This is a genomic window from Nakamurella sp. (assembly GCF_044224575.1).
In the GTDB taxonomy this organism is placed as follows: Bacteria; Actinomycetota; Actinomycetes; order Mycobacteriales; family Nakamurellaceae; genus Nakamurella.
This window is the reverse complement of the sequence record NZ_JBGAKE010000026.1, coordinates 1-57,671: the sequence shown is the minus strand read 5'-3', so window position 1 is coordinate 57,671 and position 57,671 is coordinate 1. Positions and strand designations below refer to the sequence as shown.

The following is a 57,671-nucleotide window of genomic DNA, read 5'->3' as shown; positions in this document are numbered from 1 at the left end:
TCGGTGATCTCGTCGATGGTCACACCCGGCAGCTTCGCACTGGACCGCCGTCGTCACAGCGACCGGGCCGCGCGCCAGCCGCATCCGTCGAAATCGACGGCACGAGCCGGCCGGCACACTCCCGGTCCCTGACGCCGACCGGACCGGCTCGCGACCGGGCTCCTCGCCCGGCCGCCCGGCCCGGGACGCCGTCGGCCGCCCGCTCCCCGACGACAAGGGCGCATTCTTCCCGGCGGCGGGGCAAAGGCGGTCCGCACGCCCCGCTGATGCGGGGCCGGCGGGACGATTGCCGTCCGCATCTCCGGATTATTCCGAATGCGCAGACCGGGCGATCCTGGCAGGCTGGGCATCCTGGTCGACAGGCGGCGAACAGGGGTGGAGCGTGAGCGTCGACTTCGCGGTGCGTGGACGACAGATCGAACAGGACGATCCAGGCGGCCTGCGGGACATCTACGGGGCCGAGATCGGTTACACCGGGCGTGGTCAGGTCCAGGTCGCGGGGGTCGACCGGTCGGCGAGCGTCCCGGTCACGCTGGACGGCGACGAGACCGACATCGTCGAGATCGAGGATGCCGACGGGATCGTCAGCTTCCATCGAGCGGGCAAGCTGGCCGACCAGGCGCGTGACACTTCCCGGAGCGTGGACGGCACGATCGACATCACCCCCTTCCTCGAGTCGACGACCCGAGGGCAAGGTGGCCGGCTCGGCGTCATTCGGCGGTTCGGCGTGACGCTTCCCCCGGGGGTCGGCCAGGACCGGGAAACCCTGGCGACCGCACTTCGGGAGGCCGGTCCCGACCTCGAATTCCTCGACCGCGGCGCCGGGATGATCGCCGGCCTGCTGCCCAAGCAGCTGTTCACCCCGGCCGCCCGGGAGGCCGCGCTCCGGCTCGCGGCGTGGATCGACGAACCCGCCCCGGATTCCGCCCCCGCGGACGAACGCCGACGCAAGGCCAAGGAGCGCGGCGTCTACCGCGTCGGATCCGACCTGCTGCTCGAACCCGTCAACCGGCTCGTCACGCCCCTGCGGGGCGACGACAGCAGGCCCTATCTCCTGCTGCTGCACGGAACCTTCTCGCACACCGAAGGCGCCTTCCAGCAGCTCCGCGACTCGAACGAGTGGGTCGAGATCGTGCGACGGTACCCGGACCGGATCCTTGCGCTGGAACATGCGACGTTGAGCCTGAGCCCGATCCGGAACGCGATCATGGCGGCCACCATGGTGCCCGAGGGATCCCGGCTGCACCTGGCGAGCCACTCCCGTGGCGGCCTGGTCGGCGACGCGCTCTGCTACGCCGCCCATCAGGACCCGGACCTGCGACGCTACCCGGCCGGTCATCCGGACCTGGCGTCCTGGGCGGAACTGCGGGAGATCGTGCGGCGGCGCGGCCTCACCGTCGAACGGTTCGCCCGGGTGGCCTGCCCGGCCCGCGGCACGACACTGATCTCCGACCGCCTGGACAAGGTCGCCACCGTCCTGTTCAACGTGTTCAACCTGGTCCCCGTCCTCCGGGAGACCGGGATCGCGGCCATCGTGCAGAAGTTTCTCGCCGTGTTCCTCGACCAGCGCACCGATCCGAGGGTGATTCCCGGCCTGGAGGCGCAGATTCCGGGCGCGCCGCTACTGCTCACCCTGATGTCGGCGCTGCCGGGGGCCGACAACGGGCTCGGCAACATCGCCGGAGATATCCAGGGCAGCGGGGTCGGCCGGCGGCTCGTGACCTGGGTTGCCGACCGGTTCTACGGGGAGGCCAACGATCTGGTCGTGCCCACCAGCTCGATGGACGGCGGCCTGGCCCGCACCACCAGCCGGCAGGCGGCGTTCCGGGGCAAGACGGTCGATCACACCCACTACTTCGCCAATCAGGACAGCCGGGAGTCGGTGCTCCGGTGGCTCTCCGGCGCTGCGCACGCGGAGATCAAGGGCTTCGAGATCGATCTGCCGCCTCAACGGATCCGGCGCAGCGCGTCGAAGCCGCCCGGTGGCGAGATCATCCTCGTGCCGGACGCCTTCGGATCGACACTTGAGAACGACGGGCAGACCGGCTGGCCGGTCGTCGAGCAGATGGTGCGCCAGGGCCTGCGGGAGTCGATCACCGGCGTCGGGCGGGCAGGGGCGCTGGTCGACGAGTACTCCCCGCTGACCGGGACACTCGGCGAGAGCTTCACGGTCTCCGGGTGGCCGTACGACCCACGACGGAGCCTCGCCGAGTCGGCCGCCGGCCTGCGGACGCAGATCCGTGACCGGCTGTCCGCCGGGTCCGTCCCGCACCTGGTTGCGCACGGGGCCGGCGCCCTGGTCACCCTGGCCGCGTTGGCTCGTGGACCCGGACCGGACGACGTGGCGGAACGCTGGCGGGCGGCTGGAGGGCGGGCCGTGCTGCTCGGGCCGCCGCTGGACGGCAGCTGGCTGATCGCCGCCCGGCTGGCCGGGCGCGACGAGTTGTCCACCTCGTTGGCGCTGCTCGACGGCGCGGCGACACCGGCGGACGTCGGCGCCTGGTTCACGAGCTGGCAGTTGCTCGATTCGCTGCGGCCGGACGGCGCCGGTCCGACGATCCGCCGGGAGATCATGCCGCGCAACTGGTCGGGGATCTCGGCCGTCTTCGGCTCGGCGGCCTCGACGGTGTCCGGTCGCGACGACGGGCAGTTCCTCGCCGACACCGGCGGGGACGGTTTCAACCCCGACACGGGCGGGGTTGTCGGCCCCAGATGCTGGCACGCCCCGCTGGCGCATGCGGACCTGGTCGCTGACGACGACGTCGCCGCGGCAGTGCTCGACCTGCTCGGCGGGCGCGCCCCCACCCGCCTGCTGACCACCGCGCCGACCGCCCCGACCGCCCCGACCGCCCTCCCGGACCTGCGCGGGAAGCTGCTGATACCGACCACCCGCAGCCTGGTCCGGGCGGCGTGGGGTGGTGGCCGGCGGGCCGGCGGACCCGTCAGCACGCTGCGGGTCCGCGTCGTGCACGGCGACCTCAAGACGTTGCGCGGTACGACCATCGTCGGGCACCAGGAGGCGACACCCATCGGCGGGGCCGAGCGGGCCGCCGACGACTACCTGGACGGAGCGCTGGACCGGCGGCTGGCCTGGGGCCAGTACCCGGGTCGGCTCGGCACGTCCGAGGTCTTCCTCACGGGCGACCGCGGTGTCGTCGTGGTCGGCCTGGGCGATGCCGGCGACCTGAATCCGAAGGAACTGACCGCCGGAATCACCAGCGCCGTCATCAAGCTTGCCGCCGAGAAGGTGGACGGCACCGTCCGCGGACAGCCGGTCGAGCCGCTGTCGGTCTCCTCGGTACTCCTTGGCGCGACGCAGATCCCACCGATGCCGGTGGAGAACTCGGTGACCGCGATCGTGCAGGGCGTGCGGCAGGCCAACCGCCGGCTGCGCGACCACGGATCGCCGATCCTGGTCGAGGAGCTCGGCATCGTCGAGCTGTACGAGGAACGGGCGATCAGCGCGGTGCGGGCGGCCGCACGACTGGTCGATCCCGACCAGGACGAGCACGACGACCGGCTGGTGGTCGAGCGACGGCTGATCGACGGCAATCAGGGCCGCGCCGGACTACCCCCGCCGGACTACTACGACTCCGATCTGTGGCGGACGATTCGGATCGTCACGGCCGGAGGCAGCACCACACCCGACACCGCCGACGAACTGTCCGAGCTGTCGTTCACCAGCGTCGGCCGCACCGCGCGGGCCGAGCAGCAGGTCAACCGCGGGCAACGGAAGCTGATCGACGCCGTGGTGGCCGAGGCGGTCCGCAACCATGCGCCCGATCCGCAGATCCTCAACACCCTGTACGAGCTGCTCGTGCCGAACTCGTTGAAGTTCCAGGGCTACGGCAGCGAGAACCTGATGCTGCTGGTCGACCGGCAGTCCGGCGCCATCCCGCTGGAGATGCTGGCCACCCGGACCGGCAACGAGCAGGTCCAGCCCTTGGCCGTCGACGTGGGGGTGGTGCGCCGCCTGGAAACGTCGTCCTACACCGAGCTGAGCCGGCGGGCGTCGGGGCACGCGGCGCTGGTGATCGGCGATCCGTCCGGTACCGGCCTGAACCGGTTGCCGGCCGCCCGCGCGGAGGCTCTGGCCGTCGCCCAGGTCCTCGACCGGCTGGGCTACGAGGTGATCGCGGTGATTCCCTCCGCCGACGATCCCGAGCCGCACGTCGTCCAGATCCTCAATGCCCTGTACCGGCGCGACTACCGGGTCGTGCACATCTCCGGCCACGGCCACTACGACGCCGACCCGACCCGGAGCGGGGTGGTGATCGGTCCGGACACGTACCTGGGGGCGCTCGAGATCGCACAGATGCGCGCCACACCGGATCTGGTCTTCCTCAACTGCTGCCACCTGGGCGCCCTCGGCGAGGGGGACCGCGGTGATCCGCCGGCCCCCGGCGGTGCACCCTTCCGACCGAACCGGCTGGCCTCCAGCATCTCCCAGCAACTCATCGAGAACGGCGTCCAGGCGGTGGTCGCCGCCGGTTGGGCGGTCGACGACGACGCCGCAAGGACGTTCGCCGAGGAGTTCTACGTCCGTCTCGATGACGGCGCCGATCTCGGTCGCGCCTCGCTGAAGGCGCGCCAGTTGATCCATCGCCGTTTCGGCCGCCGCACCAACACCTGGGGCGCCTATCAGGTGTGGGGCCAACCGGCGTGGCGGTTGTCGACGGCGGCCGCGAAGCGGGCGGACGCGACCCCTCCGGTGGCCCGGCGCGAACTTCGGGACCGGCTGAGCGGGCTGCTGTACGAGGCGTCGCAGGCCACCTCGGACACCCGGATCGCCGAGGTGGCCGGCGTCGTGGAGCAATTGATCGCCCAGGTGCCCGAGGAGTGGCTCGTCGGCAGTGGCCGGATCCTGGTCGGCGACATCTGGGCCCAGCTCGCCGAGTACGCCAAGGCCGAGCGTTCCTACGAACGGGTGCGGACCGACTGGTCCGCGGAGGGATCGCTCAAGGCGCTGGAGCAACTGGCCAACGTCCGCGCCAAGTGGGCCGTGCAGATGGTCCGGAACGGCGAAGTTCGAGCAGACGCACTGTCGACGATGGACAGGGCGCTCGACGCGGCGGACCTGCTCCTCCAGGTGGGACGCACCCCCGAGCGGTTGGCGATTCGGGCCAGCACACTGCGCCGGCGGGCATTGTGCCTTGCGCCGGAGGACCCCGACGCGGTCACCGATGCGCTGGTGCGGGCGGGTAACGACTACCGGGAGGCCGCCGGGATGTACGTCGACCGGACCGACGACCCGGGGTACCGCTACCCGGCGGTCAACGCCGAGCTGCTGGGTTGGTTGGTGCACGAGCGCGACCCGCGCCTGGTGTTCGACGCGGATCGGGCTGACCGGGTCGTCGGGGCGGCGGTCAGCACGGCCAGCCGGGAAACGTCATCCAACTTCTGGTCCCGGGTGGCCGACGCCGACGCCCGATTCGCCCGGGCGCTGATCGGCGGCACCTTCGAAGCGGACCGGGACGCCATCGAGGGCGCCTACCGCGAGGCATTCACGCGGTCCAGCCGGCGTGAACGGGTGACCGTCGTCGAGCACCTGGACCTCGTCGGTGAGATGGTGCCCGACGTGACCATCAGAACCGACCTTGTCGACGTGCGTGCGCGTCTTGACAGTTGGACACCGGACGACTGATTCTCACGCGATCACGCCCAGAACGCATCACTCTCGGCCGGCTTCGCATCCACCATCCACATCTGGGCAATCCGGCCGCCGGCCACTCGCAGCAGGTGCCCGGCGAAGTTGTGCAGAGCAGTGCCCGCCCGGTGCGCCCGGACCTCCACCATCACCAGCACCCGGTCCGGCGGCACCGGCACCGGCCGCTGGGTCAGCGTCACCGAGTAGTCGACGGCGGGCAGGTTCATCGCCTCCACGGCCCCGACGTAGGCGTCGGCACCGATCAACTCGACCGGCCCGCCGTCCGGGCCGGTGATCAACGCGACCAGGTCGTCGGCCAGGCAGGCGCGCAGCGCCGTCAGGTCGCCGTGGTTGAACGCGTCCAGAAACGCGTCGACGACGGCGACGTTCTCGGCGGTGCCGGTCACGGAATGAGGACGAGCTTCCCGGTCGTCTTCCGGGCGGCCAGATCCTCCTGCGCCTGCGCCGCCTGCGCGAGCGGGTACCGCCCGCCGATGCGCACGTCCAACCGGCCGTCGGCGATCCAACCGAAGACGTCCGCCGCTCGGCCGACCATCTCGGCATGGTCGGCGACGAAGTCGTAGACCTTCGGCCGGGTCAGGGTGAGCGAGCCGCGCTGGTTGAGCCGCTGGATGTCGAACGGCGGCACCTGCCCGCTGGCCCCGCCGAACAGCACCATCATTCCGCGCCGGCGGATCGACTCCAGTGACCCGTCGAAGGTGGCCGCGCCGACCCCGTCGTAGACGACGTTGACGCCCGCACCGTCGGTGAAAGCTCTTGCCTGGGAGGGGAAATCATCGTAGCCGATGACGACCTCGTCGGCTCCCGCACTGCGGGACAGGGCCGCCTTGGCCGGGGTCGACACCGTGGTGATGACCCGCGCTCCCTTGATCTTGGCGATCTGGGTGAGCAGCAGGCCGACCCCGCCGGCGCCGGCGTGGATCAACACGGCATCGCCCGGATTGATCCGGTAGACGTCGGTCGCCAGCGCATGCGCGGTCAGCCCCTGCAACGCCACCGCCGCCGCCTGCTCGTCCGAGACGTCGGCCGGGACCAGGATGAACTTGTCCGGCGAATCGACGGCGACCTGCGCGTAGGAGCCGAAGACGTCCAGCCAGGCCACCCGGTCGCCGATCTGGAAGGCGGACACCCCCTCGCCGACCGCGATCACCCGCCCGGCACCCTCCAACCCGAGCACCCTGGGCAACGGCAAGGGGTAGACACCCTGCCGGTGATAGATGTCGATGAAGTTCACCCCGGCGGCGGCGACCTGCACCGCGAGCTGGCCCGGCCCGGCCTCCGGCGCGTCGACCTCGGTGAACCGCAATACCTCCGGTCCGCCGTTCTCCGTGATCTGGATGGCGTTGATCAGTCCCTCGCCCATGCCGTTCAACCCTTCTGCCCGGCGCCCGGATCGGGCGCAGTTGTGCTGTCGGTGTTCTCGCCACTGCGGTTCTCGCCACCGCGGTTCTCGGCACCGCGGTTCTCGCCACCGCGGTTCTCGGCACTGCGACCACGGATGCTGCGGCGTAGCTTGGGCACCCGGTCGGCCAGCACACCTTCGGCGCCGTAACCGGTCGGGTGGTAGTAGTCCCGGCCGACCAGCTCGTCCGGCGGGTACTGCTGCGCCACCACGGCACCGGGCCGGCCGTGCGGATAGACGTACCGCTGGGCATGACCCAGCCGCTGCGCCCCCGGGTAGTGCCCGTCCCGCAGCGCCGGCGGGACGGAACCGGCGCGACCCTCACGGACGTCGGCCATCGCCGCGTCGATCGCGGCGATCACCGCGTTCGACTTCGGTGCCGTCGCCAGGTGAATCGTGGCCTGGGCCAACGCGATCCGGGCCTCGGGCAGCCCGACGAGCTGCACGACCTGGGCCGCCGCGACCGCCGCGGGCAGGGCCGTCGGGTCGGCCATGCCCACATCCTCGGAGGCGTGGATCATCAACCGGCGGGCGATGAACCGCGGATCCTCCCCCGCCTCGATCATCCGGGCCAGGTAGTGCAGCGCCGCGTCGACGTCACTCCCGCGGATCGACTTGATGAACGCGCTGGTGACGTCGTAGTGCTGATCACCGGACCGGTCGTACCGCACGGCGGCCCGGTTGACCGCCCGTTCCACCGCTGCCAGGCCGATCTCCCGGTCGCTGCCGTCGGCCGACTCGGTGTCGCTCGCCCCTTGGTCGTCCAGCTCGCGGACCGACTCGGCGGCCGCCTCCAGCGCGGTCAGCGCCCGCCGGGCGTCCCCGCCGGCCAGCGCGACCAGATGCGCCGTCGCCTCGTCGGTCACGGTGAACGCGCCGCCCAGGCCCCGCTCGTCGGCGACCGCGCGCCCGATCAGCTCGCCGACCTCGGCGTCGGTCAGCGGCTGCAGTTGCAGGATCAGCGACCGGGACAGCAGCGGCGAAACCACTGAGAAGAAAGGGTTCTCGGTGGTTGCGGCGACCAGCACGATGGTGCGGTCCTCGACGGCGGCCAGCAATGAATCCTGCTGCGTGCGGGAGAACCGGTGCACCTCGTCGATGAACAGCACCGTCTGTTCGCCGGTCGACCGGAGCCGCGCCGTGGCCTCCGAGATCACCGCGCGGACCTCCTTCACCCCGGCGGAAACCGCGGACAGCTGGGCGAAGTAGCGGCCGGTGGAACCGGCCACCAGGGTGGCCAGCGTGGTCTTGCCGGTTCCGGGCGGCCCGTACAGCAGCATGGACGACGGGGCCCCGCCCTGCACGAGCCGGCGCAGCGGCGCGCCCGGACCCAGCAGATGCTGCTGGCCGACCACCTCGTCCAGTGTTCTGGGCCGCATCCGGGCGGCCAGCGGGGCGTGCGGATCGACCGGCCGGTCCGGCCGCCCTGCTGGGCGGTCGACCGGGTGGGCGCCCTCCGGTCCGGCGGTTCGGCCCGGTTGCCCACCGACCGCGAACAGACCCGGATCGTCCACACTCACCCGGGCGACGCTACCGGTCCCGCCCGCCGGAGACGAACGGGCGGGCGATGTGCCCGAAAGGGCAGCCAGGACTGCCCGCCGGTGAGGGTTCCGGGATGGCAGAGTCGCCGGCATGGGCCCGATGCACGGGACGGCGGAGACTCCGGCGGCCACCGAGGCCGCTCGGCCGCGGCCCGGTCCGACCGTCCGCCTCGGGGTGGCCGGCGCTCCCGACCGCACCGCGGCCGGGCCCGACCGGGGCTCGCGGGCGCTCTGGGCGGGCACGGTGCAACGCACCGCCGGCAACCAGGCGCTGAGCCGGCTGATGGTCCAGCGCCAGAGCCGACCGGCACCCGCCGATCCGGCGCCTCCGCCCGGGACGCCCGCCGCCGACCGGAAGCCGGAGGATCTGACCGGGACCCCGTTCGAATCGCTCGATCCGACGCTCAAGACCAAGCTGGCCGACAAGAGCGTCTACGACTGGAAGGGCAAACCCACCCTGGCCGAGGCGCTCAACGAGGAGTCCAATGCCAACCTCGCGGCCATCGCCCGGGTGGCAGCCATGATCACGGCGTCCGCGGCGTTCCTCTGGAAGTACGTGTCCGCGATCAACGGCGCCTGGGTGACCGACAATTTCGGGGTCGGGTTCAGTTGGAACGACCCGGGCTCGCTCACCGCGGACCTCGTCGGCAGCGGCAACTTCTGCCGGGACAACCCGGTGACGGCGCGCTGGTACCACGGATCGCCCAACGCCTTTCGGCAGATCCCGGGTTCGCCGGGCAGCCCCAGCCTGCACGTGATCACCGGCGGTCACACCGACGTGCACATCGACCTGCACCAGCCGATCGAGGGCAAGGAGACCGGCTGGTTCGCCGGCCAGTGCAACCTGGACCTCGGCGCCTGGTGGGATCACGCGGGCGACGTGGTCAGCGGCGGCGGCGCGACCGGCACGGCCGTCGGCCGCTTCGGCGTCGCCCGCGGCAACCTGACCGACCTGCGGTCCGGCGCCGTCGAGGACGAGACCCGGCAGCTGGACGTCGCGAAGGGCAAGCTCGATTCGATCATGTACGTGGTGCAGAAGTATGCGGCGATGGGCGCGATGGTCGGCAACGAGTTCGAGGGCGACCGGCAGATGCTGGCCGACAAGGCCACGATGAAAACGCTCGAGGAGGCCGAGGGCATCCTTGTCCAGGTCCGGACCGACCGCACCGCCCGGCGGCAGCGTGAGAACCGCGAGGCGGATCCGTACCGCTTCGGACCGAAGTACTGATCGCCCGGCCCGCGTCGTCGTCACCCGCCCGGCCGGGACGGGTGACGACGCGAACGGATCAGGCGCCGACGGCCGCGTTCACCTCGGCCGGCGTGTTCTCCGCGGCCACGAGCTTGTGCACCAGCCGCATCTTGTCCAGCACGGCCGGCGGCAGGACGAACGGGTACAGATCCTTGTGCCCCATCGACCGGTTGATCATGTTCAGCGACCAGGCCAGCGGGAGCCACAGCGCGATGATCCGGTCGAAGCCCACGTCACCCGGCAGCGCATGGGTGGCCGCCGCCCCGGCCGGCGCGAAGCCGAACGCGGCCGCGGTGTCGATGGTGTCCCGGATGTGCAGGTAGTGGGCGAACGTCTCGGCCCAGTCCTCGGCCGGGTGCATGGTCGCGTAGGAAGAGACGTAGGTCTCCTCCCAGCCCTCCGGTGCGCCCTGCGAGTAGTGCCGGTCCAGCGCCTCCTGGTAGTCCAGATCCGGGTCGCCGAACAGCGATTCGAACTCCTGCCGGGCGGGTCCGGTCTCGGCCAGCACGAAGAAGAAGTAGTGGCCGGTCTCGTGCCGGAAGTGGCCGAGCAGCGTCCGGTAGGGCTCGTCCATGGAGATCCGCAACTGCTCGCGGTGCACGTCGTCGCCCTCGGCCAGGTCCAGCGTGATGACGCCGGAGTCGTGCCCGGTGATGACGTTCTCGTGCTGGCTGGACAGCAGGTCGAAGGTCAGCCCCTTCTCCGGGTCGGCCTCCCGGTCGTTGATCGGCAGGCTGAGCTCCACCAGTTCCACGACCAGTCGCCGCTTGGCCGCCTCGGCCTCGGCGAAGGCGGGCAGCGCCGGGTCCCCGTCGGCGGGCCGGGTCCGGGTCAGCGAACACGAGCGGCACAGCGGCTCACCGTCCACCGGAACCAGCCAGTTGCACGCGGCGACGTGCAGGTTCGCGCACATCTTCCGGGCCGGCCCGGTGGTGGTCACCCCGTCGGGCCCGAGGGTCGCGAAGTCTCGGGCGGCCAGGTCGAAGCCGAGGGAATTGCCGCAGTTCAGGCACACCGAGTTCTCGAAGGCCAGTTGTTGGCCGCAGTGCGGGCAGGCGAAATCGCGCATGGGTGGTTCTCCAGGTTGTCCGGGTCGGTCGCGGTACTGTCCCCACGCTGGGACTCGCGGCATGACGGGCAGCCTCACTGTAGTGGGCTGCCATCCTCCGGGTACCCCCGCGCAGACATCTCAAACCCGGCAATCCGACTACGGCGGTCAGGCCGCCGGGGCCCGGAGTTGACGCAAGATCTCCTCCAGGAACTCGGCGGCGCCGTCCTCGTCGTGCCGGCCGATCACGGCCCGGGCCGCCGACCGAGCCTCCGGTCGGGCGTTACCCATGGCGACCGGCATCCCGATCCGATGCATCCAGATCGCGTCGTTGCCGCCGTCGCCGGCCCCGGCGGCCAACGCCGGGTCGACGCCCCACCGGTCGAACAGGAACTCGATCGCCGCCCATTTGCTGGCGTCGGGCCCGGACAGCTCCCAGAACTGGTCCATCGAGCGCGTCGCCCGGGGGACGAGCCGAGCCATTGCGGGGGCAACCGCGTCCAGCTCGTCCCGGGTGCCGAAGATCATCGTCTTGACGACGGTGTCCGGCTCGATCCGGTCCGGCGTCCCCAACGAGACCTCGGAATCGTTGATGACGGCCATCGCATCGGCCAGCGCCTCGTCGGTCGCGTAGATGTGCCCGGCCGTCCACCAGGTCAGCGGCCGGCCGGTGATCCGGTGCACCTCGATCATGGCGGCCATGTCGGACTCGGGGACGGTGCGCACCCAGATGTCGTCCCCGGTCGCCGGGTCGGTGATGACCGCCCCGTTGCAGCTGATCTGCGCGCTCCGCAGGCCGGCCGCCCGGGCGATGTCGCGGACGTTCGACCGGGTCCGCCCGGTGGCCAGCACGACCGGCACCCCGGCCTCGTCGAGCGCGCCCATCGCCCGCGACGTGCGTGCGGAGACCCGATGATCGGCGCCGGCGATGGTGCCGTCGACGTCCAGGACGACGGCCGTGGTGCGGGACAGGTCCAGCGGTGACGCCATGTGTGTTCCTCTCTCACACGCCGACAGCGTGCCTGCCGCTGGGCAGCCACGCTGTCGGACGGTGGTGCGGGTCGATCAGGCGAGCACGCCGCCCAGCGCCAGCACCACCAGGGTGGCCGGCCAGATGGCGGTCGCCGGCGGATCGATGTGGGTGTTGCCGTGGTCGTGGAAGAGCCGGGCGCCGACCTCGGCGAACCAGGCCGACATCATGCCGAACAGTGCGCCGATGATCAGGGCCGCCACGTAGTTGCCGCCCACGATCGGCAGGAAGGTGATCGCGCCGAGGGCGGCGATGATCGTGATGTGGTGGGTCACCGGGAAGCTCAGGCCCAGGCTGAGGAACAGCAGTGATGCCGCCGACAGGCCGAAGGTCAGGTACAGGGTCGGCCCCAGGGTGTCCGGGTACAGCTCGTGCAGCTTGAGAGCGGTGCCGGCGGCGAACAGCCCCGCACCCAGGCCGAGAATGCTGTTGGGAATGAACTTCTCATGGTAGCGCACCCAGGCGGTCTCGTCCTTGGGCGCGAACCGGCCCCAACCCGCACCTTCCGGCAGGTTGCCGAAGATGCTGGACCGGCCGAAGGCGAGCCGCACGATCAGCGCGGAGATGAACACGGTGAACGCCACGGTATCGGTGTGCGTGCCGAACCACGGGATCTTTGCCACGCCAAGCTGAACCAGGTACCCGCCGGCGCCGAACAGCGCGCCGACGATGAGCACGTCGGGCTTCTCGATCGAGATGAGCGGGACGGCGATGTCCTTGCCACCGACGTCCTTGGTGCGACGAGCGGCGTAGGCGGCCGCCGCGACGCCGCCGGCGAACGCGACGTGCGGACCGAAGACCGGGCCGAAGGCGACGGTGTTCAGGAAGTCCGCGGAGCCCCCGGAGAGGAGGATGCCGGTGCCGGCGATGACCATGAAGCCGGTGAAGATGAAGGAGTGCAGGGCGCCGATCGCGGCGGCGAAGAACCCGCCGCCGAGGGCCAGCAACAGGGAAACGACATCGAACATGGGTGGCCTTCCGTACTCGTACCACGTTGTCGGGACGGAACTTTGCCCCGTCGCTGTCGATCAGGGCGCTTCGGGAACAGTACAGGTACATACAAGTCTGTACAAGACTTGACCGGGTCGGATTCGGACGGCACCGGCCCGCCGATGGACGTCCCGCCGGCCCACCCCTTCCGGGGCCGTAGCCCGGTGCCGTCCTCGTCGTGGGACGGCACAGCGGCCGCCTCGGGCCGGACCGATGCCGGGATCTCCGGCCCGCATCCGGGTCCTGATCATGGCCCTCCGACGCACCCCGGGCAAGCCCGGCGCAACCCTGGTGCAACGTTTCGACGCCGCCCGCCCTCGCTCCGAAAAGCTTCCCCGAGAGACCATTTCGCATCGATGCCGGTCGGATTCACCGGACTGGGACGTACAAGTCCGTACACGTCTTGACCTCTCCGAACGACCGATCTACGTTGGTCTCACTCCCCTATGGAACGCGGCCACCGGAGTACCCGGACCCGCCGATCACAGTTGCTCGACAGAGAGGGAACCACGTGAGCAGGTACATCCTGGGCATCGACGAGGGCACCACCGGTGCCCGCGCATTCGTGATCAACGAGGAGTGCGAGGTGCTCGGCGTCGCCTCCGCGGAGCTCACCCAGCACTACCCTCGGCCCGGCTGGATCGAGCACGATCCGATGGAGATTCTCTCCATCCAGATGGAGGTCATCCGGGCTGCGCTGCGCAAGGCGGGCCTGCAGCCCTCCGACCTGTCTGCCGCCGGCCTGACCAACCAGCGCGAGACCGGCATCGTCTGGGAGAAGGACACCGGCCGGCCGATCCACAACGCCATCGTCTGGGCCTCCCGGCAGACCACCCCCGTCGTGGAGAAGTGGGTCGAGCAGGGTTTCGGCGAAATGATCCAGGAACGCACCGGGCTCATCCCGGATGCCTACTACACCGCTTCCAAGATCCGCTTCATCCTGGATGCCGTCCCCGGCGCGCAGGAGCGGGCCGAGAACGGCGAGCTGCTGGCGGGAACCGTTGACACCTGGCTGATCTGGAACCTCACCGGGCGCAAGGCGTTCGTCACCGATTACTCGAACGCCTCCCGCACCATGATGTTCAACCTGGAGACGCTCAAGTGGGACGCCGACCTGCTGGCGGCCTACAACATCCCGGTCGGCATGCTGGCCGAGATCGTGCCGTCCGACACCGTCGTCGGTGACCTGAGCGCGACGTTCGGCGCCGAGGTGCCGATCGCGGCCAACATGGGCGACCAGCAGGCCGGCCTGTTCGGCCAGGCCGCATACTCCCCCGGTCAGAGCAAGATGACCTACGGCACCGCGGGCGTGCTGAACATCAACTGCGGCACCACGCCCCAGCGCGTCGCCGGGTTGACCCCGAGCATGGCCTGGGGGGTGGAGGGCACACACGCCTACGAGATCGAGGGCGTGCTGTTCGCCATGGGCAAGACCATGCAGTGGCTGCGGGACGACATGAAGCTGATCCACGCCGCGCCGGACTCCGAGTGGTACGCCGGCCAGGTGCCCAGTACCAATGGCGTCTACCTGGTGCCGGCCTTCACCGGCCTGTCCGCGCCGGACTGGGATCCCTACGCGCGGGCCGCCATCATCGGCATCAGCAATGCCACCACCCGGCTGCACATCATCCGGGCCGCGGTGGAGTCGATGGTGTTCCAGACCCGGGACGTGGTCGACGCCGCTCTGTCGGGGGGCGGCGGCACCATCACGATCCCGGAGCTGCGGGTCGACGGCGGCGCGGTGAAGAACAATTTCCTGTGCCAGCTGCAGGCCGACGTCCTGGGCATCCCGGTCCTGCGGCCGGTCATCTCGGAGGCCACCGTCTTCGGTGCGATGCTGATGGCCGGCCTGGCCACCGGCATCTACTCGAGCCTGGACGAGGTCGCCGGCAAGTGGAAGCTGGACCGCCGGTTCGAGCCGAGCATGAGCCGCGACCAGGCCGACTCGATGTACGCCGGCTGGCGGGAGGCCCGTGACCTGACCCGCGGCTGGGCCAAGAAGGTCAACACCGACTGACGGACGGCCGTCGGCACGCCGGCGTGCCCGCACCACGGGCAGCCTTGCCTCCGCACGCCGGTTCGCTGATCAAAGCCGCGCCGCCGGCGGACATTCGTCCCATTCGGCGCGGCTTTGATCAGCGCAGCGAGGGCCCGCGAACGCAGCGGGGCCGGCGGACGACAACAGGGCCGGGACGACGGGTGTCGTCCCGGCCCTTGTCGGGACGTGGGCGGTCAGCCCGCGGTGGCGTCCTGCGGGAGCCGCCGGGCGACGCCGCCGAGCAACCTGGTCCGCACGTAGTCACGATGCGCCCGGACCTGCGCGTCGACCTCCGACGACGACCAGCCCAACAGCGGCGCCGCGACCTGCGCAACCGCCCGGTCGATGTCCAGGCCGAGGGCCGGGTACAGGCCGACCATCGTGCGGCGGTGCAGGATGTCGGCCAGTCGGACCGCCCCCTCGACCTGCACGGCCATGGTCACCTCGGCCACCAACACGGCGCCTTCGCCGGTCCCGATCAGCCGGGCCTGCCCGGCGTCCTGACCGATCAGCGCGAGCAGGTCGGCGCACCGGGCCCCGTACACGGCCAGCAGCCGGTCCACCACCGGCTGGGGGAACGGCAGCCGGCCGCGGAGCCGCCGCGCGGTCGCGGGCCAGTCCTCGACCCCGCCCGGCAGCGGGGTGTGCGCGGTCCGCGACGCCGGCAGCGTTCGGCCGAGCATTCCGGCGGCCTTGTCCACCGTCTCGGTGCCCAGGCTCAGGTGCGGGGTGAGCTTGCCGCCGACCACGCTGATCAGGTTCGCGATGGTGTCGTGGGTCAGGATCAGGTGGCTGCGCGGGATGTTGCCACTCTTGACCCCGGGCCGGTAGGGCAGCGGCCGCACGCCCGCGTAGCTGAACAGCACGGAGGCCGTCGTCAAACCGGCCTCGGGGATCAGATTGTTGGTTTCGGCCAGCAGGTAGTCGATCTCGGCCTCGTTGCCGGCAATGGCGTCCAGGTCGCCGTCGAACCGGTCGTCGGTGGTGCCGATGAGGTAGCGGCCGTTCCACGGGATCACCAGCACGGCGCGGTTGTCCGACCGGGCCTCGTAGTAGATGGCCACGTCCGGCGCCCCCGGGAACGGGTCGACGACGATGTGCGTGCCCTTGGTGCCGCCGATCATCCGGTCCAGCCCCAGCCCGGCGTCGGCCTGGTCCACCCAGGGCCCCGCCGCGTTCACCACGACCCGGGCGCGCACCGGGTGGTCGGTGCCGGTCAGCTCGTCGTGCACGGTCAGCCCGACCGCGCGGCCACCGTCGACCGTGATGGACGCGGTCGCATAGGTCAGCACCGCCGCGCCGGCGGCCGCGGCGGACATCAGGGTCTCCAGCACCAGCCGTTCGGCGAACACGACCTGGCCGTCGTAGTAGCGCAGGCCGGCGGACAGCCCGTCCGGATTCAGCGAACCCAGCTCGACGGCCACGGCCTTGCGGCCCAGCGCGCGGTGCCGGGGCACCGACTTGCGCAGCGACAATGCGTCGTAGAGCACCATGCCGGCGCGGAACATCCAGCCGGGCTTGTGGTTGTGCCGGTAGACCGGCACCACGAACGGCAGCGGGGTGACCAGGTGCGGCGCGATGTGCAGCAGCCGCTCGCGGTCGTGCAGCGACTCATGCACCAGCCGCAGTTCCCCGTGCTCGAGATAGCGCAGGCCGCCGTGGATCAGCCGGCTGGACCAGGACGACGTGCCCGACCCGGCGTCCGCCTTGTCGACCACCAGCACGGACAGGCCGCGGGTGGCCGCGTCCCGCGCGATGGCCGCGCCGTTGATACCGGCACCCACGATCGCCAGGTCGAATTCGGTGCCGGCCAGGGTGGTGGGGGAAACCCGGGCGAGTTCATTCATCGGTCAGGCCCTTCCAGGCAGACTGGGGCGAACGGGAATCGGTCGCACGGTGCGCGCCGTCGACCAGCGTACCGGTTGCTTGTATGTACAAGATAGAACAAGATGGTACGACCCACGTCGAGTTGAGCGCCACGGAGGATTCGCCCATGCTGCCAGCCACCCTGGTCGGCTGTAGCTCCAAGAGCTACTTCACCGCCGCGCAGGCCCGGGCGTGGGGCCCGCGCGTGCTCGACGGGGTCGCCGAAGCCCCGCAGGGGGCCACCGGCCTGTTCTGCTGCCCGTCCTTCCCGCTGATCCCCACCCTGCTCGAGACGCTCGGCGCGGGTGGCGGTCTGGTCGGCGCCCAGGACGTCTCGCCGTACCCGCCGGGCCCCTTCACCGGTGAGGTCAGCGCGCAGCTGCTGGCCGAGCTGGGCTGCCGGTTCGTGATGGCCGGCCATCCCGAGCGGCGCCGGCTGTTCGGCGAGGACGACGACACCGTGCACCGCAAGGTACTGGCCACCGCCGAGGCCGGCCTGGCCCCGATCATCGTGGTCGGCGAGGACGTCGAGGGCAGTTCGGCGGCGGGCGCGGTCGGCGCCCAGCTCGACCGATGGCTCGACGGGTTCCCGGCCGGCGCCGAGATCCTCGTCGCCTACGAGCCGGCCTGGGCGATCGGCCGGCCGCAGCCGGCGCCGCCGGCCCACGTCGCCGAAGCCATCGCGACCGTCCGGGAGCTGATCGCCCAGCGGGACGTGCAGGCCCGGGTCGTCTACGGCGGCAGCGCCCAGCCCGGCACCTTCGGTGATGTCGCGGAGGCGGCCGGCGAGAATACCGAGGGCGTGCCGGACGGCCTGTTCATGGCCCGGTTCGGCGTGAACGTGGACAATTTCCTGGCCATCGTCGGCGAGGTCCGCGCCGTCGCGGACAGAATTGGCCGCTAGGTTGACTATACAAGTCCATACATGTCCGTTACCATGAGCTGACCGGCAGTTCACGGACGCCCGACCCCGTCGACCGTGTTCGACCACCACGATCGAATGACTCAGTTGCCAGCTGGACGGCCCCATCACCGTCCACCGGTCCGGAAGGATTGACATGACCATCGCCAAGACCGTCGACCTCGTCGTCGCCGCCAAGAGGGCCGGGTATGCGGTCGCCGCGGTCAACATCGTTGACGACCTGTCGATGCGCGCCATCATCGCCGCCGCCGAGCAGGCCCAGTCCCCGATCATCCTGCAGACCTCGGTCAAGACCGTGAAAAGCATGGGTGCCGAGATCATCTCGGGGATCTACCAGCACGCGGCGGGCAATGCGTCGGTGCCGGTCGCGCTGCATCTGGATCACTGCCCGGACCGGTCCGTGATCACCGAGGTGATCCGGCACGGCTGGACCTCGGTGCTGTTCGACGCCTCGGACCGCCCGCTGCAGCAGGCCTGGGACGAGACCCGCGAGGTCGTCGCCGAATGTCACGCCGCCGGCATCGGCGTGGAGAGCGAGATCGAGAACATCGTGGGCGTCGAGGACGGCGTCGGCTCGGACGAGGCCACCCACTCCTACAGCAACGCCAAGATCGTCGAGGTCGCCGACGACACCGGCACCGACCTGCTGGCTCCCGCCCTGGGCACGGCGCACGGCCTGTACAAGGCCTCCCCCGTCCTGCAATACGACCGGGTGGCCGAGATCGGCCGGCTGACCGACAAGCCGGTCGTGCTGCACGGCGGCACCGGCCTGTCCCCCGAGGACTTCCAGCGGTTCATCGACAACGGAGTCGCGAAGATCAACATCTCCACCACCATCAAACTGGCCTACATGCACGCCGCCCGCGACCACATCGCCAAGGCCGAGCAGACCGGCAAGTGGGAGCCCGTCAAGATGTTCGACGACATCAACGCGGCCGTGCAGGCCACCGTCATCGAGCACATCGGCGAGTTCGGCAGCAAGGGTGCCGCGGGCGGGGTGTCGGCCTGATGCCCGCGCTCATTCTCGACTGCGACGGCGTCCTGGCCGACACCGAACGCGACGGCCACCTGGTCGCGTTCAATCAGACGTTCCGTGAGCTCGGGTTGCCCTTCCAGTGGTCGCAGGAGGAGTACGCCGAACTGCTCAAGGTCGGCGGCGGCAAGGAACGCATGCTCGCCTACCTGCGCCAGCACCCCGAACTGGAGTTCGGCACACCGGAGGAGACCGCGGCCAAGGTCGCCGCCGCGCACCAGCGCAAGAGCGAGGTCTACATCGATCTGGTCGAGCGGGGCGCGCTGCCCGGCCGCCCCGGGGTCAAACGCCTCATCGAGGCGGCACTGGACGCCGGCTGGCAGGTCGCGGTGGCCTCGACGTCCGCCACCAAGAGCGTTGAGGCCGTGCTGGTCTCGGTGGTCGGACCGGAAACCCGGGCCCGGATCGCCGGGGTCTGGGCCGGCGACATCGTGCCGGCCAAGAAGCCGGCCCCGGATATCTACCTGCTCACCCTGCGGGAACTGGGCCTATCCGCCGACGACGCCGTGGTCGTCGAGGACTCCGAGTCCGGAGCCAAGGCCGCGGCCGCGGCCGGCCTGCGGCACATCGTGACGGTCAGCTCGTTCACCGCGCAGGATCCGTTCCCGGCCGCCGCCGTCGTGGTGTCCGACCTGGGCGAACCGTCCGCACCGGCGCAGTACCGGGCCGGCGCCGATGTGCGTGCGGACGGCATCATCACCGTGGCCTCGCTGCAGCGGATTCTCACCGAGACCGCCGCCCCGGCCACCGCGGTCTCCGCCTGAGCCGGGCGGTCGAGCCTGGTCGCCCGCCCGGGAACTCCGGGCGGGTTCGTGGACCTACAGGTCGTAGTGGAACTCCAGGCGGATCTTGTCCCCGCGGAACAGGATGCGGGAGTACTCGAACCGCTGACCGAGCGAATCGGAGATCTCCTGCCGCAGCAGCAGCAACGGCGTCGTCCGCCTGATCTTGAGCAGCTTGGCCTCCTCCGCCGACGGCAGGGTGGATTCCAGGCTCTCGTCCACCGAGCTCATCCGCAGGGCGTACTCGTCTTCCAGGATGACGCACAACTGCCGGTTCACCAGATCGTCGGCGGCGAGTTCAGGCGCCAGCTTCTGCGGAACGAAAGAGGTATGCAGACTGATCGGTTCGTTCTCCACCATCCGGACCCGACGGAGCCGGTAGACCGGGTCTTCCGGCGAGATCTTCAGGTGCTGAGCCACTCTCGCGTCGGCGGTGACGACGTCACTGGACAGCACCCGGGTGGTGGTTGCGTAGCCCAGCTGTTCGAGCTGCTCGCGGATGCCCTGGTAGGCCGGCGACCGGGTGCCGATCTTGCGGTGCGCGACAAAGGTGCCCTTGCCCTGCACGCGGAACAGCAGCTCCTCGTTGACCAGCTGGGCGAGCACCTGGCGCGCGGTCATCCGGCTGATGCCGTACATCCGGTTCAGCTCGTTCTCCGACGGGATCTTCTGATCCGGCTTCCACTCGCCGCGCTCGATCTTGCCCCGCAGCACGTTGGCCAGCTGGATGTACAGGGGCGTCGATCCGCTGCGATCCAACGTCACCAGTGGCTCGTCGGTCTGTAGGACGGTCATGATCGGACAACCTCCGAGCCGAGCATCGTTTCCCCCTGAATGACGTGGAGCTGTGCACAGCGACGGCGACTTTCACACAGCATGGACAGATTGGCCCGAATTGTACGTCCGCGCACTCACCGAACGCGCTCGACACCGACCTCCGTTGCCGCACCGCCGCCGGATCGAGACCGGGAGGATCAGGAATCGCATCTTGCCAGCTGAACCTATACATGTATAGAGTTGTATAGCAAGACCGGCGGCCCGCCGCCGGTTGTCAGGTCAGGATCTCGACGAGGAGAGGGTGCGTTGACCATCGCCCCGGACCGTCCCGGAGATCCTCTCCCGCCCGACCAACCGAAGGAATCTCCCGATGCCGCAGACGTCGCCCCTCAAGCCGCTTGCCCCGTGGGTCGCCCTGAGCTCCACCGACGCCGATTGGGACGCGATCGAGCCGGCCGTCCTGGACACGATGCTCGCCCAACTGCACCTGATCCGCGCATTTGAGGAGGAGGTGCTCGTTCTCGCCGGCCAGAAGCTGGTCAACGGGCCCGCGCACTCCTCGATCGGCCAGGAAGGCGGCGCCGTCGGATCCATCCTCCCGCTCGTGGCCGACGACCAGGTCAACGGCTCGCATCGCGGCCATCACCAGTTCCTGGCCAAGGCCTTCGGTTTCGTCTCCCCCGACGGCATTGACCCGCGCAAGCCGCTGAGCGACAAGGTGACCGAGGTCCTGTACAAGAGCATGGCCGAGATCGCCGGTCTGGCCGACGGCTACTGCCGTGGGCGCGGCGGCTCCATGCACCTGCAGTGGATGGAAGCCGGCGCCATGGGCACCAATGCCATCGTCGGCGGGGCAGTGCCGTTCGCCGCCGGTTTCGCCTTCGCCGACAAGCACGCCGACACCACCAACGTCTCGGTCACCTACTTCGGCGACGGCGCGACGAACATCGGGTCGGTGCTGGAGACGATGAACCTGGCCGCGGCCTGGAAGCTGCCGGTCTGCTTCTTCATCGAGAACAACCAGTACGCCGTCTCCACCACCGTCGAGGAGGCCACCGGCGACTCGCGGCTCTCGGCCCGCGGACTGGGCTTCGGCATTCCCAGCTGGAAGGTCGACGGCATGGACACCGTCGCCGTCTACCTGGCCATGCAGCAGGCGCTGGAAACCATGCGGCACGGCGGCGGCCCGACGGTCATCGAGGTGGACACCTACCGCTACTTCCACCAGAACGGCCCGTTCCCGGGCAGCGCCTTCGGCTACCGGGCCAAGGAGGAGGAGCAGAGCTGGCGCGACCGCGACCCGATCGCCAAGCTCGAGGGCCACCTGCTGCGCCGGGGTCTGTACACCGAGGTGGAGCTGGCCGGCGTCCGCAAGTCGATCAAGGGCGCCCTCGGCGAGATCGGTGGCCGGCTGGTCGAGCAGGACCCGAACGGCAAGCCCGGACAGCAGCGCATCCGGCCCGAGCTGTGGCCGGACCCGGCGTTCGTCGACGTCGGCATCCGCGGCGACCTGTCCTCGTTGGACGGGCTGACGGTCCGGGAGAACTCCGACTTCGACGAGTCCGAGCTCGAGAATCGCAAGTACGTCGACGTCGTCGCCGACGTGATGGGCGTCCGGATGGCCGAGAACGGCCGGATCGTGGTCATGGGCGAGGACGTGCACCGGCTCAACGGCGGATCCCGCGGCGCCACCAAAGGCCTGCGCGAGAAGTACGAGGATCGGGTCTTCGGCACCCCCATCTCCGAGGCCGCATTCACCGGCCTCGGCGGTGGGCTGGCCCAGGACGGGCGCTTCTACCCGGTCGTCGAGCTCATGTACGCCGACTTCATCTGGGTCGCCGCCGACCAGATCTTCAACCAGATCGGTAAGGCCCGGCACATGTTCGGCGGCGACCACGACATGCCGCTGCTGATGCGCATCAAGATCGGCATCAACACCGGGTACGGCTCGCAGCACTCGATGGACCCGGCCGGCATCATGGCCACCTCGCCGGGCTGGCGGATCATCGCTCCGTCCAACGCGCTCGACTACGTGGGCCTGGTCAACGCGGCCATGCACCTCAAGGACCCGGTCGTGGTGCTGGAGCACGACGCCGACCTGTACAAGTCGTCCGGCCCGGCCCCCAAGTCCGACTGGAACTACATCCTGCCCCCCGGCCAGGCCGCCATCCGGCGGGCGGGGTCGGCCGTGACGGTGCTGTCCTACCTGGCCATGGTCGGCAAATCGATCGAGGCGGCCGACAAGGCGGGCGTCGACGCCGAGGTCATCGACCTGCGGTGGCTCGACCGGGCGAGCCTGGACTGGGACACCATCGAGCAGAGCATCCGCAAGACGAACAAGGTCGTCATCGTCGAGCAGGGCTCGCTGGGCACCTCCTACGGCGGCTGGCTGGCCGACGAGATCCAGCGGCGCTACTTCGACTGGCTGGACGCGCCCGTCGGCCGGGTGGTCGGCACCGAGTCCTCGCCCAGCATCTCCAGGGTGCTGGAAGCGGCCGCGCTGGCCAATGTCGACGACATCGCCGACGCCCTCACGTCCATCTGACCTGCTCACCGACACTCATTAAGGACGACTGAGAACATGGCAACACTGTTCCGGATGCCCGGCGTCTCGGCCGACGCCGACGAGGCGGTGCTGGAGGCGTGGACCATTACGCAGGGCGCCACCATCACCAGCGGGCAGGCGATCGCCTCGGTGGAGACCGAGAAGGCCGTCGTCGAGGTCGAATCCGACATCGATGCCGTCGTGCACGCCCTGCTGGTCGCGAACGGGGCCACCGTTCCGGTCGGCGACCCGATCGCCGTTCTGCTCGAGATCGACGAGGATCCCGCCGAGGGCGAGAAGCTCCTGGCGCAGCTGGGTGTGGGCACCGACGCGCCGGCCGAGACACAGAACGCGATCGCCTCGGCGCCCGAGGAGGCCCAGGCGCCACCGGTGTCGGCCGCGGCGACCCAGGTGGACACCGTCGCCCCGGCGCCCCCCACCGGCACCAACGGTGGGGCACCGGCGGCCGACCGCAACGGTGGTCGGGTCTTCGCCAGCCCGATCGCCCGCAAGCTCGCCCGGGAGAAGGGCATCGACTTCGCCACGCTGACCGGCACCGGCCCGGGTGGCCGCATCGTCCGGGACGACGTGCTCGCCGCGGCCGACCAGGCGCCCGCCGCCCCGGCAGAGTCGCCCGCCGCTCCCCCGGCGGCCGCCCCGGCTCCCGCGGCCGCCGCACCGGCGCCGGTCGTCCGGCCGGGCTGGGCGGCCACGCCGCACAGCCGGCTGCGCAAGCTCGTCGCCTCCCGGCTGCAGGCGTCCAAGCAGCAGGCCCCGCATTTCTACCTGCGCGTCTCGCTGCGGGTGGACGAGCTGCTGGCGCTCCGGGCGCAGCTCAATGCCGGCGGCACCGAGCGGATCTCGGTCAACGACTTCTTCGTCAAGGCCGCGGCCAAGGCGCTGATCGACGTGCCCGAGATGAACGTCGTCTGGTCCGAGGAAGCGGTCCTGCAGGCCCCGCAGGCCGACGTGGCCGTGGCCGTGGCCAGCGAGCGCGGCCTGGTCACTCCGGTGATCACTGGCATCGAGAATCTCTCCCTGTCCAGCCTTTCCCGCAAGATCAAGGATGCGGTGGGGCGGGCGAACGACGGCAAGCTGCAGCAATCCGAACTGGAGGGCGGCACGCTGACCATCTCCAACCTGGGCATGTTCGGCGTGGAAGAGTTCGACGCGATCATCAATCCGCCCCAGGCCGGCATCCTGGCCGTCGGCGCGGCGGTCCGGCAACCGGTCATCGGCGACGATGGCGAGATCACGGCAGCGACCATCGTCAAGGTCGTGCTGTCGGTCGACCACCGCCCGGTGGACGGTGTGATCGGCGCGACATGGCTGGCCCGGTTCAAGGAACTGATCGAGCACCCGATCCAGATCATCGTCTGACCGCACGCGGCCTGGTCCACCAGGACCGGCCGTGCCGACAGGAACGCAGTGTCGAACAGGAACGCTGTGTCGAACAGGAACGCTGTGTCGAACAGGAACGCTGTGTCGAACAGGAAAGGGAGCTCGTGCCGGCACCGGACCGTGGCTCGGTCATGCCCAAGGGCGTCAACGGCCTTGACGTCGACCTCAGTACCGCCATCTTCGATCTGGATGGCACGGTCTACCTGGGCGACGCGTTACTGCCGGGCGCCCGGCGGTTGATCCAGACGCTGCGGGACACCGGGGTCCGGACGGTGTTCTGCAGCAACAACCCGACCAGGTCCCCTGTGACCTACGCGGACAAGCTGACCGGACTGGGCATTCCCACCGACGTCGACGACGTGTTCACCAGCCTGAACTCGACGGTGCGGTGGGTGAGCACGACAATGCCCGGCGCCCGGGTCTTCCCGATCGGCGAGCAGCCGCTCGTCGACGCGCTGACCCGGGCCGGCGTGTCGATCTGCGACGATCCGGCGCGGATCGACCTGGTGATCAGTTCCTACGACCGGACCTTCGACTACCGCAAGCTGCAGATCGCGTTCGACGCGTTGTGGTTCCATCGGCGGGCCCGGCTCGTCGCCACCAACCCGGACCGGTTCTGCCCGTTCCCGGGCGGTCGGGGCGAGCCGGACGCGGCGTGTATCACCGCGGCCATCACCGCCGGCACCGGCATCGAGTGCGAGGCGGTGTTCGGCAAGCCGGAGCGCGGCCTGTTCGACATCATCGCCCAGGCAACCGGTCTGGACCCGTCCCGGACGGTGATGTTCGGCGACCGGCTGTACACCGACATCAGCTTCGCCCGCCGGCACGACATGATCGGCGCCCTGGTGCTGACCGGCGAGACCGACCGCGACATGCTCGCGGCGGCGCCGCCGGAGCTCCGTCCGGACATCGTTCTGGATCGCATCGACGACCTGCTCGAGCTCATCCGGCGACCCGCGGAGGCCTCCTCATGACCGCCGCCCCGCCGCGGACCGCCGCCGAATTCGCGGCCGCCTGGGACCTGCCGATGCGGACCATCCGGTCCATGCCGGGGGCGCTGGACGCCCTCCCCGACGTGGCGGCCGAGCTGCTGCCGGCGGGCGAGCTGGGGCTGCTGCACGACGGCATTCCCAAGGCGGTCGGCGCATCCGACGTGCTGACCGCCGTCCGGGACCGGCTCGCCGGCCGGTCCGTCCGGACGGTCACCGCCGCGGTCGGGGCGCACGGCGTCGTCCTGGACGAGGCCACGGTGCGCGCCGCCGTCGACGGCAGCCGCGGCGTCACCGGGCTGATCTCGGTGGGCTCGGGAACCGTCAGCGACCTCGGCAAGGCGGTCGCCGCCGAGCTCGATCTGCCGCTGGTCGCGGTGCAGACCGCGGCGTCGGTCAACGGGTACGCCGATTCGCTGTCCGTCCTGGTCCGCAACGGGGCCAAGCGGACGCTGCCCACCACCTGGCCGCGGGGTTTGGTCATTGATCACGACGTGGTCGGTCAGGCGCCGCGGGCCCTGACCCGGTCGGGCATCGGCGATGCGGTCGCCGCCTGGGTCGCCCCCGCCGACTGGTACCTGGCGAACGCGCTGGGCATGGACCAGGGCTGGGACGAGGACGCGATCGCCCCGGTGGTGCGCGCCGCCCAGCCGCTGATCGACCTCGACCCGGCCGAGCCGGCCGCGCTGGCGGCGTTGCTCGACATCCTGACGATCGGCGGGCTGGCCATCGGCCACACCGGTTCCACCGCCGGGCTTTCCGGCGTCGAACACCTGATCAGCCACCTGCTGGACATGGCCGCGATGGCCGCCGGGACCGGGCACGACCTGCACGGCGCCCAGGTCGGGGTGGCCACCGTGGTCTCCTGCGCGCTCTGGGAGATCGCCCTACAGGACATCGATCTCGGCTCGCTCGAGCCGGCCGCCCTGGTCCCGCCGGAGGATCTTCAGGAGCGGGTGCTGGCCAGCTGGGCAGGCCTGGATCCCACCGGCCGGGTCGGCGCCGAATGCTGGCGTTCGGTGCGGCGCAAGTTCGACATGTGGGCCACCAACGGCGGCGCGGTGCGGGCCTTCTTCGACGACTGGCCGCGGCACGAGGCGATCCTGCGCCGGCTGGCGCACCCGCCGGAGAAGCCGGCGACCGCATTGGCCAACTGGAGCGCGACCCGCACGTTCTCAGCCCTGACCCCGGCGGTCGACGCGAAGCTGGCCCGGTGGGCCCTGCGCTCACTGCCGTTCATGCGGGACCGGTTCACCCTGACCGATCTGCTGCTGCTGGCCGGGCGCTGGGACGATGCCCTGATCGATCGGGTGCTCGACCGCGCGGCGGGGGCCGGAGGCGGGCTGTAGGACCGCGTCGAGAAACCCGCCAGACATGTATGTACAAGTATAGAGATGTGACCTAGACTACCGGGGACCGCCTCGCTCGCCGCCGAGAGGAGTCCGTGACCCGTTCCGGTAGCCGTTGCTACCCGGCGATTCTCGCCGTCCACTGCTGCACATCTCACCTCAAGGGACATCGATGAGCTCGATTCAGGCATTCGTCGGCATCGACGCCGGCACCACCGGCTGCACCGTGATGGTCTTCGATCAGCACGGCAACCGCCTCGGCGAGGGATACCAGGAGTACCCCTGCAACTCGCCGCGCGCCGGCTGGATCGAGCAGGATGTCGACGACGTGTGGCGGGGCATCTGCGCGGCCAGCAAGCAGGCCGTGGCCGCCGCCGACCTGCCGGCCGATGCCTACCAGTCGGTCGGCTTCTCCAGCCAGCGCGGCACCTTCATCGTGCTGGATGAGGAGAAGAACCCGCTGGCCCCCTCGCTGGTGTGGAACGACGGACGCGCCCTGAAGTATCAGGAGATCTTCGCCGAGACGATCTCCGCGGAGGACTATCAGACGCACACCGGCATGCAGCTCTCGCCGCTGTGGTCGGCGGCGAAGTTCGCCTGGTTGCGCGACAACGAGCCGGAACTGTTCAGCCGGACCCGCTGGTTCGCCAACGGGCAGGAGTACTTCCTGTACAAGATGGGCGCCGACGAGTGGGTCACCGACCCCGCCTCGCTGACCCTCAACGGGATGCTCGACATCGAGAAGCTCGACTGGAGCGATCAGATCCTCGAGCTGTGCGGGGTCGACCGCGACCGGCTCCCCCCGGTCGGTATCCCCACCGGTAAGGCCGGTGTCGTCTCCGCCGCGGCCGCGTTCGCCACCGGCATCCCCGAGGGCGTGGCCCTGTGCCGGGGCGCCGGCGACCAGCAGTGCGCCGCCATGGGCGCCGGCGTGGTCGAGCAGGGCCAGGCCGAGTTCACCGTCGGCACCGCCGGCGTCATGGTCGCCCACCTGGACAGCCTGGACCGGATCCAGGGCCGCAACCTGTGGTGGGGCGGGCACGCCGTGCCGGGCGCCTGGGACATCGAGGGCGGCGCGTTCGCGCTCGGTGCCAGCCTGAAGTGGTGGCGCGACAACATGGGCATGGAGGAGCAGGTCGAGGCGGACAAGAGCGGCCGCAGCGTCTACGCGGTCATGGTCGAGAAGGCCCTGACCTCGCCACCCGGGGCCAACGGCCTGATGTTCCACTCGTTCCTGACCAGCCAGGTCACCCCCTACTACGACGCCGCCTCCCGCGGCGGCTGGATCGGGCTGGGGCTCTACCACACCCGGGCCGACATGCTGCGGGCCCTGCTCGAGGGCTGCGCGCACGAGATGCGCATGGTGGTCGATGCTTTCAACTCCGACATCAAGGGTGGCATCACCGACCTGCGGCTCACCGGGGGCGGCACGAAGTCCGACGGCTTCGCCCAGATCATGACCGACGTCATCGGTCAGCCGACCAAGGTCACCAGGGAGCGCGAGTGCACCGTGCTCGGTGCCGCCATTCTGGGCGCCTTCGGTTCGGGCTCGTTCGCCTCGATCGACGAGGCCGTCGGTTCGATGGTGAACGTCGAGTCCGAGTTCACGCCGAACGAGAAGACCCGGGCGCTGTACGACGAGGCGAACAAGATCTACCGCGGCCTGTACGAGTCCATCGCGAGCGGCGGGCAGTACCAGGCCCTGTCGGACTTCTCCAGCCGCTACTTCTAGACCGCACGCCGGTGTCCGGTCGCGGGGACGCCTCCCTCCGACCGGGGACCCGTCGCGCCGCGGGCGTCGGCACGCCGTCGACTTCCCGTCCGGGCCCACCCGCCCGGCGACCCGGCTCTCCGGCCGGACTGCCGGTCGCGGGTGGGCCGCTCGGCGTTCGGCCCGGCGGTCGTCGGTCCGAGTGCTGATCCGGGTCATGTTCAGGTCCGGCCGGCCGGGTAGGTACGGTAACCCCGGTTGGCTCCGTCGTGGTCGATCGTTGGGTCGTCCGGGTCCGACGGAGTGGGAGCTCGCCCAGCTGTCCCGCGAGGAAGGAGCGACCGGGTGGCCGGATCCGAGGCACGGTCGACACCGCGGATCGGCCCGCCCCTGTCGTTCTCCGCTCGGGTCCGTCGCCCGCGACTGGATGCCACCCTCGATCGAACCTTCGACCGGCACCTCACCGTCGTCGTGGCCGGACCCGGCTTCGGCAAGACGAGCCTGGTGCACGGATGGGTGGAACGGCATCGCACGACCCACCGCGTCGCCTGGCTGACCCTGGACCGGTCCGACGACTCACCGCCTGCGTTCTGGACCGACGTCCTGGCGGCGATCCGGGCGACCGGCGTCGTGCCCGCCGGCAGCGCCCTGGGTGAGATCCAGCCGGCCACCGTCTTCGGCGCGCGGGAGGTGGACGGCGTGCTCGCCGCGTTCGCCGACCTGTCCGAACCAGTCGTGCTGGTACTGGACGACTTTCACCTGATCACCGATCCGGAGGTGCTGGACTCCTTCGCCACGTTGCTCGCGCGACGCCCACCGCGGCTGCGGCTGGTCATCACGACGCGCGCCGACCCGGTGCTGCCCCTGCACCGGCTCCGCGCCGCCGGGCAGCTGACCGAGATCCGCGGCCGGGACCTGGCCTTCACCCTGGAGGAGGCGGCCGCCCTGTTCCGGTTGGACGGCTTCGACCTGCGTCCGGATCAGGTCGAACAACTGCACCGGCGCACGGAGGGCTGGTCGGCCGGGCTCCGGCTGGCGTCGATGTCGATGGATCGCGACGACCCGACGGCCAGCATCGAACGCGTCACCGGTAGCAACCGAGCCATCGCCGAGTACCTGATCGGCGAGGTCATCGGCGGGGCGAGTCCGGCCGATCGCGAGTTTCTCCTGCGAACCAGCATCGTCGATCGGGTGTGCGCCGACCTCGCCGACCGGCTGACCGACCGGACCGACGGCGCCGAGGTGCTGCAACGGTTGGTCTCGGACAACGCGTTCGTGACCGCGCTGGACGACCGGTGGTTCACCTATCACCCGCTGCTGCGCGAACTGCTCCGGCACCGGCTGACGATGGACCACGGCGACCTGGTCCCCGAACTGCATCGGCGAGTCGCGGCGTGGCTGGTGCAGCACGGCGAGCCGATCGACGCGTTGCGCTACTCGATCCTTGCCCGGGACTGGGACGGCGCGGGGCGCACCCTGCTTTCCTGCGTCACTCTGATCGTCTCCGTGCAGGCGGCAGCGCTCGCGAGCGCGGTCGAACCGATGGCCCGCCGAGCGCTGACCGAGCCCGGGTTGTATGTGTTGATCGCCGCCTGCGCGTACCACATGGAGGGCCGGGACTACGCGGCGATGCACCAGGACACGGTGGACGCCCGCCAGTTCCTCGACGGTGCACCGGACCACCTGCGGGCCACCGCCGAGGTCGTCCTCGACCTGTTCGACACCGCCTATTTCCGGATGACCTGCGACGCGGACGCCCTGCTGAGCCTGGCCCGATCGATCGAGCGCTCGCTGGACGGCGCGACCGTCCGCGAGCTTCCCCTCATCGAGCACTTCCAGGCGATCATGGCCACCAACCTCGGGGTGGCCCTGTTGTGGACCGGTGATTTCGCGGGCGCCGGCGAGGTCTTTGCCGAGGCCGACCGCCAGCTGGGCGAGGTCGGGCTGGAGATCAGCCTGCTCAACACGGTGGCCCAGCAGTCCATTCTGGATGCGATGCTCGGCCGGTGCCGCCGGGTGGACCAGCATGCCGGCCAGACGGCCCGCCTGGTCGAGCGCCGCGGGTGGGGTTCCGAACCGCAGGCGCTCGGCCTCTACCTGGCGCTCGGGCTGTTGCACCTGACCCGCGGGGACCCCGATGCGGCGGACCGGTCGGTGAAGCGCGGACTGGCCATCAGCGGGCGTCGTTCCGACCGGATGGTGCGGCTGGGGTTGGCGATCGCCGCCGTGGAGATCGCGATCCTGCGTTCGGACGCGGCCGCCGCGCTCGAGGCTGACGACCGCCTGCGGGCGGGCCTGGCGGCGACCCCGGCCGCGCCGAGTCATATCCGCACGTGGGCCATCATCGCCGGAGCCAACGCGCTGACCCTCGCCCATCGCCCTGCGGAGGCCATCAGCCGGCTCGGAGATCCGTTGCCGGGCCGCAGTTTCCGCTCAGGCTGGCAACGGGTCGCGCTCGCCCGAGCGCACCTGGAACTGGGCGCCACGGCGGCGGCGGAGTCGGTCCTGCAACCGGTGATCGAACCGGGCTGGACCTGCCGAGAGCCGGTCGTCGCCGCCCGCTTGATCCTCGCCACCATTGCCGAGCGGCAGCACCGAGACCCGGTCGCGCACGAACACGTCACGGCCGCGGTCGACCTCGCTGCGCCCGAGCGCATTCGCCGGCCCTTCCGGCAGCTGTCCGGCCGGCTGCACGGGTCCATCCGCCGGTACCTGACACTCGACGGCCAGCACGCCGATTTCGTCGGCGAGTTCCTCGACGCCCCGGCCGTGAACCCCGACAACGACACCCGGATCGAGCCGCTGACCGAACGGGAACTGACCGTCGTCAAGTACCTGCCCACCATGTTGAAGGCCGCGGAGATCGCCGCCGACCTCTACGTCTCGGTCAACACGGTCAAGGCTCACCTGCGCTCGATCTATCGCAAGCTGGACGTCACCAACCGTCGCGAGGCCGTCGAGCGCGCCCGGGCCCGGGGCCTGCTCTGACGTTTCGCGAGCCGGGACGCGCCGGCCGGCGATCCGATCCGGATCACCCGGCGGCCGCCCTCACTGCGGCCGGACCTCCAGCACCACCTTGACCCCTCGGCCGACGAGCTCGATGCCCTTCTCCCATTCGTCCAGTGGCAGGGTGGCACCGACGATTGCCTCGACGTCGACCTGCCCCTGCGCCATCAATCGCAGCGCGGTCCGGTAGCTCGAGGCGCGCTTGCCGCGGGAGCCGACGAGCTCGAGCTCGTGGTTGAGCAGCCGGGCGACGTCGACGGCCGGCGGGGTCCGGAAGAACGCGAGCAGCACGATGCGCCCGCCGCGCCGCAGCAACGGCATGACGCCTTCCAGGACCCCGGATCCGCCGCTGCATTCGAACACGGTGTGCGCGCCGTAGCCGTCGGTCAGTCCCTTGACGTAGGCCGCGACGTCGGTGGTCTCGGAGTCGACGACGTGCGTGACGCCCATCCGCTGGGCGAGCGCCAACTGGTCGGTGTGCCGGGACCGCCCGACCATCACCACCGTGGCCCCCGCGGCCAGGGCGACCTGGGCGCAGAGCTGACCGATGGCACCCGGGCCGATCACCACGACGACCTCGCCGGCCAGCACCGGGCTCTGCTCGATCACGGCGTGCACCGAGACGGCCAGCGGTTCGGTCAGCGCGCCGGCCAGCAGGGAGACGTTGTCGGGCAGCTTGTGCACGGCCAGGGCGGGCATCACCAGCTGGTCGGCCAGCCCGCCGTCGGCGGTGGTCCCGATGCCCAGCCGGTGGGGACAGCGGTTGTACTCCTCGCGCCGGCAATACGCGCACGTGTGGCACAGGTAGGCGTCGGTCTCCACCGTCACCCGGTCACCGACCGCCAGATCGCTGTCGACGTCGGGCGCGATCGCGCTGATCACGCCGCTGACCTCGTGGCCGAGCACGCGCGGTACCCGGCCATGGTCGTGCCCGCCCTCGATGGCCAGCCGGTCGGTGCCGCAGATCGCGACGGCCGCCACGTCGATCAGGATCTGCCCGGGGCCGAGGGCCGGCGCGGGGACGTCCCGCAACTCGACGTTGCCCTGGCCCGAGTCGAACTTCACCAATCCACGCATGAGCATGGATCGTATCGACACCGGAAGGCCTTGGCTAGACATGTATGCACACGTACGAAATCGGTAGGACATGTCTATTGCGCTTGGCCATGCCGCCCGTCACACTTGACCGCACACCGCTGGTTGATGCGCGGAATCTCCTGAAACGACCTCACCGCAGAGGAGCAACATGGCCGAGTACATCATCGGGTTGGACGCGGGTACGTCCGTCGTCAAGGCCGCGATCTTCGACGTCAACGGGAACGAGATCGCCCGCGGCGCGCGCAGTGTGCCGATCACCAATCCGCAGGCGCACCTGGCCGAGGAGAACATGGACGAGGTCTGGGTCGCCGGGACCGAGGCCATTCAACACGCTTTGACGAACAGTTCCGTGCGGGCCGACGAGATCGTCGCGCTGAGCGCCACCGGGCAGGGCGACGGCACCTGGCTGATCGGGGCCGACGGCAAGCCGAAGGGGCCGGCCTACCTGTGGACCGACGGCCGGGCCGGCGACATCATCGACGGCTGGTACCTCGACGGCACCGTCAGCAAGCAGTTCAACATCTCCGGCACCGGCCCGTACGCCGGCACCACGTCGGCCCTGCTGCGCTGGCGCCAGGACAACGAGCCCGAGATCCTCGAGGGCGCCACCAACCTGTGGTGCAAGGACTGGATCGAGTACAACCTGACCGGCGACGCATCGACCGACGCCTCCGACGCCTCCCTCGCCGGCATCGATGTCCGCAACCGCCAGTGGTCGGACGAGGTCAACGCCGCCTGGGGCTTCGACGAGCGGACCCGCCGCGCGCTCCCACCGATCAAGAGCCCGGTCGACCAGATCGGCACCGTCACCGCGCACGCCGCCGGCGTCACCGGCCTGGCCGAGGGCACCCCGGTGTTCAAGGGTCAGATGGACATCACCGCCTCCTCGCTGGGCGTCGGCGTCGCCCGCCCGGGCGACTGCATGGCGGTCATCGGCACCGCCGGCATCGTCACCGTCGCCACCGACAACCTGGGCTCGGAGATCCTGCCGGCCGACGTCGGCTGGGTCATCCCGCACTCCCCCGACACCTGGATCCGCGCCCTGGGGATGAACTGCTGCACACCGAACCTGGACTGGTTCCTGCGCGAGTTCGGCGACCCGTTCCGCCGGGAGGCCTCGGCCCAGCCCGGCGAGGTCGGCCTGTTCGATTACCTGGACGCGAACATCAAGGAGGTGCCGATCGGCTGCGGCGGCGTCATCTATCACGGGTACCTGGCCCCCGGCGGCGAGCGGGCGCCGTTCGTCAAGCCCAGCGCCCGTGGTTCGTTCAACGGCATCACCGGTAGCCACGACCGCTGGCACCTGCTGCGTGCGGTCTACGAGGGCGTGGCCTTCGGCATCCGCGACTGCCTCGACGCCATCCCGACCCAGGTCGACACCGTCCGGATGGCCGGCGGCGGCGCGAACAGCCACGTCTGGTCGCAGATCTTCGCCGACGTGCTCGGCCGCCGGATCATCATCCCGGCCGGCTCCGAGTTCGGCGCCAAGGGCGCGGCCATCGTCGCCGGCGTCGGCGCCGGGATCTACAGCAGCTACGGCGAGGGCACCGACCGAACCGTCAACATCGTCCGCGAGTACGAGCCCGACCTGCGCAAGACCGCCGTCTACGACGACTTCTTCGGCGTCTACCGCGACATCCGCACGTCCACCCTCGCCTCCTGGGACGCCCTGCAGAGCGCGGTGCGCAAGTCGGCCGCCCTGGTCTGAGCCCGGCCACGACCCATCCGCCCACGAGCCCGCGAACGCCGACCTCGTCGTCGGCGCCGCGAGCTCGCGGCATCCCCCCCTTCCCGCGCGGATCAACAACGCAGGCGCGGACGAAGTCGCCAACTTCTGTCCCACCATTCACATTTCGCGTCATTTCATCCGCGCAGAACCGGACGACCGGTGGACAACTCCACGCCGCGGCCGGGCATGTTGCACCGGCGCGCGGGTGCACCGACCCCGCCGATCCCGTGTGCACAATCGCGCGGATGAAATCGGCAACACGGTGCACATCCGTCACATTTCGCGTCAGTTCATCCGCGCCGGCATAGATGATCCGCGCGGGATGGGCGCGCGTCGACGGAGTACGGGTCCGGCAGGCGCCGACGGGAGCGGGCGAGGGTGCGGCTGGTCAGATGAGGGTGAGGGGGGCGACGTCGACGGAGACGTCCATCTCGTTGGACTCGGCGTCGGTGTAGATGACGCCGCGCAAGGGCGGGACGTCGTCGTAGTCACGCCCCCAGGCGACGATGGTGTACCGCTCGTCGGCGAGCTGGTCGTTGGTGGGGTCGAAACCGAGCCAGCTGCCGTCGGCCAGGCGGACCGCGGCCCAGGCATGGCTGGCGTCCGCGCCGACCATTCGCTCCTTGCCCGGCGGCGGGTCGGTGGCCAGGTATCCGGAGACGTACCGGCAGGCCAGGCCGACGGACCGCAGGCAGGCCACCGCGACGTGCGCGAAATCCTGGCACACGCCGGCGCGGGCCTCCAGCACGTCGGCGACGGTCGACGACACATTGGTGGAACCGGGGTGGTACTTGAACTCGGTGAAGATGCGGTGGGTGAGGTCGATGATGGCCTCGCCGATCGGCCGGCGTTCGGTGAACGTCGCCCGCGCGTAGTCGTGGACCTGTCCGGGCATCCGGACCAACGGCGAGGCCAGGGTGAACTCGACCGCCTTAGCGTCGTCGAACCCGGAGGGCCGGGCCCGCTCCCACGGCTGGGCCAGCACGTCCGGGTCGGATGCGGGCACCGTGACCTCGACCTCGGACAGCCCGGTCACCACCAGCTCGGTGTGCGAGTGGGTGACGTGGAAGTAGCTGTTCGGGTTGCCGAACACGTCGATGTCGTGCGTCAGGTCGGACGGTCCGGGTTCGATCGTCAAGGAGTAGTTCAGGCACCGTTGCCGTCCGGGAATCTCCCTCGGCCGCAGGTACCCTCGCCCGAACGAGGTCGACACCTCGTCCGAATAACGGTATTCCGTGCGGTGTTCGATGCGGTAACGCCGGGTCACCGGGACATCCCCTCCATCGTGACCACACCCAGCGCCTGCATCGGGCCGGGGTGCCAGAAGTGCTGGGTGGCAACCGCATCGGCGGTGCCGCGCAGGGCATCGGCCAGCCCGACGAGCAGCGCGTCCAGTTCGGCGCGGAGGCCGTCGGCGTCGGTGGGTTCCAGGTCCACCGGGCGGGCCCGGCGCAGCGTCGCGTCGATCTCCTCGAGCCGCCGCTGCGGCCGGGACGTGCCGGACGAGTCGGGCAACGCGCGCAGGTCGTTGCGCGCGGCCGCCACCTGGTAGGCCAGCGACCGCGGGTTGCCGACGTCCAGGAGCAGCAGCTCGAGCATCGTCGCGATCTGGATCCGGCCGCGGTACCGGCGCCGGTAGGTCACGCCCGATTCGCTCGCGGCCAGCACGGACTCGACCACCAGGGAGTCGACGGCCGAACTGTGCGAGCGGACCAGCGTGGACCGCAGCAGGGCCACCACCTGCTGGGCGCGTTCGATCCGCCGGCCCAGATCCAGGAAGTACCACCCGGGGTCCCGGATCATGTTCTCGCTGACCAACCCGGACAGCGAGAGCATGCCGGAGAGCACCTCGGACTGGGCCGACGCCAGCAGCATCCCCGCTTCGGCCGGGGCATCGGCCAGTTCGCCCACCGCCCGGTCGGTGCCGGCCAGCACCATCCAGGTATCCCCGGACAGCTGGTCGCGGACGGACCGCGCCGACTCCCGCAACCCCGCGAGCGACTGGGCCACCGAACCGTTCTCGGTCCCGTCCAGCATGAGTTCGCGGATCCGGCGGGTCGGGTCCTCGGCGGCCCCGATCGGCCGCGTGCCCGACACCCGGGACACCGCGGACAGCAGCACCGGCACACAGCCGGCGCCCAGATGCTCGGGACGGAAACGGAAGTCGTCCACCCGGGAGCGGGCGACGATGAGCAGCCGGACGAGGTCCTCGGTGCGTTCGGCGTACCGGCCCAGCCAGAACATGTCCTCCAGCACGCGTGGCGAGGCGACCGACTCGACCGGCTCGGGGACGACCAGCGGACCCTCGTAGAGCCACTCCCGGCCCTCGCGCCGGTCCGGCGCGTCGGCGCGACCGGACCGCACCCACACGTCCTTGGCCACGCTGGTCCGGCCCCGGCCGGCCGATGTCAGCGAGCCCTCCTGCACCCGGCCCAACGAGCCGGGCATCGCCACGTATCCGGAGCCGTGCGAGACGGTGAACAGTCGCAGGCTGACCTGCCCGGCGGTCAGGCCGTCCGGGGTGGCCATCGGCGCCTCGGAGAACGGCGCGACCTCCTGGCCGACCCACAGACCCGGCTCGGCCTCGATCCGCGCCCGCCAGGTGGCCAACTCGGCCCGGCTCATCATCGCCGGGAACTCCGACCGCGCCCGGACGGTCGAGCGCAGCACCATCTTCTCCAGGTGGTCCAGCACGTAAAGGCGCTGGCCCTCGGCGCCGCACCAGAAGGTCGGCACCGACTCGATCTTGAGATTCTCGCCGAGCACGGCCCGGGCCAGCTTGGGCAGGTACGGCAGCAGGCCGGGGTTCTCCAGCACGCCACTGCCCAGCGTGTTGACCACCGTCACGGTGCCGCGCCGGCACGCCTCGGCCAGGCCGACCACCCCGAGCCGCGAGTCCGGGCGCAGGTCCAGCGGGTCGGACCACGCGGCGTCGACCCGGCGCACCACCACGTCGACCGGTTCGAACCGGCCCATCGACCGCATCCACAGCCGGCCCCGCCGGATGGTCAGGTCGGCACTCTCCACCAACGGAACGCCCAGCAATGAGGCCAGCGTCGCCTGGTCGAAGGCCGTCTCGGAATGGGTGCCCGGGGTCAGCACCACCACCCGCGGATCCTCCGACTCGGTCGGCGCGACCGAGGCCAGGGCCGAGCGCATGGTGTGGAAGAACGCGGACAGCCCCCGCGGCACGGTGCGCCGGAACAGGTCGGGCAGCACCTTCGACACCGCTCGGCGGTCCGCCATGGCGTACCCGGCGCCCGACGGCGCCTGCGTCCGGTCGCCCAGCGCCTGGAAGCTGCCGTCGATGTCGCGGCACACGTCCAGGGCGTGGAAGAACAGCTGGTGGGCCCCGGGGATGGTGATGCCGAACGCCGGCCGCAGGTAGTCGGGGTGCCGGTACACCAGTTCGGCCGGCAGTAAACCGTTCTCGATCAGCTTGCCCGGCCCGTACACGTCGGTGAGCACCGCGTCGAGCAACGTCGACCGCTGGATCAGCCCGGCCTCCAACCGGTTCCAGTCCGTGTCGGCCACCACCAGGGGCAGCGGATCCACCCGCCAGTGCTCGGGTCCGGCCGGGGTCGCCTCGGGGCGCCCGGACACCGCGTCGACCGGGGTGTAGGTGACCCCGTCGTCCTCGAGCAGCCGGTCGACCTGGCCGGGCAACCCGGCCAGGCCCGCCTGTCCGATCGCGTCGATCTCCGCGGCGAGCTCGGCCCAGCCCGGAAGCAGATCACCGTCCAGACCTGTCATCTCGTCGTACCGGCGGGGGTCGCCCACGCCCGGCGTGAACATGCCGTTGCGGGCCAGGTACGCCTCGACCACCGACACCCGCGCCGGCGCCGCGCCGGTCACCTCGGTGGTCGGCGAGACGCTGCGCGGGCCCGTCGTACTCACCGACAGATGGCCCTGGCCCGGCGCAGATCCAGCATGCCCGGCGCGTTGTGGTCGACGGCCAGCAACCCGGCCCGTTCCCGCAGTTGGTTGATGTCGATCTCGCCCGGGCTGTGCCCGGCGGCGTCGAACCGACGGGTGCGCCGCGACTCGGCCTCCATCGCGTTCACCGGCGGGGTGTCGTAGCTGCGACCACCGGGGTGGGACACGTGATAAGTGGCGCCCCCCAACGACACTCCGCTGACCGCATCGACCACGTCGAACACCAGCGGCGAGTCCGGCGGGATGGTCGGGTGCAACGAGCTCGGCGGCTGCCAGGCCCGGTACCGGACGCCGGCGACCAGCAGGCCGGGTACGTGGGTGGGCTGTAGCGGAACCGGATAGCCGTTGCAGGTCACCCAGACCTGCCCGGGCCCGGACGCACCGGTCAGGCTGACCTGCAGTCGTTCGACCGACGAGTCGACGTACCGGGCGGTGCCGCCGGCGGTGGCCTCCTCCCCCAGCACCCGCCAGGGTTCGATCGCCCAGCGCAGCTCCAGGCCCATGCCACCGACCGACACCGTGCCCAGCCGGGGAAACCGGAATTCGAAGAACGGGTCCAGCCAGCTGGTCTGGAAATTCAGACCGCGCGCCCGCAGATCCGCGGCCACCTCGGCGATGTCGGCGATCACGTAGTGCGGCAACAGGAATCGTCCGTGCAGGTTGTCGCCGTGCCGGATCAGCGGGGCGGACAGCGGCTCGTCCCAGAACCGGGAGACCAGCGCCCGGACCAGAAGGGCCTGCACCAGGGCCATCTGCGCATGCGGGGGCATCTCGAAGCCGCGCAGTTCGAGCAGCCCGAGCCGGCCACGGGCCGAATCCGGGCTGTACAACTTGTCGATGCAGAATTCGGCGCGGTGGGTGTTGCCGGTCAGATCGGTGAGCAGGTGCCGCAGCGCCCGGTCCACCACCCACGGTGCCACCGACCCATCCGGGCGGATCTGCCGGTGGATTTCGGAGAAGGCGATCTCCATCTCGTACAGGCTCTCCGGGCGGCCCTCGTCGGCCCGGGGCGCCTGGGACGTCGGGCCGATGAACTGCCCGGAGAACAGGTACGACAGCGAGGGGTGCCGCTGCCAGTGGGTCAGCAACGACACCAGCAGGTCCGGCCGGCGCAGCAGCGGCGACTCGGCGGGGCTTGCCCCGCCCACGGTGATGTGGTTGCCGCCGCCCGTGCCGCGGTGGCTGCCGTCGACGGCGAACGTCTCGGTGGCCAGCCGGCTCAACCGCGCCTGCTCGTACAACGTGGTGGTCAACGCCACCTGCTCGTCCCAGCTGGACACCGGCTGGACGTTCACCTCGATGACCCCAGGGTCCGGGGTCACGGACAGCGTCTTGAGCCGCGGGTCGCCCGGCGGCGGGTAACCCTCCAGCACCAGCGGCAGGCCGAGGCCGGACGCCGCATGGTCGATGGCACCGATCAGTTCGACCCACGGGTCGAGCTCCTCGATCGGCGGCAGGAAGACGTTGATCAACCCGCCCCGGGCCTCGATCACCAGCGCGGTGGTGGGCACCCCGTCGGCGCCGACGACGACCGCCCGCGGGCGGGTCTCCTGCGGCGCCGGCAACGTCGGCTTGGTCTCCAGCGGGTCCGGGTCGACCGGCGGCTCCGCCGCCTGCCAGGAGATCGCGTCCAACGGCAGTCGCAGGCCGGCCGGCGAGTCACCCGGCAGCAGGACGATCCGGCCGCGGCGCAGGTTCCAGTCGGCGCTGGCCCAGCCGATCGTCGCCGGCGGCGCCGGCGGCACCTTTCCGGCGGCGTCCGCCGCCGACGCGTCGGCCTCGGCGTCGGCCGGCTCCTCGGCGGGCAACCGGTGCAGCGGCAGCACGAACGCGGTCGGCTCCGTGACCGTCGCGTCCAGCCGGGTCAGCAACTCGAGGCGGGCGTCCGGGGCGTCGTCCGAGAGGTCCTCGGTGACGGGCTCCCCGGCCGGTAGCCGCACCTGGGCGGCCAGCTTGGCCAGCGGGTCCTCGAACGCGGGCCGGACCTGGGTGGCCGGCAACCCGAAGTAGGCGGCGACCGCCTCGGTGAATGCACGCGCGTCGGCGACGCCGGCCGGCCGCCCCTGCGGTCCGGCGGCACCGGCGGCGCCGGTTCCGTCGAGGTCCTCGGACGACTCCCGCGCCCAGGGATCGGCGAACAGCGACTGATCGGACCACAGCGGGGTCCCGTCCGTCCGCCAGTGCAGCACGATCTGCCAGCGCGGCAGCGGCTCACCGGGATACCACTTGCCCTGCCCCCGGTGCACGATCCCGTTCGGTGAGTAGATCGCGCGCAACCGCTCGGCGAGCACGCCGGCCCGCTCCCGCTTGTGCGGGCCGTCGGCGGCGGTGGTCCACTCGTCCGCGGTCAGATCGTCGATGGAGACGAACGTCGGCTCGCCGCCCATGGTGAGCCGGACGTCCGAGCCGGTCAGCCGCCGGTCGACCTCCTCGCCGACCGTGCGCACCGCGGCCCACTGCTCGGGGGTGTAGGGCAGGGTGACCCGCGGGTCCTCGTGCACCCGCCGGACGACGTTGGAGTACTCCAGGGTGGTTTGCGCGACGCCGGTCGAACCGGTGATGGCGGCCGCGGTGGACGGGTGTGGGGTCGCCGACAGCGGGATGTGCCCCTCCCCGGCGAACAGGCCGGAGGTCGGGTCCATGCCGATCCAGCCGGCGCCCGGGATGTAGACCTCGGCCCAGGCGTGCAGGTCGGTGAAGTCGGCGGCCGGCCCGGACGGACCGTCCAGGGACGCCACGTCGGAGGTCAGCTGCACCAGGTACCCGGACACGAACCGGGCGGCCAGGCCCAATTCGCGCAGCAGCGAGACGAGCAGCCAGGCCGAATCGCGGCACGACCCGATCGCGGTGTTCAGCGTGAAGTCCGGGGTCTGCACGCCCGGCTCCATCCGGACCGAGTAGCCGACGGACTGCTGCACGGCGGCGTTGAGCTGGACCAGGAAATCGACGATCCGGGTCTCGTCGGCGATGGTGAAGTTCTTGAGCCACCCGCTGACGAGCGGGCCGGGCCCAGTGCCCGGGCCGCCCTCGTCGACCGGCCGAAGGTACGGCTCCAGATCGGCGGCCAGCTCCGGCGGGTAGGCGAACCCGTAGTGCTCGGCGTATTCCTCGATGAAGAAGTCGAACGGGTTCACCACGGCCAGGTCGGCGACCAGGCCGACCGTGATGCTCAGCTCGCGGGCCCGCTCGGGGAACACCAGCCGGGCCATGAAGTTGCCGAACGGGTCCTGCTGCCAGTTCACGAAGTGGTTGGCCGGCTCGACCGTCAGCGAGTACGAGTCGATCTTCGTCCGCGAGTGGGGGGCCGGACGCAGCCGGACCACGTGCGGATGGATCGTGACCAGCCGGTCGAAGCGGTAGGTCGTGCGGTGCTCCAACGCCACCTTGATACCCACGCTGCTCCTTCTATACGTCGCGAGAACCGCCCCGCCACGCTGCAGGGTCACCGTTGGTCCGGCCGACGGCCGCACCCGCTGGTCGCACACTCTATTCGCCGGCGTGTTTCCGGCTTGCGACGGAGACCGTCAACCCCGTCGACCGGCCGACCGGACCGGCCGCTATTCGCCGTCCTTCACGGCGGCCTTGTCGCCAACCTTGTCGCCGGCTTTGGGCGGCACGAAGTCCACGCCCGCCTCCCTGCGCTGTTCCCGGGTGATGGGCGCGGGCGCCGCGGTCAGCGGGTCGAACCCGCCGCCCGACTTGGGGAACGCGATCACGTCCCGCAACGAGTCGGCCCCGGCCAGCAGCATGGCGATCCGGTCCCAGCCGAACGCGATGCCGCCGTGCGGCGGCGCGCCGAACGTGAACGCCTCGAGCAGGAAGCCGAACTTGGCCTTCGCGTCCTCGGCGCTGAGCCCCATCACCGAGAACACCCGCTCCTGCACGTCGGCCCGGTGGATACGGATCGAACCGCCGCCGATCTCGTTGCCGTTGCAGACGATGTCGTAGGCGTAGGCCAGCGCCGACCCGGGGTCGGTGTCGAACGTGTCCAGGCACTCCGGCTTGGGCGAAGTGAACGCGTGGTGCACCGCGGTCCAGGTGCTGCCGGCGCCCCCGACCGACACGGCAGTGTCATCAGACGTCTCGCCCACCAATTCGAACAGCGGCGCGTCGACCACCCACACGAACGACCAGGCGCTCTCGTCGATCAGCCCGCCGCGCCGGCCGATCTCCAACCGGGCCGCGCCCAGCAGCTCCTGGGTGCTCTTGCGGGCGCCGGCGCCGAAGAAGATGGCGTCGCCCGGCTCGGCCCCGGTGGCCGCGGCCAGCCCGGCCCGCTCGTCCTCGGAGATGTTCTTGGCGACCGGGCCGCCCAGCGTGCCGTCGTCGGCGATGGTGACGTAGGCCAGGCCCCGGGCGCCGCGCTGCTTGGCCCATTCCTGCCAGGCGTCGAAGCCGCGCCGCGGGGTGCTCGCCCCGCCCTTCTGCACGACGGCGCCGACGTACGGAGCCTGGAACACCCGGAACGGGGTGGAGGCGAAATACCCGGTGAGTTCGGTCAGCTCCAGGGGCAGGCGCAGGTCGGGCTTGTCCGAGCCGTACCGGTCCATCGCGTCGGCGTAGGTCATCCGCGGGATCGGCAGGGCGATCTCGTGCCCGACGAGCCGCCACAGCGCGGCCAGCACCTGCTCACCGACGGCGATGACGTCGTCCTGCTCGACGAACGACATCTCCACGTCGAGCTGGGTGAACTCGGGCTGGCGGTCGGCGCGGAAATCCTCGTCCCGGTAGCAGCGGGCGATCTGGTAGTACCGCTCCATCCCGGCCACCATCAGCAGCTGCTTGAACAGCTGCGGCGACTGCGGCAGCGCGTACCAGGAGCCGGGCTTGAGCCGGGCCGGCACCAGGAAGTCGCGCGCCCCCTCCGGGGTGCTCCGGGTCAGCGTCGGGGTCTCGATCTCGACGAAGTCGGCGTCGTCGAGGACCGCCCGCGCGGCTTTGCTGATCTGTGCCCGCAGCCGGATCGCGTGCGCCTGCGCCGGGCGGCGCAGGTCCAGGTACCGGTACTTGAGCCGGGTCTCCTCGCCGACGGCGATGCTGTCGTCGATCTGGAACGGCAGCGGTGCGGACTCCGCCAGCACCTCGAGGGTGAGCGCCTCGACCTCGATCCCGCCGGTCGGCAGATCGGGGTTCTCGTTGCCTTCCGGCCGGACGGCGACGGTGCCGGTGACCCGCACGCAGTACTCGCTGCGCAGGTGGTGGGCGGCGGCCAGCACCTCGCCGGAATGGAACACCACCTGGGCGACGCCCGAGGCGTCCCGCAGGTCGATGAAGATCACCCCGCCATGGTCGCGGCGGCGCGCGACCCAGCCGGCCAGGGTGACGGTGGTGCCGTCGTCGGAGGGGCGCAGGGAACCGGCGTTGCGATCGCGGAGCACGTGACGTTCCTAGGGACGGGGGCGGCGGACCCGGACGATCCTACGGCCGCACCCTGGACCCGGTGACCGCCGGCGGACGTCAGCTGCTCCATTCGGATGAATCCTCGTCCTGCACGTACTCCATCGGATCGAGTGCCGGTCTGAGAAGGGCTTGCACCACCTGGTATCCGACGTGATGGAGGCTGGACCGTGACGACGAGCGACGCCCGCCCGGGCATGAACTGGCTGCTGGGCTCCTGCCTGGTCGTCGCGACCACCGCCCTGTTCGTCGGACTGCCGGTGGCCGCCGCAGCCGCCGAGCCGGTCTGTGGCAAACCGGACAGTGAGACGTCCTACGTCTATTGCACCGACACGGTGACGACGACCGAGACCACAACGGAGGCCGTCCCGACCACGGTCTACGACCCGACGACGGTCTACGACACGACCACCGTCTACGAGGATGCCGAGCCCGTCACCGTCACCGAGACCACCACCGAGACGACGACCATCCCGACGACGGTGACCGAGACGACGACCATCCCGATCACGGTGGACCGGACGGTGGACCGCGAGGTGCCGACGACGATCGAGCAGACCGTCGACCACACCCAGCTGAGCACGATCGTCCAGGCGCAGCCGGGCCCGACCAGCTACTTCGCGCAGTACATCACCCAGAACGTGACCCAGACCGCTTGGAGCACGAGCACCGCCTACGACCAGGTCGAGGTCACCTGGGCACTGGCCAGCACGGTCAACCCGGCTACCGGGCGGATCCCCGCCGTCTCGGTGCCCCAGACGCAGGTCGGACCGGGCGATTCGATCCCTGTGTCCGTCGAGGGCTTCACCCCCGGCGAGCAGGTGCGGATCGAGCTGCACTCGACGCCCGTGCTGCTGGGCACGGTGACGGCCGGTTCCGACGGCACCGCGAGTTCGACGGTGACGATCCCGGCCGGCACCGAGGCCGGGCAGCACACGATCACCGTCGTCGGGGTCACCTGCGGTATCCAGGCATCCATCCCGATCACCGTGGTCGCCGCCGCCGTGGACGCGCCCGTCGCGTCGCTGGCCGCCTTCGACCCGCAGGGTCGCAGCCTGAGCTACACCGGCGCGAACACCGGGTGGGCCGTGTCGCTGGGCGGCGCACTGCTCGTCGGCGGGGTCGGGCTGGTGCTGCTGGGCCGGCGGCGGCAGGCGCCGGCCGGCGGAGCACACCTGGTCACCCACGACGCGGCGACCCTGGGCGGCCGGCACCGCGCCTGACCGGCACCGGACTGACCGGCACCCGGACTGACCGGCACCCGGACTCGGCGCAGGTCGAGCAGGACCGTGCCGGCCACCGACCGGTCGCCGGCACGGTCGAATGCGGATCGAGCGTCGGCTCACCGATGGGCTGCCGTCGGCGGGTCGAGGGCGGTCGATCCGGAGAACGAAGAACCACCGGTACACCACCGGCGCAAGAAGACCGGCCCTGCACCACTCACCCGTCAGTGAGCAGGGACGGCGGTTGCCGCACCGCGGCCGCCGAGTGTTCGCGGCAACGGTCAGACGCCGGCCGCACTGTCCGCAGACAGCTCATCCGCCCCCTGAGGCGCCGGATGTCGCGCAGAGCCTTGGTTCAGCGCAACGCACCGCAACCCGGCAGCGTCTCCAGCCAACCCTGCTCGTCGGCAGTCAGCACCGAAGCGCTGAGCACCGACCCACCCAGGCCCACCTTCCGGTTGATCTCGGCCGCGACATCGTCGATGTCCTGGGTGGTGCGCGGCTCGATCGTTCGGAGCGACACCGAGCCGTCGCCGAGGATCTGTGCGAGCCGGCCCATGTTCGCGGCTGTGGCTGCCCCGTCGACGCGTCCCGCGGCGATCGTCGCCGGCAACAGGCCCTGCAGGGTGGCCGCCGCCCGCTGGGCGACGGACGCCCGCCCGGCATAGGCGAGCACGTAGGCGTCCTGGGCCGCGCGCACATTCGCGAAGTCGGAGTAGGCCGGCACCATCCATGCGTTCATGTCGTGGCCCGCCGCACACACGGTGGTCAGGAACGCCGCGGTGACCTGGTCCATCCCGGCCGGTGGCGGGACGGCCGGGGACGTCGGCGTGGTGCCGGCGGTCGAGGCTGACGTCACCGGCGACGACGGCGACGGGGACCCGCTCGTCGGCGCGGCGGTGCTGCCGGACGTTGCGGTGCTGCCGGACGTTGCGGTCCCGCCGGACGTGGCGGTGTTGCCGGACGCAGCGGTGCTGCCGGGCGCGGACTCGCCGGAGCCGACGGCCTGGTCCACCACCGCGGCGGAGCTCCGGTCGACACCGAACACCACCCAGGACGCAGTCCCGCCGAGGGCCAGCACGGCCGCTGCGGACACCCCGAGCAGGGCGGTCGATCGGCGCCGCCGCGGACGGTGCCCACCCCGCCCCGTCGCCGCCGGCGCCGGCGCGGTGGGAACCGTCGCGGCCGATTCGGCCGCCCGCGCCCCGCGGGCCGGGGACAGCAGGGTGGCCCCGAGCACCACGTCGTGTTTGGGGTGCGTGTCCTGCGCGATCGGTCGGCGGAATTCCCCGACCAGCGACTCGGCCACCAGCGGAATTCGCGACGACCCGCCGACCAGCACGAACGAGGACAGGTCGGCCGGTTGCAGACCGGCCGCAGCGAGGACCCGGCCGGTCGCCTCCAGCGTCAGCGCGACGGCCGGACGGATCATGTCCTCGAACTCGGACCGGGTGATCCGCACACCGATCGACCGGCCGTCGCGGAGAACGGAAGCGACGGCGGTGACGTCTGAGGACAGCGCCTCCTTGACCTCGACGCAGTCCCGTCGCAACCGACCGAGCTCCGCCGGCGCGAGAACATCGACCAGGTCAGGGTTCTCGACGGCTAGCTCAGCAAGGACGCGCTCGAAGACGGCCTCGTCGAAGTCGATGCCGCCGAGCTGATCCAGACCGCCCGCGGTGCCGAGCACCCGGAAACCGGCGGTCGTCTTCTCCACCACACACACGTCGAAGGTGCCGCCACCGAGGTCGTACACACACAGCCGGTTGCCCACCTCCACCCGCGCGTGGGACGCGTAGAACGTCGCTGCCGCAACGGGTTCCGGGCACAGCGTGACGTCGTCGATACCGGCCTGAAGGGCCGCCTGATGCAGGACATCGATCTTGAACTGCCGCCAGGTGGCCGGATGGGTGAGCACCAGGTCGGCGGGCGGTTCGCCGTACCGCTCCCGGCACCGGTCCACCGCCCACGCGATCACTCGGCCGGCCAGGTGCCCGACGGAATAGGGCGAACCGCCGATCAGGATGGGCACGTCGTCGCCGATCCGGCGTTTGATCTCGCGCCGGGCCCGACCCGGGTCGGCCGCCGCCGCGCGTTCCGCCGCCTCGCCGACCAGCACGGCACCACCCTCGGTGACGAACACCGTCGACGGAACCTGCATCGCCCGGTTACCCAGCCCGACCATCGCCGGCACGCCGTCCGCCCCGAGAACCGCCGCGGCGGTAAAGGTCGTACCGAAATCCAGTGCCAGCGTGTACATCTCACCCACCCGAGGCCATGCCGGGACCCCGGCCGCGCGGTGCGAGCGGAAACGTCCCTGGAGGTCAGAGCGCCGGCGGACCCCGGTAGATACCGGCACTGCGGAATCCGAGCGTGCCGATCGCCGCCGGGTGAACCAGGGTGATGCACCACCGTCCCCAGATGCGCAATGCCGGTTCGGCCCTCGCCGGGGGGCCGCGGCCGGAGGGGCCGCGGCCGGAGGGGCCGTGGCCGGAGGGGCCGTGGCCGGAGGGGCCGTGGCCGGAGGGGCCGTGGCCGGAGGGGCCGTGGCCGGAGGGGCCGGGTCCGGAGGGGCCGGGTCCGGTCCCGCCTCAGCGCCGCGCCGGCACCGCCGCGGGCCGATCGGCATAGGCCTGGGCAATCAGCTCCATCGAACGCAGCTTGGCCGGCAGGCCGTGCGCCCGCGTCGAGATGATCATCTCGCGCACCCCGAAGCGCGCCGCCAGCTCGTCCAGCCCGGCGGCCACCTGATCGGCCGACCCCACCACCTCGGTCCGCCCCATCGCCCGCACCAGGTCGAGCTCGGCGGGCGAGTACGGGTACTGCGCCGCCTGCTCCGGGGTCGGGATCTCCTGCAGCCGGCCGGTTCGCAGCAACACCATGGACAGCGCGCCCGAGCGGGCCTCGTAGCGGGCCTGTTCCTCGGTGTCCGCGGCCAGCGCGCTCACCCCGATCATCGGATACGGCTCGGCCAGCACCGCGGACGGCCGGAACAACGACCGGTACAGGTCCAGCGCCGCCCCGGTGTTACCGCCCGCGCCGGCGAAGTGGTGCGCGAACGCGTAGGGCAGCCCGAGCTTGGCGGCCAGCCGGGCGCCGTAGTCGGACGAACCGAGGATATACAGCGGAACCGGGATCGCCGGGGTCGTCCGGATCGCCGCGAACGGGTGGTCGGCGGGGAAGTCGTCCTGCATGAAATGGACGAGCTCGGCGATCTGGTCGGCGAAATCGTCGGGGCCGGACGGGTCCATCCGCCGCCGCAACGCGTAGGCCGTCAGCTGGTCCGAACCGGGCGCCCGGCCCAGCCCCAGATCGATCCGGCCGGGATGCAGCGCCGCCAGCGTGCCGAACTGCTCGGCGACGACCATCGGGGCATGGTTGGGCAGCATCACCCCGCCGGAACCCAGGCGAATGGTGGAGGTGCGCGCGCCCAGGTGGGCGAGCAGGACGGCCGGCGCGGCCGACGCCACCGCGGGCATGCCGTGGTGTTCGGCGACCCAGAACCGGTGGTACCCGAGCTCCTCGGCCCGGACCGCGAGCGCGGTGGTGGCCTCGAGGGCCTCACCGACGGAGGAGCCGATACCCACGCCGGCCAGGTCGAGCACGGAGAGCCGGATGCCGTCGGACGTGGTCAAGGATTTGTTACTCACGCTCAGTGACAACCGACGGCGGGGCCCGCGTGTTCCCGGTCAGTTCGGCGAGTACGCCCCCCGGGCCAGTTCCTCCCCCGCCCGGGTCGACAATCGGCCGATCATGGCGACCTCCCGGTTCAGCAGATCGGTCAACTGGATCAGCCGATCGTCCACGGTGGCCGCCTCGAGCAGCCGCTGCCGATCGGTCAGGTCGAGCGCGACGACGGCGGCGATCGTGTAGGCGCAGTCCACCGGCTCCTCCGGGATGGCGAACGGCGTCTCCGGATCCAGACCCCGGGCCTGCAGGACGGCGCGGCGGTAGCGATGGAACAGCCGGGTGGCCCGGGCGGCCAGGTCACGGCTGCGCATGGACGGCGGGTCGGCCAGAAACTCCAGGTCCGCCCGATCCGCCCGGTCCGGCGCCGACGGGTACACCTGGTGGATCCGGAACCGGCGGGTCCCCCGGGTCATCACGTCGAACGTGCCGTCGGTGAACGGCTGGATGTGTTGGATCTCGGCGATGCAGCCGACCTCGTACAGGCTCTGCACCCCGTGCCCGCCGACCTCGACGCCCGACCGGATGGCGACCACCCCGAACTCGCGGGCGCCGTCGGTGCGCTCCAGCACCTCTTCGATCAGCCTGCGATAGCGACGTTCGAAGATGCGCAGCGGCAGCCGGGCGCCGGGAAACAGCACGGTACCCAACGGGAAGATCGGCAGTGTGATGGTCGTCACCCGCCCCAATCTACGACGGCGCCCGCTGCCGACCGGCGCGCCGTCAGACGTCCAGGAGTGGATGCGGCGAGCCGTGCTCCTCGGCCGGGCGGCGCTGATAGGCCTTGACGTGCTCGCCGAGCCCGGCGAGCCGCTCCTTGCGCCCGCCGGCGCCCTGCCCGGCACCGACCCAGTTCACGTAGACCCGCTGGTCGTCCGGGCGCAGAGCCTGGAACGCGTCCAGCACGCCCTGGTCCGCCTCGAGCACGGCCGCCATGTCCTCCGGCACCGCGACACCCTTGTCAGTGATCATCGTCGATCCCCTTTCGTCGATCATCGGCCTCGTCGACCAACCGCAGTTGATCATTCGCCCCACCAAGTCTGCCCAATGTCCGCCGGACCTGCCAGGATCACCCGGCCCGGCGGGCGAAGAATGTTCGCTCGGCATCGGTCCGGGCCAATTCGGCCGCGCTCGCCCAGGCGGCGCGCGCCTCTGGCCGTCGCCCGAGGGCATCCAGCAGACCGGCCCGGGCGGCGTGCGCGTAGGGATAGCGCTCCAGTCCGCCGACGGCCAGCACCTCGTCCAGATCGCGCAGCCCGGCGGCCGGTCCGGACAGCTGGGCCACCGCGACGCACCGGGCCAGGGCCAGCGTGGGTGACGGTTCGACGGACAGCAGCGCGCCGTAGAGGTCCACCACCCGGCGCCAGTTCGTCGCGCTCAGGCCGGGCGCGATGGCGTGCTCGGCGGCGATCGCGGCCTGCAACGCCATCGGTCCGGGGTGCGAGCGGGAACCGGCCAGCGCCGCCCGGGTCAGCAGCAGTCCCCGCCGGACGAGTTCCCGGTCCCACCGGCCGCGGTCGGCATCGGCCAGCACCACCTGCCCGCCGTGTTCGTCGAACCGGCCGCCCGTCCGCGCCCGGGTGAGCACGATCAGTGCGAGCAGGCCGGTGAATTCGGCGTCGGCCGGCCGCAGCACGCGCAGCGCGGTGGCCAGATACTGCGCCCGGTCGGCCAGGTCGTCGTCGGCCAGCGCCGGGCCCGACCCGGCCGTGTGCCCCAGGGTGAAGGCCAGGTAGACGACCCGCCGCACCACCGGCAGGCGGGCGTCCACCGTCGCGTCGTCGGGCAGGTCCAGATTCGGGCCCGCCGCCGCCAGCTTCTTCTTGGCCCGGGTCAGCCGGGCGGCCATCGTCGAATCGCCGACCAGGAACGCGGCGGCGACGGCCGCGGTCGGCACCCCGCAGGCCAGCCGCAGGGTGAGCGCGACCTGGTCCGACTCGGCGATCCGCGGATCGCAGCACAGCACGACCAGCCGCAGGTCCTCGTCGCCGATCACCCCGACCTCGGTGCTCACGTCGGCCGGGTCGACCTGACGCAGACCACCCGCAGCCCGGATCAGCGCCCGCCGGGCCGCCTGCGCGGACCGGATCCGGTCGATCGCCCGCCGCCGCGCGGCCGTGACCAACCAGGCCTCGACCGAGTCGGGAACGCCGCGTTCCGGCCAGGTCTGCAGCGCGAGCAGGAAGGCGTCGGCCGTCGCCTCCTCGGCGATGTCCAGGTCGCGGACCGACCGCAGGGTGACGGCCAGGACGCGGCCGGACAGCTCCCGTTGCGCCCGGGCCGCCGCCTGCCGCGCGTCCGGCGGACCGCTGCCGTCGGTCAGCCGAAGCTCCAGATCGGCCGGAGTTCGACGTGCCCGAAACCGGCCGGGCACCGCTTGGCCGCCGCCAGGGCCACCTCGTCGTTCGGCGCCTCGATCAGGTAGTAGCCGCCGACGACCTCCTTGAGCTCGGGCGCCGGATTGTCCACGATATGCACGTCATCGGTGCGGGTCTTGCGCAGATACGTCGCCGTCGGTGTCGGCTGCAAGGCCTCCCCGCCCAACAACTCGGCGCCCAGCGCGCCGACCTCGGCCGCGAAGGCGTTGTGCGCCTCCATCACCTCGTTCAGTTCCGCCTCGCCGGCGCTCGCGTAGGCCTCCTCGGCCTCGACGATCAGCAGCAGGTACTTGGCCATCGCGGTTCTCCTTCGACTGTGGAGCCGGCCCTTGCGGGCCCGCCGCGCCGGGGTCGGCGCCGGACATCACTCCAGACGGACCACCCCGGAGCAATTCGACAGGCTCCGATGAGATTCTTGCGCTCACGGCGGGGTCGACGCCATCCGTGGTCTCCCGCGCGCCCCCGGACGAAGTTGATCATGGCGTTCTCTGCCGCCAGATCGGCGAGTCGTCGGCGTGTCGTACAGAGTTCGCCATGATCAACGGTGGCGGAGGGGTGCGGGACGCACGATCAACCCCGGCGGCCGGCCTTGCGATGGACCCGGTCGGCGAGCGCCCGTTCGGCGGTCGGCTATCATGGACCGGTTACACGGAGTGAGTCGCGCCTTCTCGACGACGGATTGTTCATCATTCGGGAACTGCGACCGGGCCAACCACCGACGGTTCGGCTTCCCAGGCTCCAGTCTTTCGAGTGATTGGGTTTATTTGATGTCCCTGCCTACCGTTCCGACCTCCGACACCCTCGATACTGAATCGATCCAGACCGACGCCGGACCGCCCGCCGCCCCGCCCGGCTTCGACGAGCTGGGCCTGCCCGGCACGCTGCTGCGCGCGGTCAAGGACCTGGGTTTCACCACCCCCACCGCCATCCAGGCGGCGGCCATCCCGGCGCTGCTGGCCGGCCGGGACATCACCGGCGTCGCGCAGACCGGCACCGGCAAGACGGCCGCCTTCGGCCTGCCGCTGCTGGCCGCGATCGACTCGACCCCCGGCGTCCAGGCCCTGGTCCTGTGCCCGACCCGGGAGCTCGCCGTCCAGGTGGCCGACGCCATCTCCTCGTTCGCCACCGCACTGCCCGACGTCTCGGTGGTCGCCGTCTACGGCGGCACCGGCTTCCTGCCGCAGCGGGCCGCGCTGCGGGCCGGTGCCCAGGTCGTCGTCGGGACCCCCGGCCGGATCATCGACCACCTCGAGCGCGGCACCCTGGACCTGTCCGGGCTGCGCTTCTTGGTGCTCGACGAGGCCGACGAGATGCTGCGCATGGGCTTCGCCGAGGACGTGGACCGCATCCTGTCCGACGCCCCGAACTCACGTCAGGCCGCCCTGTTCTCGGCCACGATGCCGCCGGCGATCCGGTCGATCGCGGCCAAACACATGACCGACCCGATCGACATCGCCGTCTCCCGGCAGTCGTCGACGGTCGACTCGGTGCGCCAGATCTATGCCGTGGTCCCGTTCCGCGACAAGGTCGACGCGCTGACCCGGTTCCTGCAGGTCACCGAGGGCGACGCGGCCATCGTGTTCGTCCGCACGAAGGAGGCCTGCGACCAGGTCGGGGCCGACCTCGTCGCCGGCGGCGTGACGGCCGCGGTGATGAACGGAGACGTCCCGCAGAAGGAACGCGAGAAGATCATCGAGCGGCTGCGCGACGGTCGCCTGGACGTGCTGGTGGCCACCGACGTCGCCGCCCGCGGCCTGGACGTCGACCGGATCGATCTGGTGGTCAACTTCGACGCCCCCGGCGAACCGGAGGCGTACGTGCACCGCATCGGCCGCACCGGCCGGGCCGGCCGCACCGGGACCGCATTGACGTTCTTCACCCCCCGGGAGATGGGCCGGCTGCGGGCCATCGAACGAGCCACCCGCGGCACGCTGGAGCAGATCGTCCCGCCGAGCGCCGACGAGGTGACGGCGCACAAGGCGGCCATCGTGCTGCGCAAGGCGCTGGCCCGCCTCGACGTCGGCCGGCTGAGCCGGCAGAACCGCCTGATCCGCGACCTGCTCGCCGAGTCGGAGGTCACCGCCGAGGAGCTGTCCGCCGCGCTGCTGGCGCTGGCCGCCGGTGACGACGGCATCGAGCGGGCCCCGGCGGTCGAGCCGGCGTCCTTCGAAAAGGACCGCAAGACCAAGGTGCGCTCGGCGGCCGGCGAACGGCCCCGACCGACCTCCGATCGGCCGGGCCGGGCGGCCCGCCCGCCGTTCGGCCGGCGCTACCGCGTCGCGGTCGGCCATCGGGACGGGGTGCGGCCGGCCGGCATCGTCGGCGCCATCACCGGCGAGGGCGGGGTCAACGGCAAGGACCTGGGCAAGATCGACATCTTCGACACCTTCTCCACCGTCGAGATCGCCGCGGACCTGTCCCCGGCCGCGCTCGGCCGGATCGCCAACGCCAAGGTCAGCGGCCGCTCGCTGCGCATCGAGCCCGACCGGGACGACCAGCAGGGGCGGCGCCCGTGGGCGGGTCAGCGTGATTCGCACGGGCCGCGCAAGGCCGGTCCGGCCGGCGGGGAGCACGGATACGAGCACCGCGGCTCGCGGGGGTATCGCGCCGGTCGTTGACCGGACCCGCCGGCGTGCCGCGGCCCGGAAGGGTGCGTCCGACCGGGTTGTGCGATGCTCCGCGACAGTCCAGATCGCGAGGGCCGGGCACGCACGACACCTCGCCAGCGTTGACCGTGGGGAGGCGGTATGCCGACCGATCGCCGCTACGACCGGGAGGGTGTCGAGTTCGCCCGGGCCGTCACCTTCTTCGACGCGATCTACGCCTTCTCCGTCACGCTGCTGATCACCACGGTCGACGACTTCAGCCCGGAAGCGTGGGCCAGCCTGCCCGCCCTCTGGGCGGCCAACGGCAAGTCCTTGATGGCCTTCGCCATCAGCTTTGCCGTGGTGGTGTCCTTCTGGCGGGGCAGTCACCAGGCCGTCGCCGCGCTCGCGGCGATGAACGGCCGGATCATCCTCCTCAGCTGCCTGTCGATGTTCGGCGTCGTGCTCATCCCGTTCGCCACCGAGGCCATGGGCAAGCTCGGCGACCTGCCCCTGCCCGTCTCGGTCTATGCGGTGGTGATCGCCGGAACGTCGCTGATGCACCACTACATGGAGGATCAGGCGGACCTGGCCGACCTGCGACACCGCCGACGGTCGCCGGCGCAGCGCCGCTGGCACTGGGCCGGCGCCGCGGTCTTGCCGGCCGTCTTCATCCTGTCGATCCCGATCGCCTACCTGGTCAGCCCGACGGTGGCCCAGTACTCGTGGGCCTCGTTGTTCGTGCTCGGGCCCGCCGCCGGTGCGTGGACGGCGCGTCATGGGGGGCAGGCGGCCGAGGCCGCCGACGCCGACGCCGACGACACCGCGGCGTAGGCACGACGACGCGTCGCCGGCCTCCCCTGGACCGCGTTCGTCCACCACGCGGCCACGGCTGTCGGGGAACTGACGAATCGGCCGGGAGGGATCAGAACAGCGTCGGCGCGGCGACCGCGGTCTCCGCCGGCAGCGCGCGGGCGGGCAGGCTCCCCGCCGGGAACGACGCCGCCCGGTCCCCCGGCACCCCGCGCACCGGCTTCCGCCCGGCCAGCTGCCCGTCGGCCCCGGCCCCGATGCCCACCTCCGCGCTGATCCGCCGGACCCGGTCGGACAGTTCGGCGCGGTACTCCGCGGGCAGGTTCGCGCCTCGGGCGTAGAGCGTCTCGTAGTGTCCGACCAGGTCCGGGCGGGTCCGGCGGAGCCAGCCGAAGAACCACTCCCGGGCGCCCGGCCGCAGATGCAGCGGGATCCCGGTGACCCCGGTCGCCCCGGCGTCGGCCAGGTGCCGGAGCAGGTCGTGGAGCTGCTCGGACGAGTCGGTCAGGTACGGCAGGATCGGCGCGACGAAGACGCCGCAGGGCAGGCCGGCCTCCCGGATGCGCCGGACCAGCTCCAGCCGGGCCTTCGGCGCCGGCGTGCCGGGCTCCAGGGTGGCCTGCAGCTCCGGGTCCAGCAGGGCCAGCGACACCCCGATGCCGACCGGAACCCGTTGGGCGGCCTCGGTCAGCAACGGCAGGTCCCGGGCCAGGACGGTGCCCTTGGTCAGGATGGAGAACGGGGTGCCGGTGTCGGACAGCGCGCCGATGATCTCCGGCATCAACCGGTACCGGCCCTCCGCTCGCTGGTACGGGTCGGTGTTGGTGCCCATGGCGACGTGCTCGCGGCCCCACCGCGGTGACGAGACCTCCTTGCGCAGCACCGATCCCACGTTCGACTTCACGACTATCTGGGTGTCGAAGTCGTGTCCGGCGTCGAGCTCGAGATAGGTGTGCGACTTGCGGGCGAAGCAGTACACGCAGCCGTGGGTGCACCCGCGATAGGGGTTGACGGTCCAGGAGAACGGCATCGGTGACCCGCCGGGTACCCGGTTCAGCGCCGACTTGGCGTGCACCTCGTGGAACGTGACGCCGGCGAATTCGGGTGTCCGCACCGACCGGACCAGGCCGGCCAACCGGCCCAGCCCGGGTAGGGCGCCCGGATCCTCGGTCGCCAACTCCTGGTCCTGCCACCTCATCGTCCTATACGAACACATGTTCGTCGGGCGGGTCAACACCGGCACGCCACCGCGCGTCTGATCGGATAGAGCGGTGGGGATCGATGTGCGGGTGTGCTTCCTCGGTGACTCGCTGGTCGCCGGGGTCGGCGACCCCGAGCACCTCGGTTGGGTCGGGCGCCTGGCCGCCAGCACCCATCAGGGCGGCCGGCCGCTGACCACCTACAACCTCGGCGTGCGTCGGGACACCACCGCCGACGTGCTGCGCCGTGCCCCCGCCGAGTGTGGCGCGCGGCTGCCGACGGGCTGCGACCCGGGGGTGGTCGTCTCGATGGGGGTCAACGACACCACCCTGGTCGGCGGCCGGCCCCGGATCGCCGCACCGTACTCGGCGGCCAACCTGGACATGCTGCTCCGGCACTGCCGGGATGCCCGCTGGCCGGCCCTCGTGATCGGGCCGCCCCCGGTCGACGACGAATCCTCCAACGATCGCATCGCCGGGCTGGACGGGCTGTTCGCCTCACTGTGCCAGCGGCGCGGCGTGCCGTACGTCAGCGTGCTGCCCGCATTGCGGCCGGACCCGACCTGGCGACGCGAGGTGTTCGAGGGTGACGGCGCGCACCCCGGTGGCGAGGGCTACGCGCTGCTCGCCGACCTCGTGCGGCCGGCCTGGGACGCCTGGCTCGGTGGCCTGTTCAACGGCCGGTGGACCGCACCCTGGGCCTGACCGCTACGCCGATGGCGTAACCCGATCCGCGGCGCGATTCGGCGACGTTGAATGGGCGCACGCACGGCGTGGAGGGTCCGGATGGACGAGGTCGCATTGGACGCCTATTCGGGCGTCGTCTCGTCGGTGGCCGCCGCCCTGGTGCCGTCGGTCGCCGCACTGTCGGTGGCCGGCCCGCCCGGCTCGCGGCGTGGTGGCGGGTCCGGCTCGGCCGTGCTGTTCACTCCCGACGCCGTCCCGGACCCGACCGGGTACCTGCTGACCAATGCGCATGTGGTGGGTCCGGCCACGCACGGGGTGGTGGAGTTCGCCGACGGTAGCGACGCGCGGGTCGACGTGGTCGGCGCCGACCCGTTGTCCGATCTGGCGGTGGTGCGGGCCCGATCGACGCTCACCGTCGCTCCGGTGCAACTCGGCGAGGCCGACAGTCTGCGGGTGGGTCAACTGGTGGTCGCCGTCGGTCACCCCCTCGGTCTGGCCGGCTCGGTGACTGCCGGGGTGGTGAGCGGGCTGGGCCGGTCGCTGCCGACCCGCTCCGGGGCGACCGCGCGGGTGATCGAGGACGTCATCCAGACCGACGCCGCGCTCAACCCGGGCAACTCCGGCGGGGCCCTGGCCGACTCCGCCGCCCGGGTGGTCGGCATCAATACCGCCGTCGCCGGGGTCGGGCTGGGTCTGGCCGTGCCGATCAACGCGACCACCCGGCGGATCGTCGGTGCCCTGATCCGGTACGGCCGGGTCCGCCGGGGCTACCTGGGGCTGGTCAGCGCGCCGGCCCCGTTGCCCCCCGACCTGGCCGCCAAGGTGGGCCGCCGCAAGGGCGTTCGAGTGGTCGAGGTGGTCACCGGCTCCCCCGCCCACCGCAGCGGGTTGAGCGCCGGCGACCTGATCCTGACCGCCGACCGGAAGCCGGTCACCGATGCGCAGGGGATGCAGCGGCTGCTGTTCGACGACGCCATCGGCCGGCCGTTGCCGATCACGGTGTGGCGGCGTGGCGCGATGGTCGACGTGATCGCCGTGCCGACGGAGCTGTAAGCGGGCCGGCGGCTCGTGCGGGCCGGCGGCTCAGCCGACGGGCGTCAGCGGTGGCTTCCCGGCCAGCACCGCGGCGACGTTGTCGATGGCCAGCATGCCCATCGCGTCCCGGGTCGCCTCGCCCGCGCTGGCGGTGTGCGGGGTGAGCACGAGCCCGGGGGCGTCGAGTAGCTCCGGGTTCACCGTCGGCTCCCCCTCGAAGACGTCCAGCGCCGCGCCGCGCAGGTGCCCGTCGCGCAGCGCCGCGACGAGCGCGGATTCGTCGACGACACCGCCCCGTGCGGTGTTGATCAGATAGGCGCCGGGCTTCATGACGCGCAGCGCGGCCGCGTCGATCAGATGCCGGGTCTGCGGCGTCAACGGGGTATGCACCGACACCACATCGCTCTCGGCGAGCAGGGTCTCGGTGTCGACGAAGGTGACACCGTCCGCGGTGGTACCCGGGGTGGCGCTGCGGGAGGTGGCCAGCACCCGCATGTCGAACGCCCGGGCGCGCTGGGCGACGGCCTTGCCGATCCGTCCGTAACCGAGGATGCCGA

General features: G+C 71.2%; 40 protein-coding genes (1 of these 40 running past the window's edge). 18 read left to right on the top strand and 22 right to left on the bottom strand.

Going from position 1 to position 57,671, the window contains the following annotated elements:
* Positions 1 to 23: the 5' end (the start) of a DUF6194 family protein gene (locus ACILSK_RS21945; RefSeq protein WP_395729318.1), read on the bottom strand. The gene continues 442 nt to the left of window position 1, outside the view; the window shows 23 of its 465 coding nt (coding positions 1-23); it begins with the start codon at positions 21 to 23; the stop codon falls past the left edge of the window.
* Between the two features lie 359 nt (positions 24 to 382).
* On the opposite strand from ACILSK_RS21945, the gene ACILSK_RS21940 reads away from it, so the two are divergent.
* Entirely contained in the window at positions 383 to 5,644 is a 5,262-nt protein-coding gene (locus tag ACILSK_RS21940) for a CHAT domain-containing protein (RefSeq protein WP_395729317.1), read from the top strand.
* 11 nt (positions 5,645 to 5,655) lie between these two features.
* Here ACILSK_RS21940 and ACILSK_RS21935 read toward each other — a convergent pair whose 3' ends face one another.
* From ACILSK_RS21935 to ACILSK_RS21925, 3 genes are read right to left on the bottom strand one after another with little or no spacing between them, the layout of a single operon-like run.
* Positions 5,656 to 6,054 (bottom strand): nuclear transport factor 2 family protein, encoded by a 399-nt coding sequence (locus ACILSK_RS21935; protein ID WP_395729316.1) that lies wholly within the window; start codon positions 6,052 to 6,054, stop codon positions 5,656 to 5,658.
* Complete coding sequence (locus tag ACILSK_RS21930; protein WP_395729315.1) at positions 6,051 to 7,031, bottom strand: quinone oxidoreductase family protein; 981 nt, start codon at positions 7,029 to 7,031, stop codon at positions 6,051 to 6,053. Before ACILSK_RS21930 ends, ACILSK_RS21935 begins: the two co-directional genes overlap by 4 nt.
* A 5-nt stretch (positions 7,032 to 7,036) precedes the next feature.
* Positions 7,037 to 8,590: a replication-associated recombination protein A gene (locus ACILSK_RS21925; protein WP_395729314.1), complete on the bottom strand. Its 1,554-nt coding sequence runs from the start codon at positions 8,588 to 8,590 to the stop codon at positions 7,037 to 7,039.
* Between the two features lie 112 nt (positions 8,591 to 8,702).
* Here ACILSK_RS21925 and ACILSK_RS21920 point away from each other — a divergent pair, with 112 nt between their 5' ends.
* Positions 8,703 to 9,839: a hypothetical protein gene (locus tag ACILSK_RS21920; RefSeq protein WP_395729313.1), complete on the top strand. Its 1,137-nt coding sequence runs from the start codon at positions 8,703 to 8,705 to the stop codon at positions 9,837 to 9,839.
* A gap of 58 nt (positions 9,840 to 9,897) precedes the next feature.
* Here the strand turns inward: ACILSK_RS21920 and ACILSK_RS21915 are convergent, their stop codons facing one another.
* The 3 genes from ACILSK_RS21915 to ACILSK_RS21905 all read right to left on the bottom strand — a co-directional run bounded on the left by ACILSK_RS21915 (position 9,898) and on the right by ACILSK_RS21905 (position 12,906).
* Entirely contained in the window at positions 9,898 to 10,929 is a 1,032-nt protein-coding gene (locus ACILSK_RS21915; protein ID WP_395729312.1) for a putative zinc-binding metallopeptidase, read from the bottom strand.
* 147 nt (positions 10,930 to 11,076) lie between these two features.
* Positions 11,077 to 11,898 (bottom strand): HAD-IIB family hydrolase, encoded by an 822-nt coding sequence (locus tag ACILSK_RS21910; RefSeq protein ID WP_395729311.1) that lies wholly within the window; start codon positions 11,896 to 11,898, stop codon positions 11,077 to 11,079.
* 75 nt (positions 11,899 to 11,973) lie between these two features.
* Positions 11,974 to 12,906, bottom strand: coding sequence for a hypothetical protein (locus ACILSK_RS21905; protein ID WP_395729310.1), 933 nt, complete (start codon positions 12,904 to 12,906; stop codon positions 11,974 to 11,976).
* Positions 12,907 to 13,439: 533 nt separating this feature from the next.
* On the opposite strand from ACILSK_RS21905, the gene ACILSK_RS21900 reads away from it, so the two are divergent.
* Entirely contained in the window at positions 13,440 to 14,945 is a 1,506-nt protein-coding gene (locus tag ACILSK_RS21900) for an FGGY family carbohydrate kinase (RefSeq protein WP_395729309.1), read from the top strand.
* Positions 14,946 to 15,160: 215 nt separating this feature from the next.
* Here ACILSK_RS21900 and ACILSK_RS21895 read toward each other — a convergent pair whose 3' ends face one another.
* Positions 15,161 to 16,813: an FAD-dependent oxidoreductase gene (locus tag ACILSK_RS21895; protein ID WP_395729308.1), complete on the bottom strand. Its 1,653-nt coding sequence runs from the start codon at positions 16,811 to 16,813 to the stop codon at positions 15,161 to 15,163.
* 146 nt (positions 16,814 to 16,959) lie between these two features.
* On the opposite strand from ACILSK_RS21895, the gene ACILSK_RS21890 reads away from it, so the two are divergent.
* From ACILSK_RS21890 to ACILSK_RS21880, 3 genes are all read left to right on the top strand, one after another.
* Positions 16,960 to 17,736, top strand: a complete 777-nt coding sequence (locus ACILSK_RS21890; protein ID WP_395729307.1) for a triose-phosphate isomerase family protein — start codon at positions 16,960 to 16,962, stop codon at positions 17,734 to 17,736.
* A 154-nt stretch (positions 17,737 to 17,890) separates the two neighbouring features.
* Positions 17,891 to 18,763, top strand: coding sequence for a ketose-bisphosphate aldolase (locus ACILSK_RS21885; RefSeq protein WP_395729306.1), 873 nt, complete (start codon positions 17,891 to 17,893; stop codon positions 18,761 to 18,763).
* On the top strand, positions 18,763 to 19,551 hold the full coding sequence (locus ACILSK_RS21880) for an HAD-IA family hydrolase (RefSeq protein ID WP_395729305.1): 789 nt from the start codon (positions 18,763 to 18,765) through the stop codon (positions 19,549 to 19,551). The genes ACILSK_RS21885 and ACILSK_RS21880 overlap by 1 nt, the downstream gene beginning before the upstream one ends.
* A gap of 54 nt (positions 19,552 to 19,605) precedes the next feature.
* Here the strand turns inward: ACILSK_RS21880 and ACILSK_RS21875 are convergent, their stop codons facing one another.
* Positions 19,606 to 20,364, bottom strand: coding sequence for a GntR family transcriptional regulator (locus ACILSK_RS21875; protein WP_395729304.1), 759 nt, complete (start codon positions 20,362 to 20,364; stop codon positions 19,606 to 19,608).
* 352 nt (positions 20,365 to 20,716) lie between these two features.
* Here ACILSK_RS21875 and ACILSK_RS21870 point away from each other — a divergent pair, with 352 nt between their 5' ends.
* From ACILSK_RS21870 to ACILSK_RS21845, 6 genes are all read left to right on the top strand, one after another.
* Positions 20,717 to 22,891, top strand: coding sequence for a thiamine pyrophosphate-dependent enzyme (locus ACILSK_RS21870; protein ID WP_395729303.1), 2,175 nt, complete (start codon positions 20,717 to 20,719; stop codon positions 22,889 to 22,891).
* Positions 22,892 to 22,927: 36 nt separating this feature from the next.
* Positions 22,928 to 24,271 carry a dihydrolipoamide acetyltransferase family protein gene (locus ACILSK_RS21865; RefSeq protein ID WP_395729302.1) on the top strand — a complete coding sequence of 448 codons (1,344 nt, stop codon included), beginning with the start codon at positions 22,928 to 22,930 and terminating at the stop codon, positions 24,269 to 24,271.
* A gap of 152 nt (positions 24,272 to 24,423) precedes the next feature.
* Complete coding sequence (locus tag ACILSK_RS21860; RefSeq protein WP_395729338.1) at positions 24,424 to 25,266, top strand: HAD-IIA family hydrolase; 843 nt, start codon at positions 24,424 to 24,426, stop codon at positions 25,264 to 25,266.
* Entirely contained in the window at positions 25,263 to 26,630 is a 1,368-nt protein-coding gene (locus ACILSK_RS21855; RefSeq protein ID WP_395729301.1) for an iron-containing alcohol dehydrogenase, read from the top strand. Before ACILSK_RS21860 ends, ACILSK_RS21855 begins: the two co-directional genes overlap by 4 nt.
* 172 nt (positions 26,631 to 26,802) lie before the next feature.
* Positions 26,803 to 28,362 (top strand): FGGY-family carbohydrate kinase, encoded by a 1,560-nt coding sequence (locus ACILSK_RS21850; RefSeq protein ID WP_395729300.1) that lies wholly within the window; start codon positions 26,803 to 26,805, stop codon positions 28,360 to 28,362.
* Between the two features lie 324 nt (positions 28,363 to 28,686).
* Positions 28,687 to 31,329: a LuxR C-terminal-related transcriptional regulator gene (locus ACILSK_RS21845; protein ID WP_395729299.1), complete on the top strand. Its 2,643-nt coding sequence runs from the start codon at positions 28,687 to 28,689 to the stop codon at positions 31,327 to 31,329.
* A gap of 60 nt (positions 31,330 to 31,389) precedes the next feature.
* On the opposite strand, the gene ACILSK_RS21840 is transcribed toward ACILSK_RS21845, so the two are convergent.
* Positions 31,390 to 32,424 carry a zinc-binding dehydrogenase gene (locus tag ACILSK_RS21840; protein ID WP_395729298.1) on the bottom strand — a complete coding sequence of 345 codons (1,035 nt, stop codon included), beginning with the start codon at positions 32,422 to 32,424 and terminating at the stop codon, positions 31,390 to 31,392.
* Between the two features lie 169 nt (positions 32,425 to 32,593).
* On the opposite strand from ACILSK_RS21840, the gene ACILSK_RS21835 reads away from it, so the two are divergent.
* Entirely contained in the window at positions 32,594 to 34,153 is a 1,560-nt protein-coding gene (locus ACILSK_RS21835; protein ID WP_395729297.1) for an FGGY family carbohydrate kinase, read from the top strand.
* A gap of 409 nt (positions 34,154 to 34,562) precedes the next feature.
* On the opposite strand, the gene ACILSK_RS21830 is transcribed toward ACILSK_RS21835, so the two are convergent.
* From ACILSK_RS21830 to aspS, 4 genes are all read right to left on the bottom strand, one after another.
* A complete protein-coding gene (locus tag ACILSK_RS21830; protein WP_395729296.1) occupies positions 34,563 to 35,441 on the bottom strand; it encodes a transglutaminase N-terminal domain-containing protein in 879 nt (292 codons plus the stop codon).
* Positions 35,438 to 38,071 carry a circularly permuted type 2 ATP-grasp protein gene (locus ACILSK_RS21825; RefSeq protein ID WP_395729295.1) on the bottom strand — a complete coding sequence of 878 codons (2,634 nt, stop codon included), beginning with the start codon at positions 38,069 to 38,071 and terminating at the stop codon, positions 35,438 to 35,440. Before ACILSK_RS21825 ends, ACILSK_RS21830 begins: the two co-directional genes overlap by 4 nt.
* On the bottom strand, positions 38,068 to 41,505 hold the full coding sequence (locus ACILSK_RS21820; RefSeq protein ID WP_395729294.1) for a DUF2126 domain-containing protein: 3,438 nt from the start codon (positions 41,503 to 41,505) through the stop codon (positions 38,068 to 38,070). The genes ACILSK_RS21825 and ACILSK_RS21820 overlap by 4 nt, the downstream gene beginning before the upstream one ends.
* A gap of 162 nt (positions 41,506 to 41,667) precedes the next feature.
* Entirely contained in the window at positions 41,668 to 43,488 is a 1,821-nt protein-coding gene (aspS, locus tag ACILSK_RS21815; RefSeq protein ID WP_395729293.1) for an aspartate--tRNA ligase, read from the bottom strand.
* A 189-nt stretch (positions 43,489 to 43,677) separates the two neighbouring features.
* Between aspS and ACILSK_RS21810 the strand changes: the two genes are divergently transcribed.
* Positions 43,678 to 44,730 (top strand): hypothetical protein, encoded by a 1,053-nt coding sequence (locus tag ACILSK_RS21810; RefSeq protein ID WP_395729292.1) that lies wholly within the window; start codon positions 43,678 to 43,680, stop codon positions 44,728 to 44,730.
* A gap of 355 nt (positions 44,731 to 45,085) precedes the next feature.
* Here ACILSK_RS21810 and ACILSK_RS21805 read toward each other — a convergent pair whose 3' ends face one another.
* The 6 genes from ACILSK_RS21805 to ACILSK_RS21780 form a co-directional block, all read right to left on the bottom strand.
* Entirely contained in the window at positions 45,086 to 46,990 is a 1,905-nt protein-coding gene (locus tag ACILSK_RS21805) for an Hsp70 family protein (protein WP_395729291.1), read from the bottom strand.
* A gap of 331 nt (positions 46,991 to 47,321) precedes the next feature.
* Positions 47,322 to 48,380, bottom strand: a complete 1,059-nt coding sequence (locus ACILSK_RS21800) for an LLM class flavin-dependent oxidoreductase (RefSeq protein ID WP_395729290.1) — start codon at positions 48,378 to 48,380, stop codon at positions 47,322 to 47,324.
* Positions 48,381 to 48,419: 39 nt separating this feature from the next.
* Positions 48,420 to 49,097 (bottom strand): LON peptidase substrate-binding domain-containing protein, encoded by a 678-nt coding sequence (locus ACILSK_RS21795; protein WP_395729289.1) that lies wholly within the window; start codon positions 49,095 to 49,097, stop codon positions 48,420 to 48,422.
* A 43-nt stretch (positions 49,098 to 49,140) separates the two neighbouring features.
* Positions 49,141 to 49,389 carry a YdeI/OmpD-associated family protein gene (locus ACILSK_RS21790; protein WP_395729288.1) on the bottom strand — a complete coding sequence of 83 codons (249 nt, stop codon included), beginning with the start codon at positions 49,387 to 49,389 and terminating at the stop codon, positions 49,141 to 49,143.
* A 97-nt stretch (positions 49,390 to 49,486) separates the two neighbouring features.
* Entirely contained in the window at positions 49,487 to 50,791 is a 1,305-nt protein-coding gene (locus tag ACILSK_RS21785; RefSeq protein ID WP_395729287.1) for an RNA polymerase sigma factor, read from the bottom strand.
* Positions 50,737 to 51,093 carry a YciI family protein gene (locus ACILSK_RS21780; protein ID WP_395729286.1) on the bottom strand — a complete coding sequence of 119 codons (357 nt, stop codon included), beginning with the start codon at positions 51,091 to 51,093 and terminating at the stop codon, positions 50,737 to 50,739. Before ACILSK_RS21780 ends, ACILSK_RS21785 begins: the two co-directional genes overlap by 55 nt.
* A 469-nt stretch (positions 51,094 to 51,562) precedes the next feature.
* Between ACILSK_RS21780 and ACILSK_RS21775 the strand changes: the two genes are divergently transcribed.
* Together ACILSK_RS21775 and ACILSK_RS21770 are read left to right on the top strand one after the other, a co-directional pair.
* A complete protein-coding gene (locus tag ACILSK_RS21775; protein WP_395729285.1) occupies positions 51,563 to 53,413 on the top strand; it encodes a DEAD/DEAH box helicase in 1,851 nt (616 codons plus the stop codon).
* 129 nt (positions 53,414 to 53,542) lie between these two features.
* The gene (locus tag ACILSK_RS21770; protein WP_395729284.1) at positions 53,543 to 54,214 is read left to right on the top strand and encodes a TMEM175 family protein; all 672 of its coding nucleotides are present in this window, start codon (positions 53,543 to 53,545) and stop codon (positions 54,212 to 54,214) included.
* Positions 54,215 to 54,305: 91 nt separating this feature from the next.
* Here ACILSK_RS21770 and ACILSK_RS21765 read toward each other — a convergent pair whose 3' ends face one another.
* Positions 54,306 to 55,391 (bottom strand): Rv2578c family radical SAM protein, encoded by a 1,086-nt coding sequence (locus tag ACILSK_RS21765; RefSeq protein WP_395729283.1) that lies wholly within the window; start codon positions 55,389 to 55,391, stop codon positions 54,306 to 54,308.
* Between the two features lie 73 nt (positions 55,392 to 55,464).
* On the opposite strand from ACILSK_RS21765, the gene ACILSK_RS21760 reads away from it, so the two are divergent.
* Together ACILSK_RS21760 and ACILSK_RS21755 are read left to right on the top strand one after the other, a co-directional pair.
* On the top strand, positions 55,465 to 56,097 hold the full coding sequence (locus tag ACILSK_RS21760; RefSeq protein WP_395729282.1) for a GDSL-type esterase/lipase family protein: 633 nt from the start codon (positions 55,465 to 55,467) through the stop codon (positions 56,095 to 56,097).
* An 81-nt stretch (positions 56,098 to 56,178) separates the two neighbouring features.
* A complete protein-coding gene (locus ACILSK_RS21755; protein WP_395729281.1) occupies positions 56,179 to 57,132 on the top strand; it encodes a S1C family serine protease in 954 nt (317 codons plus the stop codon).
* 30 nt (positions 57,133 to 57,162) lie between these two features.
* Here the strand turns inward: ACILSK_RS21755 and ACILSK_RS21750 are convergent.
* Positions 57,163 to 57,671, bottom strand: a 509-nt coding sequence (locus ACILSK_RS21750; RefSeq protein WP_395729280.1) for a 2-hydroxyacid dehydrogenase, incomplete at its 5' end; no start/stop codon positions are given.

What these genes read in the sequence shown, in the direction of transcription:
- ACILSK_RS21930 (WP_395729315.1), bottom strand. Translation starts at nt 7,031, where the DNA reads ATGGGCGAGGGACTGATCAACGCCATCCAGATCACGGAGAACGGCGGA.
- ACILSK_RS21920 (WP_395729313.1), top strand. Translation starts at nt 8,703, where the DNA reads ATGGGCCCGATGCACGGGACGGCGGAGACTCCGGCGGCCACCGAGGCC.
- ACILSK_RS21915 (WP_395729312.1), bottom strand. Translation starts at nt 10,929, where the DNA reads ATGCGCGATTTCGCCTGCCCGCACTGCGGCCAACAACTGGCCTTCGAG.
- ACILSK_RS21910 (WP_395729311.1), bottom strand. Translation starts at nt 11,898, where the DNA reads ATGGCGTCACCGCTGGACCTGTCCCGCACCACGGCCGTCGTCCTGGAC.
- ACILSK_RS21905 (WP_395729310.1), bottom strand. Translation starts at nt 12,906, where the DNA reads ATGTTCGATGTCGTTTCCCTGTTGCTGGCCCTCGGCGGCGGGTTCTTC.
- ACILSK_RS21895 (WP_395729308.1), bottom strand. Translation starts at nt 16,813, where the DNA reads ATGAATGAACTCGCCCGGGTTTCCCCCACCACCCTGGCCGGCACCGAA.
- ACILSK_RS21890 (WP_395729307.1), top strand. Translation starts at nt 16,960, where the DNA reads ATGCTGCCAGCCACCCTGGTCGGCTGTAGCTCCAAGAGCTACTTCACC.
- ACILSK_RS21885 (WP_395729306.1), top strand. Translation starts at nt 17,891, where the DNA reads ATGACCATCGCCAAGACCGTCGACCTCGTCGTCGCCGCCAAGAGGGCC.
- ACILSK_RS21880 (WP_395729305.1), top strand. Translation starts at nt 18,763, where the DNA reads ATGCCCGCGCTCATTCTCGACTGCGACGGCGTCCTGGCCGACACCGAA.
- ACILSK_RS21875 (WP_395729304.1), bottom strand. Translation starts at nt 20,364, where the DNA reads ATGACCGTCCTACAGACCGACGAGCCACTGGTGACGTTGGATCGCAGC.
- ACILSK_RS21870 (WP_395729303.1), top strand. Translation starts at nt 20,717, where the DNA reads ATGCCGCAGACGTCGCCCCTCAAGCCGCTTGCCCCGTGGGTCGCCCTG.
- ACILSK_RS21865 (WP_395729302.1), top strand. Translation starts at nt 22,928, where the DNA reads ATGGCAACACTGTTCCGGATGCCCGGCGTCTCGGCCGACGCCGACGAG.
- ACILSK_RS21860 (WP_395729338.1), top strand. Translation starts at nt 24,424, where the DNA reads ATGCCCAAGGGCGTCAACGGCCTTGACGTCGACCTCAGTACCGCCATC.
- ACILSK_RS21855 (WP_395729301.1), top strand. Translation starts at nt 25,263, where the DNA reads ATGACCGCCGCCCCGCCGCGGACCGCCGCCGAATTCGCGGCCGCCTGG.
- ACILSK_RS21850 (WP_395729300.1), top strand. Translation starts at nt 26,803, where the DNA reads ATGAGCTCGATTCAGGCATTCGTCGGCATCGACGCCGGCACCACCGGC.
- ACILSK_RS21840 (WP_395729298.1), bottom strand. Translation starts at nt 32,424, where the DNA reads ATGCGTGGATTGGTGAAGTTCGACTCGGGCCAGGGCAACGTCGAGTTG.
- ACILSK_RS21835 (WP_395729297.1), top strand. Translation starts at nt 32,594, where the DNA reads ATGGCCGAGTACATCATCGGGTTGGACGCGGGTACGTCCGTCGTCAAG.
- ACILSK_RS21805 (WP_395729291.1), bottom strand. Translation starts at nt 46,990, where the DNA reads ATGTACACGCTGGCACTGGATTTCGGTACGACCTTTACCGCCGCGGCG.
- ACILSK_RS21790 (WP_395729288.1), bottom strand. Translation starts at nt 49,389, where the DNA reads ATGATCACTGACAAGGGTGTCGCGGTGCCGGAGGACATGGCGGCCGTG.
- ACILSK_RS21780 (WP_395729286.1), bottom strand. Translation starts at nt 51,093, where the DNA reads ATGGCCAAGTACCTGCTGCTGATCGTCGAGGCCGAGGAGGCCTACGCG.
- ACILSK_RS21775 (WP_395729285.1), top strand. Translation starts at nt 51,563, where the DNA reads ATGTCCCTGCCTACCGTTCCGACCTCCGACACCCTCGATACTGAATCG.
- ACILSK_RS21770 (WP_395729284.1), top strand. Translation starts at nt 53,543, where the DNA reads ATGCCGACCGATCGCCGCTACGACCGGGAGGGTGTCGAGTTCGCCCGG.
- ACILSK_RS21765 (WP_395729283.1), bottom strand. Translation starts at nt 55,391, where the DNA reads ATGAGGTGGCAGGACCAGGAGTTGGCGACCGAGGATCCGGGCGCCCTA.
- ACILSK_RS21755 (WP_395729281.1), top strand. Translation starts at nt 56,179, where the DNA reads ATGGACGAGGTCGCATTGGACGCCTATTCGGGCGTCGTCTCGTCGGTG.